Annotated in this window: 57 protein-coding genes, 1 tRNA gene and 3 pseudogenes (2 of these 61 only partly in view); 26 read left to right on the top strand and 35 right to left on the bottom strand. The window is 60.8% G+C overall.

Translation table 11 applies throughout. The features are described from left to right. From QE453_RS20730 to QE453_RS20720, 3 genes and pseudogenes are all read right to left on the bottom strand, one after another. A protein-coding gene (locus tag QE453_RS20730) for an efflux RND transporter permease subunit (RefSeq protein WP_022556841.1) crosses the window boundary here: on the bottom strand, nt 1-811 show its 5' end (the start). The gene continues 2,384 nt to the left of window position 1, outside the view; only the first 811 of its 3,195 coding nucleotides appear in the window; its start codon is at nt 809-811; its stop codon lies off the left edge, out of view. A gap of 133 nt (nt 812-944) precedes the next feature. Further along, nucleotides 945-2,135, bottom strand: a complete 1,191-nt coding sequence (locus tag QE453_RS20725) for an efflux RND transporter periplasmic adaptor subunit (RefSeq protein ID WP_004443470.1) — start codon at nt 2,133-2,135, stop codon at nt 945-947. A gap of 274 nt (nt 2,136-2,409) precedes the next feature. Next, nucleotides 2,410-3,061 (bottom strand): annotated as a pseudogene (locus QE453_RS20720) (alpha/beta hydrolase fold domain-containing protein); the annotation flags it as partial. A gap of 135 nt (nt 3,062-3,196) precedes the next feature. On the opposite strand from QE453_RS20720, the gene QE453_RS20715 reads away from it, so the two are divergent. Continuing rightward, the gene (locus tag QE453_RS20715) at nt 3,197-4,096 is read left to right on the top strand and encodes a LysR family transcriptional regulator (protein ID WP_004443468.1); all 900 of its coding nucleotides are present in this window, start codon (nt 3,197-3,199) and stop codon (nt 4,094-4,096) included. Nucleotides 4,097-4,099: 3 nt separating this feature from the next. On the opposite strand, the gene QE453_RS20710 is transcribed toward QE453_RS20715, so the two are convergent. Continuing rightward, on the bottom strand, nt 4,100-4,999 hold the full coding sequence (locus QE453_RS20710) for a LysR family transcriptional regulator (RefSeq protein ID WP_309777881.1): 900 nt from the start codon (nt 4,997-4,999) through the stop codon (nt 4,100-4,102). A gap of 163 nt (nt 5,000-5,162) precedes the next feature. Between QE453_RS20710 and QE453_RS20705 the strand changes: the two genes are divergently transcribed. Next, entirely contained in the window at nt 5,163-6,344 is a 1,182-nt protein-coding gene (locus QE453_RS20705) for an MFS transporter (RefSeq protein WP_309777879.1), read from the top strand. A 61-nt stretch (nt 6,345-6,405) separates the two neighbouring features. Continuing rightward, on the top strand, nt 6,406-7,239 hold the full coding sequence (locus QE453_RS20700; RefSeq protein ID WP_207587762.1) for an aldo/keto reductase: 834 nt from the start codon (nt 6,406-6,408) through the stop codon (nt 7,237-7,239). A gap of 116 nt (nt 7,240-7,355) precedes the next feature. Here QE453_RS20700 and QE453_RS20695 read toward each other — a convergent pair. Further along, nucleotides 7,356-7,430: transfer RNA gene (locus tag QE453_RS20695), tRNA-Gly, on the bottom strand. 369 nt (nt 7,431-7,799) lie between these two features. Here QE453_RS20695 and QE453_RS20690 point away from each other — a divergent pair. Further along, entirely contained in the window at nt 7,800-8,021 is a 222-nt protein-coding gene (locus tag QE453_RS20690) for a hypothetical protein (RefSeq protein ID WP_004443464.1), read from the top strand. A gap of 66 nt (nt 8,022-8,087) precedes the next feature. On the opposite strand, the gene dps is transcribed toward QE453_RS20690, so the two are convergent. The 10 genes from dps to QE453_RS20640 form a co-directional block, all read right to left on the bottom strand. Further along, nucleotides 8,088-8,576, bottom strand: coding sequence for a DNA starvation/stationary phase protection protein Dps (dps, locus tag QE453_RS20685; protein WP_004443462.1), 489 nt, complete (start codon nt 8,574-8,576; stop codon nt 8,088-8,090). 122 nt (nt 8,577-8,698) lie between these two features. Then, nucleotides 8,699-9,457 carry an ABC transporter ATP-binding protein gene (locus tag QE453_RS20680; RefSeq protein ID WP_006700416.1) on the bottom strand — a complete coding sequence of 253 codons (759 nt, stop codon included), beginning with the start codon at nt 9,455-9,457 and terminating at the stop codon, nt 8,699-8,701. Then, nucleotides 9,454-10,422 carry an iron chelate uptake ABC transporter family permease subunit gene (locus QE453_RS20675; protein WP_309777876.1) on the bottom strand — a complete coding sequence of 323 codons (969 nt, stop codon included), beginning with the start codon at nt 10,420-10,422 and terminating at the stop codon, nt 9,454-9,456. The genes QE453_RS20680 and QE453_RS20675 overlap by 4 nt, the downstream gene beginning before the upstream one ends. Continuing rightward, a complete protein-coding gene (locus QE453_RS20670) occupies nt 10,415-11,380 on the bottom strand; it encodes an ABC transporter permease (RefSeq protein ID WP_220359559.1) in 966 nt (321 codons plus the stop codon). Before QE453_RS20670 ends, QE453_RS20675 begins: the two co-directional genes overlap by 8 nt. Nucleotides 11,381-11,573: 193 nt before the next feature. Next, the gene (locus QE453_RS20665) at nt 11,574-12,512 is read right to left on the bottom strand and encodes a siderophore ABC transporter substrate-binding protein (protein WP_112557320.1); all 939 of its coding nucleotides are present in this window, start codon (nt 12,510-12,512) and stop codon (nt 11,574-11,576) included. A 335-nt stretch (nt 12,513-12,847) separates the two neighbouring features. Then, nucleotides 12,848-13,108 carry a hypothetical protein gene (locus QE453_RS20660; protein ID WP_004443453.1) on the bottom strand — a complete coding sequence of 87 codons (261 nt, stop codon included), beginning with the start codon at nt 13,106-13,108 and terminating at the stop codon, nt 12,848-12,850. Between the two features lie 129 nt (nt 13,109-13,237). Continuing rightward, entirely contained in the window at nt 13,238-14,755 is a 1,518-nt protein-coding gene (locus QE453_RS20655) for a tripartite tricarboxylate transporter permease (protein WP_004443452.1), read from the bottom strand. 93 nt (nt 14,756-14,848) lie between these two features. Then, complete coding sequence (locus tag QE453_RS20650) at nt 14,849-15,343, bottom strand: tripartite tricarboxylate transporter TctB family protein (RefSeq protein ID WP_035210454.1); 495 nt, start codon at nt 15,341-15,343, stop codon at nt 14,849-14,851. Beyond that, nucleotides 15,340-16,248: a tripartite tricarboxylate transporter substrate binding protein gene (locus QE453_RS20645; protein ID WP_153776944.1), complete on the bottom strand. Its 909-nt coding sequence runs from the start codon at nt 16,246-16,248 to the stop codon at nt 15,340-15,342. Before QE453_RS20645 ends, QE453_RS20650 begins: the two co-directional genes overlap by 4 nt. 386 nt (nt 16,249-16,634) lie before the next feature. Beyond that, nucleotides 16,635-17,702, bottom strand: a complete 1,068-nt coding sequence (locus QE453_RS20640; RefSeq protein WP_006700422.1) for an ABC transporter substrate-binding protein — start codon at nt 17,700-17,702, stop codon at nt 16,635-16,637. A gap of 81 nt (nt 17,703-17,783) precedes the next feature. On the opposite strand from QE453_RS20640, the gene QE453_RS20635 reads away from it, so the two are divergent. Then, complete coding sequence (locus tag QE453_RS20635; RefSeq protein ID WP_004443444.1) at nt 17,784-18,464, top strand: response regulator transcription factor; 681 nt, start codon at nt 17,784-17,786, stop codon at nt 18,462-18,464. After that, nucleotides 18,461-19,855: a sensor histidine kinase gene (locus QE453_RS20630; protein WP_244455446.1), complete on the top strand. Its 1,395-nt coding sequence runs from the start codon at nt 18,461-18,463 to the stop codon at nt 19,853-19,855. The genes QE453_RS20635 and QE453_RS20630 overlap by 4 nt, the downstream gene beginning before the upstream one ends. Before the next feature lie 13 nt (nt 19,856-19,868). On the opposite strand, the gene QE453_RS20625 is transcribed toward QE453_RS20630, so the two are convergent. From QE453_RS20625 to QE453_RS20600, 6 genes and pseudogenes are all read right to left on the bottom strand, one after another. Beyond that, entirely contained in the window at nt 19,869-20,174 is a 306-nt protein-coding gene (locus QE453_RS20625) for an addiction module antidote protein (RefSeq protein ID WP_142185096.1), read from the bottom strand. A gap of 4 nt (nt 20,175-20,178) precedes the next feature. Then, the gene (locus QE453_RS20620; RefSeq protein ID WP_035263680.1) at nt 20,179-20,475 is read right to left on the bottom strand and encodes a type II toxin-antitoxin system RelE/ParE family toxin; all 297 of its coding nucleotides are present in this window, start codon (nt 20,473-20,475) and stop codon (nt 20,179-20,181) included. A gap of 45 nt (nt 20,476-20,520) precedes the next feature. After that, nucleotides 20,521-21,405 (bottom strand): formyltetrahydrofolate deformylase, encoded by an 885-nt coding sequence (gene purU, locus QE453_RS20615; RefSeq protein WP_035259300.1) that lies wholly within the window; start codon nt 21,403-21,405, stop codon nt 20,521-20,523. A 206-nt stretch (nt 21,406-21,611) separates the two neighbouring features. After that, a pseudogene (locus tag QE453_RS20610) lies at nt 21,612-22,389 on the bottom strand (YbaY family lipoprotein). A 335-nt stretch (nt 22,390-22,724) separates the two neighbouring features. Further along, nucleotides 22,725-23,249 (bottom strand): heme utilization cystosolic carrier protein HutX, encoded by a 525-nt coding sequence (hutX, locus tag QE453_RS20605; RefSeq protein WP_004443430.1) that lies wholly within the window; start codon nt 23,247-23,249, stop codon nt 22,725-22,727. 9 nt (nt 23,250-23,258) lie between these two features. Further along, the gene (locus QE453_RS20600; protein WP_004429958.1) at nt 23,259-23,606 is read right to left on the bottom strand and encodes an antibiotic biosynthesis monooxygenase; all 348 of its coding nucleotides are present in this window, start codon (nt 23,604-23,606) and stop codon (nt 23,259-23,261) included. Nucleotides 23,607-23,792: 186 nt separating this feature from the next. Here QE453_RS20600 and QE453_RS20595 point away from each other — a divergent pair, with 186 nt between their 5' ends. Genes QE453_RS20595 through QE453_RS20585 form a run of 3 tightly spaced genes read left to right on the top strand, consistent with a single transcriptional unit; the run spans nt 23,793 to nt 26,550 of the window. Continuing rightward, nucleotides 23,793-24,686: a hemin ABC transporter substrate-binding protein gene (locus QE453_RS20595; protein ID WP_108082062.1), complete on the top strand. Its 894-nt coding sequence runs from the start codon at nt 23,793-23,795 to the stop codon at nt 24,684-24,686. Then, complete coding sequence (locus QE453_RS20590) at nt 24,683-25,771, top strand: iron ABC transporter permease (protein WP_112765876.1); 1,089 nt, start codon at nt 24,683-24,685, stop codon at nt 25,769-25,771. Before QE453_RS20595 ends, QE453_RS20590 begins: the two co-directional genes overlap by 4 nt. Further along, nucleotides 25,768-26,550, top strand: coding sequence for a heme ABC transporter ATP-binding protein (locus QE453_RS20585; protein WP_309777873.1), 783 nt, complete (start codon nt 25,768-25,770; stop codon nt 26,548-26,550). The genes QE453_RS20590 and QE453_RS20585 overlap by 4 nt, the downstream gene beginning before the upstream one ends. 15 nt (nt 26,551-26,565) lie before the next feature. Here QE453_RS20585 and QE453_RS20580 read toward each other — a convergent pair whose 3' ends face one another. After that, nucleotides 26,566-26,922, bottom strand: a complete 357-nt coding sequence (locus tag QE453_RS20580) for a YbaN family protein (protein WP_004443420.1) — start codon at nt 26,920-26,922, stop codon at nt 26,566-26,568. 247 nt (nt 26,923-27,169) lie between these two features. On the opposite strand from QE453_RS20580, the gene QE453_RS20575 reads away from it, so the two are divergent. The 5 genes from QE453_RS20575 to QE453_RS20555 all read left to right on the top strand — a co-directional run bounded on the left by QE453_RS20575 (nt 27,170) and on the right by QE453_RS20555 (nt 31,528). Beyond that, on the top strand, nt 27,170-27,565 hold the full coding sequence (locus QE453_RS20575) for a VOC family protein (RefSeq protein ID WP_309777871.1): 396 nt from the start codon (nt 27,170-27,172) through the stop codon (nt 27,563-27,565). An 18-nt stretch (nt 27,566-27,583) separates the two neighbouring features. Then, nucleotides 27,584-28,276, top strand: a complete 693-nt coding sequence (gene ung / locus QE453_RS20570) for a uracil-DNA glycosylase (RefSeq protein ID WP_004443416.1) — start codon at nt 27,584-27,586, stop codon at nt 28,274-28,276. 206 nt (nt 28,277-28,482) lie between these two features. Further along, nucleotides 28,483-29,559, top strand: a complete 1,077-nt coding sequence (locus QE453_RS20565) for a siderophore-interacting protein (protein ID WP_006700432.1) — start codon at nt 28,483-28,485, stop codon at nt 29,557-29,559. 160 nt (nt 29,560-29,719) lie between these two features. Beyond that, nucleotides 29,720-30,664, top strand: coding sequence for a VOC family protein (locus QE453_RS20560; RefSeq protein ID WP_309777870.1), 945 nt, complete (start codon nt 29,720-29,722; stop codon nt 30,662-30,664). A gap of 249 nt (nt 30,665-30,913) precedes the next feature. Next, entirely contained in the window at nt 30,914-31,528 is a 615-nt protein-coding gene (locus tag QE453_RS20555) for an alpha/beta hydrolase (protein ID WP_244455453.1), read from the top strand. Between the two features lie 245 nt (nt 31,529-31,773). Here QE453_RS20555 and QE453_RS20550 read toward each other — a convergent pair whose 3' ends face one another. Next, nucleotides 31,774-32,358 carry a transglycosylase SLT domain-containing protein gene (locus tag QE453_RS20550; RefSeq protein WP_244455454.1) on the bottom strand — a complete coding sequence of 195 codons (585 nt, stop codon included), beginning with the start codon at nt 32,356-32,358 and terminating at the stop codon, nt 31,774-31,776. A gap of 660 nt (nt 32,359-33,018) precedes the next feature. Between QE453_RS20550 and QE453_RS20545 the strand changes: the two genes are divergently transcribed. Next, nucleotides 33,019-33,552: a transglutaminase-like cysteine peptidase gene (locus QE453_RS20545; RefSeq protein WP_037091951.1), complete on the top strand. Its 534-nt coding sequence runs from the start codon at nt 33,019-33,021 to the stop codon at nt 33,550-33,552. 51 nt (nt 33,553-33,603) lie between these two features. Here the strand turns inward: QE453_RS20545 and QE453_RS20540 are convergent, their stop codons facing one another. Then, a complete protein-coding gene (locus QE453_RS20540) occupies nt 33,604-34,491 on the bottom strand; it encodes a DMT family transporter (RefSeq protein ID WP_072494958.1) in 888 nt (295 codons plus the stop codon). Nucleotides 34,492-34,733: 242 nt separating this feature from the next. Between QE453_RS20540 and QE453_RS20535 the strand changes: the two genes are divergently transcribed. Next, entirely contained in the window at nt 34,734-36,032 is a 1,299-nt protein-coding gene (locus tag QE453_RS20535) for an adenylosuccinate synthase (RefSeq protein WP_004443399.1), read from the top strand. A gap of 70 nt (nt 36,033-36,102) precedes the next feature. Next, nucleotides 36,103-38,410 (top strand): annotated as a pseudogene (locus tag QE453_RS20530) (hypothetical protein). Nucleotides 38,411-38,837: 427 nt separating this feature from the next. Here QE453_RS20530 and rpoH read toward each other — a convergent pair. The 3 genes from rpoH to QE453_RS20515 form a co-directional block, all read right to left on the bottom strand. Then, on the bottom strand, nt 38,838-39,740 hold the full coding sequence (rpoH, locus tag QE453_RS20525; protein WP_004443393.1) for an RNA polymerase sigma factor RpoH: 903 nt from the start codon (nt 39,738-39,740) through the stop codon (nt 38,838-38,840). A gap of 166 nt (nt 39,741-39,906) precedes the next feature. Then, nucleotides 39,907-40,731, bottom strand: coding sequence for a class I SAM-dependent methyltransferase (locus QE453_RS20520; protein ID WP_022556821.1), 825 nt, complete (start codon nt 40,729-40,731; stop codon nt 39,907-39,909). Nucleotides 40,732-40,953: 222 nt separating this feature from the next. Then, the gene (locus QE453_RS20515; protein WP_309777867.1) at nt 40,954-41,976 is read right to left on the bottom strand and encodes an RluA family pseudouridine synthase; all 1,023 of its coding nucleotides are present in this window, start codon (nt 41,974-41,976) and stop codon (nt 40,954-40,956) included. 38 nt (nt 41,977-42,014) lie between these two features. Here QE453_RS20515 and QE453_RS20510 point away from each other — a divergent pair, with 38 nt between their 5' ends. Continuing rightward, a complete protein-coding gene (locus tag QE453_RS20510; RefSeq protein WP_004443384.1) occupies nt 42,015-42,407 on the top strand; it encodes a hypothetical protein in 393 nt (130 codons plus the stop codon). After that, on the top strand, nt 42,397-43,251 hold the full coding sequence (locus QE453_RS20505) for an RNA methyltransferase (RefSeq protein WP_309777865.1): 855 nt from the start codon (nt 42,397-42,399) through the stop codon (nt 43,249-43,251). The genes QE453_RS20510 and QE453_RS20505 overlap by 11 nt, the downstream gene beginning before the upstream one ends. Nucleotides 43,252-43,487: 236 nt before the next feature. On the opposite strand, the gene QE453_RS20500 is transcribed toward QE453_RS20505, so the two are convergent. Continuing rightward, nucleotides 43,488-44,738 (bottom strand): hypothetical protein, encoded by a 1,251-nt coding sequence (locus tag QE453_RS20500; RefSeq protein WP_309777863.1) that lies wholly within the window; start codon nt 44,736-44,738, stop codon nt 43,488-43,490. A 287-nt stretch (nt 44,739-45,025) separates the two neighbouring features. Continuing rightward, nucleotides 45,026-45,622, bottom strand: coding sequence for a DUF1134 domain-containing protein (locus QE453_RS20495; RefSeq protein WP_004443378.1), 597 nt, complete (start codon nt 45,620-45,622; stop codon nt 45,026-45,028). A 252-nt stretch (nt 45,623-45,874) separates the two neighbouring features. Between QE453_RS20495 and chpT the strand changes: the two genes are divergently transcribed. The 4 genes from chpT to QE453_RS20475 all read left to right on the top strand — a co-directional run bounded on the left by chpT (nt 45,875) and on the right by QE453_RS20475 (nt 48,466). After that, nucleotides 45,875-46,522, top strand: coding sequence for a histidine phosphotransferase ChpT (chpT, locus tag QE453_RS20490; RefSeq protein WP_004443377.1), 648 nt, complete (start codon nt 45,875-45,877; stop codon nt 46,520-46,522). Between the two features lie 84 nt (nt 46,523-46,606). Continuing rightward, the gene (locus tag QE453_RS20485; RefSeq protein WP_142185072.1) at nt 46,607-47,134 is read left to right on the top strand and encodes a GNAT family N-acetyltransferase; all 528 of its coding nucleotides are present in this window, start codon (nt 46,607-46,609) and stop codon (nt 47,132-47,134) included. Nucleotides 47,135-47,179: 45 nt separating this feature from the next. Further along, nucleotides 47,180-47,287, top strand: a complete 108-nt coding sequence (locus QE453_RS25295) for a DUF6616 family protein (RefSeq protein WP_404977898.1) — start codon at nt 47,180-47,182, stop codon at nt 47,285-47,287. Between the two features lie 132 nt (nt 47,288-47,419). Then, nucleotides 47,420-48,466: an alpha/beta fold hydrolase gene (locus QE453_RS20475; protein WP_309777859.1), complete on the top strand. Its 1,047-nt coding sequence runs from the start codon at nt 47,420-47,422 to the stop codon at nt 48,464-48,466. A gap of 30 nt (nt 48,467-48,496) precedes the next feature. On the opposite strand, the gene QE453_RS20470 is transcribed toward QE453_RS20475, so the two are convergent. Both QE453_RS20470 and ctrA read right to left on the bottom strand, forming a co-directional pair. Then, entirely contained in the window at nt 48,497-49,024 is a 528-nt protein-coding gene (locus QE453_RS20470; protein WP_077987264.1) for a GNAT family N-acetyltransferase, read from the bottom strand. A gap of 121 nt (nt 49,025-49,145) precedes the next feature. Further along, nucleotides 49,146-49,850 carry a response regulator transcription factor CtrA gene (gene ctrA / locus QE453_RS20465; protein WP_004443365.1) on the bottom strand — a complete coding sequence of 235 codons (705 nt, stop codon included), beginning with the start codon at nt 49,848-49,850 and terminating at the stop codon, nt 49,146-49,148. 482 nt (nt 49,851-50,332) lie between these two features. On the opposite strand from ctrA, the gene QE453_RS20460 reads away from it, so the two are divergent. Beyond that, nucleotides 50,333-50,683: a flagellar export protein FliJ gene (locus tag QE453_RS20460; RefSeq protein ID WP_003491821.1), complete on the top strand. Its 351-nt coding sequence runs from the start codon at nt 50,333-50,335 to the stop codon at nt 50,681-50,683. Between the two features lie 283 nt (nt 50,684-50,966). Next, nucleotides 50,967-51,170: a DUF1059 domain-containing protein gene (locus QE453_RS20455; RefSeq protein ID WP_004443364.1), complete on the top strand. Its 204-nt coding sequence runs from the start codon at nt 50,967-50,969 to the stop codon at nt 51,168-51,170. Between the two features lie 237 nt (nt 51,171-51,407). Here QE453_RS20455 and QE453_RS20450 read toward each other — a convergent pair whose 3' ends face one another. The 4 genes from QE453_RS20450 to cysQ all read right to left on the bottom strand — a co-directional run bounded on the left by QE453_RS20450 (nt 51,408) and on the right by cysQ (nt 54,554). Further along, nucleotides 51,408-51,689: a GNAT family N-acetyltransferase gene (locus QE453_RS20450; protein ID WP_004443362.1), complete on the bottom strand. Its 282-nt coding sequence runs from the start codon at nt 51,687-51,689 to the stop codon at nt 51,408-51,410. 228 nt (nt 51,690-51,917) lie between these two features. Further along, nucleotides 51,918-52,193: a DUF1153 domain-containing protein gene (locus QE453_RS20445; RefSeq protein ID WP_003491799.1), complete on the bottom strand. Its 276-nt coding sequence runs from the start codon at nt 52,191-52,193 to the stop codon at nt 51,918-51,920. A 191-nt stretch (nt 52,194-52,384) separates the two neighbouring features. Next, a complete protein-coding gene (locus tag QE453_RS20440) occupies nt 52,385-53,425 on the bottom strand; it encodes a DUF2793 domain-containing protein (protein WP_309777858.1) in 1,041 nt (346 codons plus the stop codon). 340 nt (nt 53,426-53,765) lie between these two features. After that, nucleotides 53,766-54,554 (bottom strand): 3'(2'),5'-bisphosphate nucleotidase CysQ, encoded by a 789-nt coding sequence (cysQ, locus tag QE453_RS20435; protein ID WP_137068935.1) that lies wholly within the window; start codon nt 54,552-54,554, stop codon nt 53,766-53,768. Nucleotides 54,555-54,889: 335 nt separating this feature from the next. On the opposite strand from cysQ, the gene QE453_RS20430 reads away from it, so the two are divergent. Beyond that, nucleotides 54,890-55,421, top strand: partial view of a branched-chain amino acid ABC transporter permease gene (locus QE453_RS20430; RefSeq protein ID WP_004443357.1) — the 5' portion only. The gene runs 371 nt beyond the window's last position; the window shows 532 of its 903 coding nt (coding positions 1-532); the start codon lies at nt 54,890-54,892; its stop codon lies beyond the right edge, outside the window.

Raw genomic sequence — 55,421 nt, 5'->3', positions numbered from 1 at the left:
TGCGTGCGACATCGCGCAGGCGGGTGATTTCGCCGTTTGCGCCGCTCTTGACGATGATGTTGCCGAATTCTTCCGGCGTCGTCAGACGGCCCTGGGCATTGACGTTGAGCTGCAGGTCGACACCGTTCGGGCTTGGTGAAGCACCGATGACGCCGGCCGCGGCCTGCACGTTCTGCTGGCGGATGGCGTCGGAGACGTCGCTGGCGGCGAGATCATGCTCGGCCACCTTCTGCGGATCGAGCCAGACGCGCATGGAATAGTCACCCGCGCCGAAGACCTGCACCTGACCCACGCCTTCGATGCGGGCGAGACGGTCCTTGACGTTCAGCGTCGCATAATTGCGCAGATAGGTGATGTCATAGGCGTCGGTCTTGGAGACAAGGTTGACGACCATGATGAAGTCGGGCGAGCTCTTGACCGTGGTGATGCCGAGCGCGCGCACTTCCGCCGGCAGGCGCGGTTCGGCCTGCGAGACGCGGTTCTGCACAAGCTGCTGGGCCTTATCAGGATCAGTGCCGAGCTTGAAGGTGACGGTGAGCGTCAGCACGCCGTCCGACGTCGCCTGGCTGCCCATGTACAGCATGTCTTCGACACCGTTGATCTGTTCTTCGAGCGGTGTCGCGACGGTTTCAGCGATAACGGTCGGGTTCGCACCGGGATAGGTGGCGCGCACGACGACGGATGGCGGAACGACTTCGGGATATTCCGAAATCGGCAAGGCGCGCATGCCAAGAAGGCCTGCCACCACAATCAGGATCGACAAGACGCCGGCGAATACCGGCCGGTCGACGAAAAATCTGGAAATATTCATATCCAGTCCCTCTCCGGGTATATTTTGGAATGCGAAGGCCGCTCCGGCGGCAATTCTGCCGCCGGTGAAGGCCGGTTCTGTCTGAATGCACGTCTCGCGAAAGCGCGGGACGCTTACTGATCAAAGAGATGGATTACTGCGAGGCAGCAACCTTATCTTCCGCCTGAGGTGCGATGGTTGCGCCGGGACGGATGCGCTGCAGGCCATTGACGACGATCGTATCACCGGCAGCAAGGCCGCTTTCGATGATGCGCTGGCCATCGGCCGGCGCGCCCGGCTTGATCTGGCGGTAGCTCACCTTGTTTTCAGCATCGACCACGAAGACGAAGCGCTTGTCCTGATCCGTACCGATGGCGCGATCGCTGATGACGATGCGGTTTTCCGGCTTCGGTTCGCCCATGCGCACCCGCACGAACTGGCCGGGGATCAACCTGCCATCGGGATTGTCGAAGACGGCGCGCACACCGATGGTGCCGCTTGCCGAATCCACCTGATTGTCGATCAGGTGCAGCGTACCCTTGATCGGCGTGCCTTCATCCGAAAGCGTGCCGATTTCCACTGGGATCTGTTCGAGAGCCGGCAGGGCGCCATCGGTCTTCGGCAGCTCGGCAAGAGCCTTGGCCACCACGCCTTCGCTGGCGTTGAAGCTCGCATAGATCGGGTTGACCGACACGAGGGTCGTCAGTGCCGGCGAGGTGGAACCGGCGGCGACGAGGTTACCGGCGGTGATTTCGATGCGGCCGACGCGGCCTGAAACAGGTGCGCGGATTTCGGTGTAACCGAGATCGAGTTGCGCCGTGGTGAGTGCTGCGCGGGCGGCGCGAAGCTGGGCTTCGGCATCCGCAAACGAGCTCTGGCGCTGGTCGAGATCGCTCTGCGAGATGGTGCGGTTGTCGGAAAGCCGGCGGCCACGGTCGAGTTCCGTTTTCGCAAGGCTGACCTTGGCTTCGGCGGAGGCAACCTGTCCTTCAGCGCCGGCGACAGCGGCCTGATAGGGGGCCGGGTCGATGGTGAAGAGGGGATCGCCTTCCTTCACCAGCGCACCTTCGCGGAAGTGAACGGCCTTGATCTGGCCGGCGACGCGGGAGCGGATCTGCACCCGGTCAACGGCTTCCAGACGGCCGGAAAATTCCTCCCAGCGCATCACGTCGCGGCTTTCAACCTTGGCAACGGTGACAGGGATCGCTGGTGTTTCAGCAGGCGTGGAAGCGGCCGTTGCATCGCGACTGGTGGGGAGGTCGAAAAACAGTGCTGCTGCTGCAACGGACATGGCAAGCCCGATACCGGCGCCCGTCAGGGCCCGGCGCTTTGTGTTCAGCGTCATGGGTATCTCCTTCGCCCCCGATCGGGAGCAGGTCGTTCATCTATTTTACTTCGTCGCATGATCCGGACGTAAAACCGCTACGCACTTTTACTGGACATGCTCAAAATGCGAAATTTCAGTGGTTTAACTGGTCAACGAAAGTCTTGAACTCCGAACAGACGGATGAGACCCATCCGCCGCCCTCTCCTTGATAAAGCCCCGTCCAGCCGACGCCGGCGGGGAAAACATGCTGCCTAACGCTAACGCCTGAGGCGATGAGGCGGTCTCCGTAATTGACCGTTTCGTCGCGCAGAGGGTCGTCCTCGGCGGTAAAGATCAGCGCCGGCGCCACCCGGTTCAGCCGCGTGCACTGGCAGGGTGCGGCATAGGGGTGAAAAAACCCCGCACGCCTTGGCAAGGTAATGGCTCCAGCCATCCGCCCAGCGCTGGCGCATGCCGATCCTGTCCGCGTCGCGGAAGGATTCCGTCGTCATCATCGGATCGATCATGGGCGACAGAAGTATCTGACCGGCAAGTTTGCCCGGCATGCGGTCACGGGCCTTCAAGGCAAGCCCCGCCGCCACATTGCCGCCTGCCTCTTCGCCGGCCACGAACAGCAGCGATTTCGCGCCGCCATAATGCTTGCGATCCCGGCTCAGGCGATCGAGCGCTTCGTAAGCGCAGTCGATAACCATCGGAAACTCGTTGCCGGACGGCCTGCTGTAATCGGCCTCCACGACCACCGCGCCGCTTTCTGCAAGCGCGCGCGCGACCGGAAGTTCCGGGCAATTGCCGCCCGGCTCCAGGCCGGGTTCCAGAAACGAACCGCCGCGCAGATAAAGTACGACGGGCGGTTGGCTGCACAGGCTCGAACCTTCATATCGGCGCACGGAAAGCTGGGACGCGAAGCCCCCACAGCTTTTGATATTCTCCCAGTGCGCGTTCATCTGATCCGGTCCCGTTGCACCACCTTGAGCAGTGCATCACATTTGCAAAATCTGAAATTCATATTATTGTTCGGGGAAAAACGATCAAGTATGCCAAAATGAAAACACTATTCCAAAAAGACGGATAATCTCATCATGGATCAGCTCTCCGCCATGCGGGTTTTTACGCGTGTCGTGGAAACCGGCAATTTCAGCCGCGCCGCGACAGCGCTGAACATGCCGAAAACCACGGTCACCAATATGGTCCAGGCGCTCGAGGCGCATTTGCAGACCACGCTTCTCAACCGCACGACGCGGCGAGTGATGCTGACAACGGACGGCGCTCTCTATTATGAGCGTGCATCGCAGATTTTATCGGAAATAGAAGAACTTGACGGCAGCATGTCCAGCGCGCAGGTGCAGCCATCCGGCCGGTTGCGCGTGGAGATGGCCGGTGTCTTTGCGGACCTTGTGGTTATCCCACATCTTTGCGAATTTTACCAGCGCTATCCGCAAATCCGTCTCGATCTCGGTGTCGGCGACCGTCTGGTCGATTATATCGCTGAAAATGTCGACTGTGCACTGCGCGTCGGCGTTTTGCGCGATCAGTCGCTGATTGCCCGAAAAGTAGGCGAACTCCGGTTCGAAACATTTGCGTCACCGTCCTATATCGAAAATTTTGGCATGCCCCGAGAACCGGAGGACCTGGAGAAGGATCATCTGTCGGTGGGTTACCTCAATGCCACCACCGGTCAGATCATGCCGGCTTCCTTCGACAATGGCATACGCAGCGTCGAGTTGACGCCCAACTACGTCGTTTCCGTCAATGACAGCCGCACCTACTTGAATGCGGCGCTCGCCGGCATGGGCATCGTGCAGCTGCCGATCTTCATGGTGCGCGACGCCCTTTCGCGCGGAGAGCTGGTGCCGGTGCTTTCCGAATGGCGACGGGAGGCGATGCCGATCTATGTCGTCTATCCCCAGACCCGGCACGTGACCAACAAGGTCCGCGTTTTTGTCGACTGGCTTGCGAAGCTGGTGCATGGGCTGGTGTGATAATCAGCGCCCGACCCTTGCGGCAAGGAAATCTATGAAGGCGCGCACGCGGGCTGCGAGATGCTCATGGCCGGCATAAACCGCGTGGATCGCCTCCATGTCCTCGGCGCTATAGTCTTCCAGTACGGGAACGAGCAGGCCAGCCCTAATATCGGGTTCGACGTGGAATTCACCGACCCGACCGAGCCCAAGCCCCGATAGGCAAAGCCTGCGCATGGCCATGCCGCTGTTGACGGAGGCATTGCCCGTGACTGGCAGGCGATAGACATCGGCAGAACCGGGGTCGCGGAACGGCCATTCATTGAGACTGCGACTGAAATTGAAGCTCAGGCAATTGTGCCGCGCCAGATCCTGCGGCGTTTCCGGCATGCCGTATTGTTCGATATAGGTGGGGGAGGCGACGATAACGCGGCGTACTTCCTTCAGCTTTCTTGCCTTCAGCGATGAATCGCCCATGGCGCCGGAGCGTATGGCAATGTCCGTGCGTTCCTCGATCAGGCTGATGACACCGTCAGTCAGCGAAATATCCAGCTCGATTTCCGGATAAAGCGACAGGAATTCCGGTGCAAGCGGCAGGAGATAACGTTCGCCGAAGCCCAGCGTCGCGTTGACCCGTAGCAGCCCGCGCGGCACCACCTTGCCGCCGCTCGCCACGATCTGCTCGGTCTCGGCTATGTCGGCGAGAATGCGTCGGGCCCGCGCCAGATAGACCTCGCCCTCCGGCGTAAGCGTTACGAGCCGGGTAGAGCGGGCCACCAACCTGGTGCCGAGACGGTCTTCGATACGTGTGACAAGTTTGCTGACGGCCGAGGGCGAAAGCTTCAGCCTGCGCCCGGCGGCTGAAAAGCTGCCGAGTTCCGCCGCCGCCACGAAGACTTCCATCTCTCCGGCCCTGTTATCCATCGCGCATCACCTATGAAATCAATTCAAAGGTATTTATCCGGCTTTGCCGATTATCATGCAAGTCCCCTTCGCCCATATTGCGTTCATACAATTTGATCCAACCGGGCAGCCCCAAGCTGTCCAGAAGGCCCGCGATCCAGCTGCGGGCGAAGAGGTATTCGTCATGCCATTGGCCATATTTGCCCTGACGATCGCGGCCTATGCGATCGGAACAACGGAATTCGTCATTGTCGGTCTGCTGCCGACCGTCGCAAACGATCTCCATATCACCCTGCCGCTCGCCGGTCTCATCGTCAGTGTCTATGCACTGGGTGTGACCTTTGGTGCGCCGATCCTGACCGCATTGACCGGCAAGATAGAGAGGAAGCCGCTGCTGCTCGGCCTGATGGCCCTGTTCATCGTCGGTAACAGTCTTGCAGCCCTCTCACCCAATTATGAGATGCTGCTGGTCGCGCGCGTCATTGCCGCCTTCGCCCATGGCGTCTTTTTCTCGGTCGGCTCCACCATCGCGGCCGATCTCGTGCCGGAAAACCGTCGCGCCTCGGCCATTGCCATGATGTTCATGGGCCTTACGGTCGCCATCGTCACCGGTGTTCCGCTCGGCACCTATATCGGCCAGGTCTTCGGCTGGCGCGCAACCTTCTGGGCCGTTGCTGCCCTTGGTGTCATTGCCTTCCTCGGCATTGCAGCGCTTCTCCCGAACACACTCAAGAAGGCGCCGCCGGCAAGCTTGCTCGATCAGGTCGGTGTTCTCGGCTCCGGCCGCCTGCTCATCGTTTTCGCCATGACCGCGCTTGGTTACGGCGGCACCTTCGTCGCCTTCACCTTCCTTGCGCCAATCCTGCAGGATGTGACCGGATTTTCGGAAAAGAGCGTCAGCCTTATCCTCGTGCTTTACGGTATCGCCATCGCGGCCGGCAACATCGGTGGCGGCCGGATCGCCAACCATAATCCGGCCAGGGCGCTGATTGGCCTCTTCCTGGCGCAGGCCATCGTGCTGCTCGTCTTTTCCTTCACCGCGGTTTCGCCGGTGCTGACGCTCACCACGCTTGCCGCGCTTGGTTTCCTCTCCTTCGCCAATGTTCCCGGCCTGCAGCTTTATGTGGTGCAGCTTGCCAAGGAGCATCGTCCCGGCGCCGTCGATGTCGCTTCGGCGCTCAACATCGCCGCCTTCAACCTCGGCATCGCCATCGGCGCGTGGCTCGGCGGTCTGGTGGTGGAATCACCGTTGGGTCTTGGAGCCACACCCTGGGTTGGCGCCATCCTCGTCGCGGTTGCCCTGCTTCTGACCATCTGGAGCAGCGCGCTCGACCGCCGCGCCGCGCTGACGCTGAAAACTGCCTGAGCTTTTCATGAAATACCCGGCCGCTCCCAAGCCGGCCGGGCCACCTCAAAGGAGAAAATATATGTTTGATGTCACTGCAAACGGCGCGTCAATCCCGGCGCTTGGTTTCGGCACGTTTCGCATTCCCGGCCCCGATGTGCTGCGTATCGTTCCCCATGCGCTGAAGGCCGGGTTCCGCCATATCGATACCGCCCAGATCTATGGCAATGAAGCCGAGGTCGGTGAAGCCATTGCTGCTTCGGGCGTTACGCGCGGCGAAGTGTTTCTCACCACCAAGGTCTGGGTCGAGAACTACAGGCACGATGCCTTCCTCGCCTCTGTCGATGAGAGCCTGAAAAAGCTGAAGACCGATCATGTGGACCTGCTGCTGCTGCACTGGCCGAACGAGGCGGTTTCGCTTGCCGAGCAGATCGGCGCGCTGAACGCGGTGAGGCAGGCCGGCAAGGTGCGCCATATCGGCGTCTCCAACTTCAGCACGGCGCTGATGGCCGAAGCGGTGAAGCTGTCCAATGCCCCGATCGTGACCAACCAGATCGAATACCACCCCTACATCGATCAGGATGTGGTTATCGCCGCCGCCAAAGCTGCGGGCATGTTGGTGACGGGTTATTACGGCATGGCCGATGGTAAAGTGTTTGACGATCCAGTGCTGAAGGAGATTGCCGCGGGCCGTGGCAAGTCGGTAGCACAGGTGGTTCTGCGCTGGCTCGTGCAGCAGCAGGGCGTCGTCGCCCTGTCGAAAACGGTGAGTGAAGCCCGGGTCGAGGAAAATCTCGCCATCTTCGACTTCGAGCTTTCGGCAGATGAAATGGCGGCAATCCGTGCGCTTGCAAGACCGGACGGCCGCATCGTTTCGCCGGAAGGGCTTGCGCCCGTCTGGGACGAGGCCGCCTGACGATGAGGGCCGGGGAGAGAACTCTCTTCCCGGTTTCTTTTCGCGAGAAATTTTCGCGTATGGCGATGCGCCTCGCATCGGGCATGCCAGAGATTTATCGGCCGGTTCTGGAAATTTGGAGCGGGCGAAGGGATTTGAACCCTCGACCCCAACCTTGGCAAGGTTGTGCTCTACCCCTGAGCTACACCCGCTCAAATCCACCGGTCCGGGGTAGTATGCTGAACCGTGGGCCGCCGAAGCGGCGACGGGTGCTATATCGCTCAATCGTTTTTGGAATGCAACAGTTTCTTTTGCGGTTTCGGTGGAAATCCGCCTGCCTGCGAAATTTATCTGCCCTTCCGGGAAGCGGCGGGCTCGGACGCCATGGATATTTGAGCGAAGATATTGTTTCATCTGGTTTTTATTGCCGTCTCACAATGGAGCGCCCAGATGCGGTGCCAGGAAATAATCTATTTACATTTGGTTAAAATCTGATTCGACAAGTGATTCGTTCGGGTGTACAAATTTCCTGTCCACGAAAAAAAGAAACGATACTTGGCATATCATCAGGAGGATGAGCCTTGTCGTATGCAGCTTTTGAACGGGTTGGCGCACAATTGTCGCCGGAGCAGATCACCGATCTGCAGAATATTTTCGATGGCGTATGTTTCGAGTGCCTTCAAGATCGCAGCAGCCACGTTGCCAACGAGTGCGCGGCGGTTCTTATCCGCAGCGCCCAGCGTGGCATTCTCGACCATGAGATGTTGCGGGACATCGGGCTTGCCGTTTTGCGGCGGCACTGATGGCTGAGAAGAAAAAAAGCGCCCGGATATCCGGGCGCTTTGTTTTTGAAGTGGGCGGATTTCCGCTCAGCTCTTTTCCTGCACATGCGCTTCGAGGAACCAGAGTGCCTTGTCGAGATCGCGCGAGGCGGCGGTGAAGATGTCGGCCGTCGTTGGGTCGCCCGCTTCATCGGAATCGTCTATGGCCTTGCGGATCATGTTGGCCACATCGCCATAACGTTCGATCAGGGCGTCCAGATGGTCATGGATCTTGTAGATATCGGTCGGATAGGCCTTGAGCTTGGTTGTCGAGGAGACCGATTGCAGGCTGCCGAGCGCCGTGCCGCCAAGCTGGACCACACGTTCGGCAATCGTGTCGCCATGATTGTCGAGCTGGGTGCGGAACGTATCGAGAAGTTCATGCACGGCGATGAATTGCGGGCCTTTCAGGTTCCAGTGCGCCTGTTTGGTGATGAGCGCAAGGTCGATCACCGAAGCCAGCGATTCGTTTAGAATGCCGATAACGGTCGACTTGGCGTTTGAAGGCAGGTCGTTCTTCGTCTTGTGCGTCTTCATCGATGTCTCCTGGAGTTGCGGACGGAATGCCGCTTTGGAAAAGTCCGTCGATTAACGTGCGGGCCTGTGGCCCTGTTCCATGTTAGGCGACGGGACAGCAAAAATCCTGCACAATCATCATGTCATTCGTAAAACAGGCAGATGCGCCGGCCGTCTATCTCACTGACGCTGATCGGCATGTCATAGATTTCCTTGAGAATATCGGGACGGATGATCTCTTCCGCAGGACCCTGATGACAGATGCGGCCCTCGCGCATGGCGATGATGGTGTCGGAATACCAGGAGGCGAAGTTGATGTCGTGCAGAACCAGAACCACGGTCTTCTTCAGCTCGTCGGCCGCCTTGCGCATGATTTTCATCATGCTGGAGGCGTGTTTCATGTCCAGGTTGTTGAGCGGCTCGTCAAGCAGCACATAATCCGTATCCTGGCAAAGCACCATGGCCACGAAGGCGCGCTGGCGCTGACCGCCGGACAGTTCGTCCAGAAACCGGTCGGCCAGATTTTCAAGGTGCAGATATTCAAGCGCCCGGTCGATATGGGCCTTGTCCTCGATGGTGGGGCGGCCCTTGGAGTAGGGGTAGCGGCCGAAGCCGACAAGGTCGCGCACGGTCAGGCGCGAGGAGATGTGATTGTCCTGCCGCAGGATGGAGAGCCGCTTCGCCAGCGTATCGGAGGGGGTTTTCGTGACATCCAGCCCGTCGACCGTGACGGTTCCCGTATCCATGGACATCAGCCTTGCGACGATGGACAGGAGCGTGGATTTACCCGCGCCGTTCGGCCCGATGATGGAGGTGACGCCCCCTGCCGGGATGGAAACCGAGACGCCGTCGATGACGACGCTGTCACCATAGGATTTGCTGATCTGACTGGCGATGATCATCGCGCACCTCGTTTCAGAATGAGACCGATAAAGACGATGCCGCCCAGAAATTCGATGATGATGGAGAGCGCCGTATCGAAGGCGAAAACCCGCTCCAGCACAACCTGACCGCCGACGAGACAGATCACGGCGATGAGGATCGCCGCAGGCAGCACATAGGCATGCTTGCCGTTGCCGGTGAGATAATGGGCGAGGGCCGCGACCAGCAGGCCGAAGAACATGACCGGGCCGACGAGCGCAGTGGAGACGGCGACAAGTACGGAGACCAGCACGAGGATGATGGTCACGGTGTACTTGTATTCGACCCCGAGGCTGATGGCCGTCGCGCGGCCGAGCGAGAGCACGTCGAGCGTGTGCATCAGGCGCAGCCCGATAATGGTCACCACGCCGATGATGATGGCGGAAACAGTGAGCAGCGTCGGATCGATGGAATTGAAACTGGCGAAAAGCACATCCTGCAGCACCGTGTATTCGTTCGGATCGAGGACCCGCTGCATGAAGCCCGAGAGGCTGCGGAAAAACACGCCGAAGACGATACCGACCAGGACGAGAAGATGCAGGCTGCGTTCCGCTCCGACAAAAAGCCAGCGATAGAGCAGGGCGGAAAAGGCGACGAGCAGCCCGGTTTCCACCAGAAATTTCACTTGAGGATCGATCATCACGACTGTTGCCGAGCCGAAGACGAAAATCAGCCCGGTCTGCATCAGCACGTAGAGTGAATCGAAACCCATGACCGAGGGGGTGAGGATACGGTTGTTGGTGACCGTCTGGAACAGCACGGTGGAAACGGCGATGGCGTAGGCCACCAGCAAAAGCGACAGGAGCTTGATGCCGCGAAACGGCAGCACGAAACTCCAGCTTCCCCTGGCGCCGAGCGTCATGAAGGCGGTGATGGAAACGAGCGCCAGTGCGGCAAGCACAAGCAGAACGATTTTTGCGCGCCTGTCAGGGTTTCTCTCACGCATGGTTGCGTTTCCGCAGCAGGAGATAGAGGAACAGCGCGCTGCCGATGACGCCGACCACGGTTCCAATGGGTATTTCGTAAGGCGCGCGCACCGTCCGGCCGATGATGTCGCAGGAGAGCACAAATACCGCGCCGAGCGTCGCCACCCATGGCACCGAGCGGCGCATATTGTCGCCGATCATCAGGCTCACGACATTCGGCACGATGAGGCCCAGGAAGGGGATCATGCCCACCGTCACCACTACGACAGCGCTGACCAGCGAAACGATGGTGAGGCCGAGCGCCATTACCCGGCGATAATTGAGGCCGAGATTGGTGGTGAAGTCCCGGCCCATGCCCGCCACGGTGAAGCGGTCGGCGGCGAGATAGGCGGCGATGGCGAAGAGAAAACCGATCCACAGCAACTCATAACGGCCGCGCAGTACGCCGGAAAAATCCCCCGTCATCCATGCCCCGAGCGATTGCAGCAGATCGAAGCGATAGGCGAAGAATGTGGTGACGGCGGAAATGACGCCGCCAAGCATGATGCCGATCAGCGGCACCAGCAGCACGTCGCGCAGCGGCACCTGCCGCAGGATGCGCAGGAACAGCGCGGTGCCGGCGAGGGCAAAAGCTGCTGCCACCAGCATCTTGCCGAAGATCGGTGTATCCGGTGCCAAAAGGGTGACGGCGAGCAGGCCGAGGCCGGCGGATTCCGTCGTGCCTGCCGTGGAAGGTTCCACGAAGCGGTTTCGCACCAGCATCTGCATGATGAGGCCGGCAATCGCCATCGAGCTTCCCGCAAGCATCAGCGCGAGCGTGCGCGGAATACGGCTGACGAGCAGCACCCGCAGCGCGTCTGCACTCGTGTCGGGTGCGAAAAGCGTTGCGAGCGAAACGTTGCTTACGCCGACGAACAGGCTGGTGATGGCGAGCACCAGGGCTAGCAACAGGACAAGGATGAGAGACAGGGATTTCACGTTGGCGGTTTTTCGTAAATGGTAAAAGCTCCCCGTAACCTGGCAGGCTGCCGAAACAGGTGTCCGACCTCTCCTTGGTCATCTTCGGGCTTGACCCGAGGATCCACAACCTGACGCGCGATGGATCCTCGGGTCAAGGCCGAGGATGACGTCGAGTATGGAGCAGCCTTCAGAAGCGCATGCCTGGAGGCTTTTACGATTTCTTGTCGGAGACAGCTTCGTAGACCTGATCGAGCAGGGTGGTGAGCGCCGTATAACCGCTGCTGACGATATAGGCCGCCTGCGGGTCGAGGTAAACGATCTGCTTTTTCTTCCAGGCGTTGGTCTGGTGGACCAGTTCGTTATCCAGCACCTGCGCGGCCGCCTTGCCGGGATCGGTGGCGCGGCCGATGCCGGCATCGCGGTCGATCACGAACAGCCATTCGGGGTTGACCTCGGCCAGATATTCGAAGGAGACGACGTCGCCGCGGTCGAAGCGGTCGTCGATGTCGGCTGCGACCGGCTTGAAGCCGATTTCGGTGTGCAGCCAGCCGGTGCGCGAGCCTGGGCCATAAACGCCGACCTTGCCGGCATTGGTGACGAGGATCATCGCCGTTCCGGAATTGGGGGCGATCTCTTTCAGCTTCGCCACCTTTTCATCGATGGCGGCATCGAGCTTCTTGGCTTCTTCCTGCTTGCCGAAGATATCGCCAAGCTTGGCGATGTTGGCTTTCACGCTGCCGATGAATTCCTTGGAATCCACCGACATGTCGATGGCCGGTGTGATCTTGGCAACATCCGGATATTTTGCCCGCGAACGGCCGCCAACGATGACGAGATCGGCCTCTGCCGCATTGATCGCCTCGTAATCGGGCTCAAACAGCGTGCCGACCTTCAGATATTTCCCGTCGGCATATTTCTGCAGATAGGTCGGCAGGTTGGAGCCGACGACGCCCGTCGGTTCGACGCCAAGTGCATCGAGATTGTCGAGCGAGGGAACATCAAGAACCAGAACCTTTTTCGGCGCGGCTTTCAGCACGGTCTCGCCCTGGGCGTGCTTGATCGTCATTTCCTCGGCGCTTGCGGTCATCGCGCCAAGACTGAAGGCCGCTGCCGCCAGCAGCCGAACGGGGAAGGTGAAGTTGATGGCCACGAATATGTCCCTTGCGAATGGTTCCGGACCGGCGGAAAGCTTTCCGTCCGGTTAACTTGATGTCCGTTATCAGCTTTATTGGCAAGGCGGGCGGAAATCAAAATTATGTTTTAGAATGGTTCTGAATTGCCGTGAGCGGGAAATGCGGGGGCAGATGAAACATCTGCTCGAACCTCTTCCCCGTCATGCTCGGGCTTGACCCGAGTATCCCACTGCGTTGGTGGTGATCGGATCAAGTCCGAGGTGACGTTGAGGGGAAGGAAAGGCCGGCGTCACTTTGGTCGGTGCCTTTTACCCGTCTGTTTTACCCATCACGACCAACGTGACAGCCGCTGTCAATCCGGTGGCCAGTCGCCGACGATTTCGCGCCTCTCCAGTTTCAACGATCGGTCCGGCTGCACCCGGTAAGTCTCGATCGCCAGCCTTCCGTCGCCCATCACGAATTCGTTGCTGAGCGTACTGCCGACGGGGGACTTTGTCAGTTTGGTACGGGGCTGCCCGCCATAGGTGATACTGCCGGGAATGGGTTCCACATCGGGGGCGGCGGTAGTGCAACCGGTTAAAGCAAGGATGGTCAGGATTGCAAGGCTGCGCATGACAGGGTTCCTCAGAGGGTTTCATAAAATCTATGCCGCCCCCAACCTCGCCGCAATCCATAACGTTCCACAAAAAAAGCCCCGTATCCGGAGATACGGGGCCAGTTGCCTTGGGAGGTTCTTTGGTTCTCAATCCTCGTTGGCGGCAAGCTGCGTCAGCACCTCGCCACGGCCGCGGATACGCATGATGAGCGGAATGATGAAGGCGGCTGCCGCGACGATGAACAGGCCAACGGCAATCGGCGAGGTGAACAGCACGGTCGGGTCGCCCTGGCCGATGGCCAGTGCGCGGCGAAGCTGCTGTTCGGCGAGCGGGCCAAGGATGAGGCCGACAACCGCAGGCGCAATCGGATACCCGAAGATGCGCATGATGTAGCCGAGGATGCCGAAGGCGAGCAGCATGCCGAGTTCGAACACCGACGGGTTGGCGCCGATGGTGCCGAGCGTTGCGAATAGCAGGATGCCGGCGTAAAGCCAGGGCTTCGGAATTGTCAGCAGCTTTACCCACAGGCCAACGAGCGGCAGGTTGAGTACCAAGAGCATCAGGTTGGCGATGAAGAGGCTGGCGATCAGGCCCCAGACCAGCTGCGGATTGGTGGCAAACAGCAGGGGCCCGGGCTGCAGGCCGAACTGCTGGAAACCGGCGAGCATGATGGCCGCTGTTGCCGTCGTCGGCAGGCCGAGCGTCAGGAGCGGCACCAGCGTACCGGCAGCCGAGGCGTTGTTCGCCGCTTCCGGACCCGCAACGCCTTCAATCGCGCCGTTGCCGAATTCTTCCGGATATTTGGTCAGCTTCTTTTCGGTGGCATAGGACAGGAACGTGCCGATTTCAGCGCCGCCGGCAGGCATCGCGCCAATCGGGAAGCCGATCAGGGTGCCGCGCAGCCAAGCCTTCCACGAACGCGCCCAGTCCTGCGCGCTCATCCAGACCGAACCCTTGACGGCTTCGACCTTGTCGTCGCCGCTCTGGCCCTGCGCCACGATGAACAGCGTTTCGCCGATGGCGAACATGGCGACCGCAAGCGTTGTAACTTCCACGCCGTCGAGCAGGTCGGGGATGCCGAAGCTCATGCGGGTCTGGCCGGTCAGCTGGTCGATGCCGACGATGGCCAGCGCAAAGCCGATGAACAGCGAGGTGAGACCGCGCAGCGCCGAATCCCCGAAGGCGGAGGAAACGGTGACGAAAGCCAGCACCATCAGTGCGAAATATTCGCGCGGACCGAAGACCAGCGCCAGCTTGACGATGTAGGGCGCGACGAAGGCGAGCGCGATGGTGGCGATGAGGCCGGCCACGAAGGAGCCGATGGCGGCGGTGGCGAGGGCCGGGCCGCCTCTGCCCTTGCGGGCCATCTTGTTGCCTTCGAGCGCGGTCACGATCGAGGCGCTTTCGCCCGGCGTGTTGAGCAGGATGGAGGTGGTCGAACCGCCATACATGCCGCCATAATAGATGCCGGCGAACATGATGAGCGAACCGGCAGCGTCGAGCCGGTAGGTGACGGGCAGGAGCAGCGCGACGGTCAAGGCGGGGCCGATGCCGGGCAGAACGCCGACGGCGGTGCCGAGCGTCACGCCGATCAGCGCGTAGAGCAGGTTCATGGGTTGGGCGGCAACCTCAAGACCGTGCAGCAGGAATTCAAAGGTACTCATGGACAGATGTCCCCCTGTCGGGCGGAATGGCCGGCGGTTGCGTCATCGCGCGCCTGCGGTTTCCTGTGATCTCGAATATGGTTGGAATGGCTGTCAGAAGAACAGCCGTTCCAGAGGTCCGGCGGGCAGCGAAAGCTGCAGCAGCTGGGCAAAAACGATCCAGATGGCAAAACTCAGCACAATGCCGACCGGTATCGAGAACCAGAGCTTGCGTTTGCCGAAAGCGCGTGCCGTGAAGGCGAACAGCAGACCGGTGGCAATGGAAAAGCCGGCAACTGTCAGCAGCAGCATCTGGGCGGCAAGGCCGGCAATCACCCACACGACCGGAGCGATTTCCTGCCTGTCGCGCTCGGGAAAATCACCGCGCCAGGCCTCGACGGCCGTCCAGATCGCCAGTCCGACAAGACAGAAGGCGATGGCGTAGGGTACTGTTGCCGGGCCGACAGGGGAATAACCGGTGACGCTGGCAAGGCGGGCGCTATCCCAGAAGATGACGCTGGCAACGGCGACGAGGGCGACGGCGATGACCAGCGCCGCCCAGTCGGGGCGACGCTTTTGATCATGCGAAGGGTTGGAACCCTGGCTCATTTTACCAGTCCGATGTCTTTGAGGATGGTTTCGGTGGCGGCGGTGTCCTTGGCAAGCTGTTCCTTGAAGGCGTCACCGGCGAGATAGGTATCCATCCAGCCCTTTGTCTTCAGGGTTTCCTGCCACTTGGCGGATTTCACCAGCTTTTCGACGTCGGCGTTGATGGCCTTTTCCTGATCGGCGGAAATGCCGGGGGCTGCCGCAACCATGCGCCAGTTCTGAACCACGACATCGAGGCCGCTTTCCTTCAGCGTCGGTGCGTCGACGCCCTCAAGACGGTTTTCGCTGGTGACGGCGAGAAGGCGCAGCGTGCCGGCCTTCACCTGGCCTTCGAATTCGCCATAGCCGGAAACGCCAGCGGTGACCTGCGAACCGAGGATCGAGGCAAGTGCTTCGCCGCCGCCGGAATAGGCGATGTAGTTGATCTTGGTCGGATCGACGCCGGCCGCCTTGGCAATCAGGCCAACGGCGATATGGTCGGTGCCGCCGGCAGAGCCGCCGCCCCAGGAAACGCTGCCCGGGTCTTTCTTCAGCTGGTCGATGAGATCGCCGATGGTCTTCAGCGGCGAGGATGCCGGAACGACGATCGCTTCATATTCGCCGGTCAGGCGGGCGATCGGGGTCACTTCCTTCAGCGTCACGGGCGCATTGTTGGTGAGGATCGCGCCGACCATGACATAACCGCCGACGATGAGGGCGTGCGGGTTACCCTTCTGCTGGCTGGCGAATTGCGCAAGACCGATGGTGCCGCCGGCGCCCGGTACGTTCTGCACCTGAACGCTCTTGGAAATGCCTTCTTCCTGCAGCACGCTCTGCAGCGAGCGCGCGGTCTGGTCCCAGCCGCCACCGGGATTGGCCGGTGCGATGACGGTGTAATCTGCCGCAGCCGCCGGAAGCGCGATCATGCCCGCCAGAAATGTGCCGATAAGAAAATGTTTCAAGTCGAAAACCCTCCTCAGGATGCCCTTTTGGGCGTCGTTTTTCGTTTATGCGGAAGGGGCTTCAGGGCGCATCTGTGCCGACGCTGAGTACTCAACGCTGGGCCTTGGCAATCCTCAAGATTTCCTCCCGCATCTTCTTCCGCCTCCACGGAATGAAGAAGGATTGCAGAGCATCACAAAAAGCTGTCATCTAACTGACGCAACGCAAGTCCTTGCGCATTTACTCTCTATTAATTTGTGCCGGACGTCCACTGTGGCGTGTGGACGGCTTTGTTTTGCGCCTTTGAAGCCTGCTTCACCCTCATTTCTGTGACAGGCACAGGACTGAGGGATGGTGGGGGCGCTCAAACCTACTGCGACCGCAGCGCCTCGTTCCAACGCTCGATGAGGCGGGTGCGCTTGACCTGATCCAGATAGACCATCAGGCCGGGGCTGACCGGGACCGGCCGCAATTGCGCACCGTGGATGGCCTGCATGGTGTTCGCCGTGTTTTCGCCCGCCACTTCCGGGCTGACGGCGGGGATTTGCAATTGCCGGGCCATGATCGTCTGACCTTCCTTGGACATGAAGAATTCGAGGTAGCGGCGGCCGAGTTCAGGATTGGCTGCGGCTTCCGGAACCAGCCCGATGCGCGACATCACGACGGTATAATCCTTCGGCAGAACGATGCCGACATCCGGGTGGCGTGAGGCCCAGTCTGCCGCGTAGGAGCCGAGAATATTGTAACCCATCACGAAGCGGCCGTCGGAGACGCGCTCCAGAATGGCCGAGGAGGTGGAATAAACCTTCACACCCGCGGCACCCATGGCCTTGATGACGCTCCATATATCGCCGAACTGTTCCTGATCGCGTGACATGAACAGGAAGCCGACGCCGGAGCGTTCGATGTCATAGGTCGCGATACGGCCATGCACCTCTTTGGCGTGGCGTTCGAGATAATCGACAAATTCGGCGCGGGTGGCGGGCGGCTTTTCGGTGGTGAAGCTTGGCTTGTGATAGACAAAAACCGCCGGCTCGAAGGTCAGCGCATAGGCGGTGTTGCGCCAGTTCGCCCAGGCGGGCCAGCGGGCGCTCATGGCGAGATCCGACCGCTGGGCATAACCGTCATTGCTCAGCTTCACCTGCAGGTCCATGGCCGAGGAAAAGGCGAAATCGGCGGTCTTCTTGCCGGCGTCGGTTTCCTTCACGATGCGGTCGTAGATTTCGCCGGTCAGCATATCCTCATAATGGACGGCAATATCGGGATTTGCCTTCTGAAAGCCTTCAATCATCGGCGTCGCCAGCGGTTCGTCGAGCGAGGAATAGACCACCAGTGTCTGCGCATCCGCCTTGCCGGAGGGAGCCGGAAAAACGACGGCCTGGGCAAGCGCAGGCGAGGCCATGCAGAGACAGAGACAGAGAAGAAGGCAGATACGCATGGAAAAGATCATGCCGCAGGCGCGGGCCATTCACAAGCGGTAAGGGTCTGGTTAAACTCGGCAATGTTGCAGGAGGAAGATTTGCGTATTTTGCTGGTCGAGGACAATCAGGTGCTGTCGGAAGGGCTTTCGGCGCTTCTGCGCGGCAGCGGTTATGCGGTGGACGTGGTTTCCGACGGTGCCTCCGCCGATGCGGCAATTACAGCGGAAAGTTTCGATCTGGTCATTCTCGATCTCAACCTGCCGGAAATGGATGGCATCGAGGTGCTGCGCTCCATGCGATCGCGTCAGGACAAGGCGGCGGTCCTGATCCTGACGGCGCGCGGCACGCCGGAAGAAAAGGTCAAGGGGCTCGATCTCGGTGCCGACGATTACATGATCAAGCCCTTCGATATCACCGAATTCGAGGCGAGGGTGCGGGTGCTTCTGCGCCGCAATGCGGGGCTGCGCTCTTCGGCGCTGAGTTTCGGCAAGGTGCTGTTCGATCTTAATTCCCGCACCTTTTCGGCGGACGGTCGCCCGCTCGATATTCCGGCGCGCGAAGTGGCGCTGCTGGAGGTGCTGTTCATGCGGGCGGGCAAGGTTGTCGCCAAAGAGGCGATCGTGCAGTCACTGACAGGTTTCGACGACGATATTTCCGCCAATGCCATCGAGCAATATGTCAGCCGCCTGCGAAAGCGGCTCGCGCCGCACGGGCTGACGGTGAAGACGGCGCGCGGCATCGGTTATTATCTCGAAAAGCTGCCGGAGATGGCTGAATGATACAGGCCGCCTATTCGCTCAGGCGGCGACTTCTAGGCTGGCTCCTCATCTCCACCGCCATCATCGGCTGCGTTGCGCTGACCGATACCTGGCGCGAGGCGGTCAACACCGCCAATGTGGTTTCAGACCGGGTGCTTTCCGGTTCCGCGCTCGCCATTGCCGAGCGGGTGGTGGTGGCCGAGGACGGTTCGCTGGAAGTGGACATTCCCTATGTGGCGCTGGAAATGCTGACATCGGCTGCCCAGGACCGGGTGTTTTACCGTGTCGACGGGCCGAACGGGCAATTCCTCACCGGCTATCAGAACCTGCCGACGGTCGCGAACCCGAAGGGTGATACGCCCGCCTATCGTGATGCCGTGTTTCGCGATGAACCGATCCGCATCGCTGCCATCAGGCGTTTCGCTTCCACTGGCATTAATTCCGTGCCCTTTTCCGTCACGGTTGCCGAAACCACCATTGCCCGCAGCCAGCTGGCGCAGGCCATCATCCTGCGCTCGGCGCTGCGCCTGCTTTTGATGATCGTCGGGGCGGCGATCATCGTCTGGATCGCGGTGACGATTTCGCTGCGCCCGCTTTACCGGCTCAGTGAAGCCATTGCCGAGCGCAGCCCGAACGATCTGCACCCCATCCGCCAATCCGTGCCTGTCGAGGTGGAAAATCTGGTGGAGACGGTCAATTCCTTCATGGTGCGGCTGCAATCGGCGCTCGATGCGCTCAGGCATTTCACCGGCAATGCCAGCCACCAGCTGCGCACGCCGCTTGCCATCATCAGCACCCAGCTGGCTCTTTCCGCCCGCGCCGCCAGCCTTGAGGAAGCGCAGGCGGCGGCGCTGAAGGGCGGCGCGTCCGTGGCCCATGCCGAACATATCCTCGCCCAGCTGCTGCGCATGGCCAATATCGATGCTGCCGGCTCCAGCGAGAAACATGATTTTTCCGCGATAGACCTCGTGGCTGTGACGCAGAACGTGACGGCCGATTTCGTGCCGCGCGCCGCTGAGGCGGGTATCGATCTCGGTTTCGAAGGCGAGGGCGAGGCGACCATTCTCGCCGAACCGCTCTTGATCGGCGAGTTGATCGGCAATCTCGTTTCCAATGCCATCAATTATGCCGGTCGCGGGGCGGAAGTCACCGTCCGCGTCGGCAGGCAGGCCGGCGATGTCTGGCTGGAAGTGGAAGATAACGGCCCCGGCATCCCCCCGGAAAAACGCGCCATGGTGCGCCAACGCTTTGCCCGCGGCGAAGCCAACGCCGCCCCCGGCGCCGGCCTCGGCCTTGCCATCATCGAAGAGATCGCCGGGCTGTTCGGCGGGCGGCTGACGCTGGAGGATGGCGCGGAGGGGCGTGGGCTGAGGGCGCGGGTGGTGTTTGGTGGCGTGGAAAAGACACCATAACCCGCCGGGTTTATCAGGCGGCCGTGTCTGCAGGCGATTTCGCCACCAGCGAGAGCCTGTAGCCCAGCGCATCGGCGACCTTTGCAATCGTCGCCAGTTCCGGATTTCCCTCGCCGCTCAGCGCCTTGTACAAGGTCTGGCGAGGAAGGCCGGTTTGTCTCGAAAGGTCAGTCATACCCTTGGCCCGCGCCACGACGCCCAGCGCATGGGCAAGCTCCTGCGCGTCGCCCCTCTCTGTGGCGTCGGCGATGTAAGCGTCAAGCGCTTCATCACTATCAAGGTAGCGGGCAGCATCGTAATCGCGTGTCACAAGTGGCATGGTCTCACTCCTTGAGCGCTCTGGCCAGTTTCTTGGCTCTGGCGATGTCGCGGGACTGCGATGCCTTGTCGCCGCCACACAGCAATATGATGACGACATCGCCGTGCCGGACAAAATAGACCCGATATCCGGGTCCAAGGTCGATCCTGAGTTCGCTGACGCCTTCGCCAACCGGTTTCACGTCTCCGGGATTGCCATCCGCCAGCCGGTAAATGCGGCGTGCGATGCGGGCGCGCGCTTGCACATCGCGCAGACCCGCCAACCAGTCGGCAAACTCGCTTGTTTCCCGGATCGTGAGCATGGCGAAATGTAAACTGTGGTTGTCATTTCGTCAATGACGAAGCGTTCACCCCATCCGCTCGGAAGCATAACTTCCCGGGCTTGGCGGGAAGACGACAGTGCGGTTGCCGTTGATGAAGGTGCGGTGGTGGATATGGGCGTGGATGGCGCGGGCCAGCACCTGGCTTTCGACATCGCGGCCAAGCGAGACATAATCGTCGGCGCTCTGTGCGTGGGTGATGCGCACCGTGTCCTGCTCGATGATCGGGCCTTCGTCGAGATCGGCGGTGACGTAATGGGCCGTTGCGCCGATCAGCTTCACACCGCGCTCATAGGCCTGCTTGTAAGGGTTGGCGCCCTTGAAGGAGGGCAGGAAGGAATGGTGGATGTTGATGATTTTGCCAGACATCTTCCGGCACATGTCGTCGGACAGAACCTGCATGTAGCGCGCCAGTACCACGAGTTCCGTGCCGCTGGTCTCGATCAGGTCCATCAGCTGGGCTTCTGCTTTGGGCTTATTCTCCTTCGTCACCCTGATGTGGTGGAAGGGAATGTCGTGGTTGACGACGACCTTCTGGTAATCGAAATGGTTGGAGACGACACCGACGATGTCGATCGGCAATGCGCCGATCTTCCAGCGATAGAGCAGGTCGTTGAGGCAATGGCCGAAACGGGAGACCATCAAAAGCGTCTTCATGCGCTGGCCGTCCGGATAGATATCCGCCTCCATGCCGAATTTTTCCGCCACCGGCTTGAAGCCGTCGGTGATGGCCTCAAGGGTGGCGCCTTCTTCTGAGATGAAGGAGACGCGCATGAAGAACTTGCCGGTCTCGAGGTCGTCGAACTGCGAACTGTCGACGATGTTGCAGCCTTTTTCCGCCAGATAACCGGAAATCGCGGCCACAATGCCACGGGTCGATTTGCAGGCTACGGTCAGAACATAGGATGTCATTCGTTTTCCCTCAAAGACGTCGCGCCGGCATCAGCCGGCGCAGTTCGGCGCGTTCCATAGCGCAGCTTGGCAGCGGAGCAAAGCGCCAAGGCGATGTAGCCAAAGTCATAGGGCGGGAAACGGGCACGCGCCGTGCCGGAAGCGACATGGAATGTTCCATGGCCAGCACGGCGGCGTCGGCTGTTTCAGCAGTGCCGTTGCCGGCCTCAGGCGCGGCGCAGGCGCATCGCCGTGCGGCCGCGACCGTCGAGCAGTTCGAGCGTGCCCCGGCGCGGCTCAAGCCTGAAGGAGCGGGCGCCTTCCAGCGCTTCGATGAACTGCCGTTCCTGGCGCATGATGTCGGGCGCGCAGGCCATCTGGGTGGAAATCATCCGGCCGAAATCGACGCGGTTGCGGCTGATCTTCACCTCGCCGCCAATGCCGTTGCAACCGGCATTGCCGGAAACGCGGCCCTCGCGGGTAATTTCCAGCGTCGCCTGACGGCGGCCGCGAACCCGCTCGCCACGGATGTCCTGCACCAGCCAGCGCCCGTCGATACCGGCTTCCGGCTCCGGCCGGCCCGGGCCGGCGCCGACGCGCTCCAGCACGAGATCGGTATCGTCGCGGCCACCCGGTCAGGACGGAATAGCGCCGGGTGGTGGTAAAGAGCAGCCGGTCGCGGTCGCGGATTTCGGCGCTCAGCGCATAGGAGCGGCGGCCACGGATGTCGCGGTCGTCATAACGCAGCACGAAGGGCACCGGCACCTGGCCGCGCGGGCGAATGGTGGTTTCGGCAATCGTCTGTGACGGCGCGTCCGCCAGCGACACATCGATCAGGCGCACGGTAACGGTTGCGCCCGGCGGCAGGGCGATGCGTTCGCGATAGGAGACGCTGCCGCGCAGGCTCGCCGGTGCCGCCGCCGCGCCGCCTGCCGCAAAGAGCGGGGCAAGCGCGAGAAGACCGGCGAAACTGCGGCGCGAAAGAAGGGGCTGGTGGTCGGTCATGGTGCTTGCTCCGTGCTGGTTCCGGTGGAATTGAACCGGATGATAAAAAACGGCACTGAACGTGCGATGAACCGGATTTTCAAATCCGGTCAGGTGGACATTTGGTGTGGATGGCAAGGGAGCGACGGGAGGATCTATGCCATTCGCATCCCCTCCGCCCTCATTCCTGTGCTTGTCACAGGACACCAGTCGACACGCGTCTGCGTGGCGGGAAGATTCTTTTCAGCCGAAGGGCCTGGGCTGGTTGGATTCCTGTGACGAGCACAGGAATGAGGGTGGTGGGAGGCCGCATCGTCCAAGGGAGCAACTCCTTGCCGGCGGCCTCCGCTCAGCTCTCAGCCGCGGAAACCGTTCCGCAGCGCTTCGAACTTCGCCAGTTGTTCGGCCAGCAACTCCTTGTTCTCATCGCGGCGGACGAACACCTTGAACATGGCGCCGCCGGCGGCATTCATGAACCAGACGGAACAGGAGCGGCGTCCGTGAAAGCCGCGGTCGACGAAGGTGATGCCGGCGCAATTGTCCTTCTTGATGTGACCGCCGATGGGACTGTCGCCGTGGATATTGAACCAGCCGTGACTCTCCGTGCCTTCAGGCAGATGGCCCGGCACTTCCAGCACGATATCGCCTGTCTGCACGATCATCAGGACTTCGCCCCAGCCGCGCATCTCGCTCCAGATGGTGTCGAAGCGGTCGGCGGCAGCGGAAACGGCGGCACCTTCGGGCAGGATCGCCAGAATTTCAGCCGGTGTCACCTCGGCCTTGGCGGCGATGGCCTCCACGATGCCATCAGGTTTTTCAGCGAGCGCGGCGGCGGCGCGTGCCCGCCTGTCGTCGTCCGTCTTTTGGACTGCAATGCTCATCGGGTAGCCTCAGGCGGCAATCGAACGGCGCTCGCCATTCTTGTCTTCGTGGATGATGACGTCGAAGCCTTCGAAATGCGGCCCGGAGAGATATTCCACCTTGCCGCGGTTTTCGCCGGCCTTGGCATGGGCGGCGCGAAACTGTTCGGATTTGGTCCAGGCAAGAAAATCATCCTTGGTGGCCCAGACGGTGTGCGAGGCATAAAGCGTGTGGTCGTCCGCCTTGGGGCCTTTCAGCATGTGAAATTCGATATAGCCCGGCAATTCGCTCAGATGCGATTTGCGCTCGCGCCAGATGGATTCGAATGTGTCTTCGTAACCCGGCACGACGCGAAAGCGGTTCATTGCGATAAACATGAAAGTCTCCCTTTAAGTTTCCTGTTTCAGTCAGGATATCGTCCGCGGACGGGGTTGGGAAGGGGTTCACGCCAAAGCGAACAAAAATACTCCACTTATCGATTGCGCGGCGTATAAACATGTGTAAATAACTCAAGATTAGTGGCCCGGGTGAACCTGTGCAGGGTCGTTTTTCAGGATAACGCCATGTTGAATTCCCGTATTCGTTCCTTTGTTTTCGCCGCCCTCGTGCCCGCCGCAATCGCCTTTGCCGCGCCGGCCGCCATGGCTTCGGACAAGGGTAATCCGGAGGCTAAACGCATCGTTGCCCTGGGCGGTACGGTTACGGAAATCCTTTATGCGCTGGGTGCAGGAGACCGTATCGTGGCGCGCGACAGCACCAGCAGCTATCCGGCCGATGCGCTTGCAAAGCCTGACGTCGGTTATATGCGGGCACTGTCTTCAGAAGGTATCCTGTCGCAGAAACCCGATCTCATTCTCTCCGAAGACGGCTCAGGCCCCGCGGACGTCATCGCCATCCTGAAAGCCAGCGCGGTGCCTTTCGTCACTGTCGATACGCCGCCGAGCGGCGATGCAATCCCTAAAAAGATCGAGGATGTCGGTGCGGCCGTGGGGCTCTCGGACAAGGCGAAGGCGCTGGCTGCCGAGACCAGGGCGGGGCTTGATGCGCTCACCAAGGACGTCTCCGCCGTGCCGGAACAGGGCCGGAAACGCGTTCTGTTCGTGCTTTCCACTGCCGGTGGCCGCGTCATGGCGGCGGGCAAGGATACTGAGGCGGCGGCGATCATCGAAATGGCTGGGGGTATCAACGCGGCGGAGGACATTACCGGTTACAAACCGCTGACGGACGAGGCGGTCATTGCCGCGGCGCCCGACGTGGTGCTCACAATGGCGCGCGGCGACCACGCCGCCAAGGCGGATGAGACTTTCGCGCTTCCCGCGTTCCAGTCTACACCCGCCGCCGCCAGCAAGGCACTCATCAGCATGGATGGGCTTTATCTTATCGGTTTCGGCCCCCGTACGCCCGCTGCAGGCCGGGAGCTGGCAAATAAGCTCTATCCTGATGTGGTGAAGCCGTGAGCCTAGCCGTCTTGAGTTCGACCGAGGGCAGCGTTGCGGGCGACAGATCCCGTCAGGGCGTTGTTGCCCTTGTCGTGCTCGTCGGCATCCTGCTGTTTGCCTGTGGCGTATCGCTGATCAGCGGACCCACGGGCGTCGGCATCTCCGAACTCCTTGCCTATCTCACCGGCGGCGCGGATCAGCTCGATGCGCGCGACAGGATCATTCTCGAGGCGGTGCGCCTGCCGCGCACGGCGCTCGGCATGTTGATCGGTGCGGGACTCGCTGTTTCAGGGGCGATGATGCAGGGCCTGTTCCGCAATCCATTGGCCGATCCCGGTATTGTCGGCGTCACCTCGGGCGCTGCGCTCTTTGCTGTCGCCGCCATTTCGCTCGGGGAAGGCGCGCTTGCCACGGTCGCGCTGTTTTTCGGCCCTCACTTCCTGCCGATCATGGCCTTCTTCGGCGGGCTCCTGAACACCTGGGTGCTTTATCTGATCGCCACGAAGGACGGCGCGACCTCAACCACCACACTCATTTTGGCTGGCATTGCGGTGGCGGCCATCAGCGGTGCGATGACCGGGTTGATGATATTCGTCGCCGATGACCGGGCGCTGCGCGACATCACCTTCTGGTCGCTCGGTTCTCTCGGCGGGGCAACGCCCGCCAAGGTACTGGCCACCCTGCCTTTCATCATCGTCGTTCTCGCCATCATTCCCTTCGTCGCGCGCGGGCTGGATGCGCTGATCCTCGGGGATGCGGCCGCCTTCCATATGGGAATACCGGTGCAGCGGCTGAAACGGGTCGTCATTCTGGCCGTTGCCGCCGCCTGCGGGGCGAGCGTGGCGGCGGCGGGTTCCATCGGCTTTGTCGGTATCGTCGTGCCGCATCTGCTTCGCCTCGCCATCGGCCCGTCGCATCGTTTCCTGTTGCCGGCCTCCGCCCTTGGCGGGGCGGCGCTTTTGCTGCTGGCCGACAGTTTCGCCCGCACGGTGGCCGCACCGGCGGAACTGCCGATCGGCGTCGTCACGGCGCTCATCGGTGCGCCGGTCTTTCTGTTCCTGCTGCTGGGACGCGGCGGTTTTTCCACGCGGAACATGTCATGATCCGGGCCGAAAACCTTACCCTCATCCGCTCCGGCCGTCGGCTGCTTGATGAAGTCAGCGTCGATCTGAAACCCGGCAAGGTCAATGTCATCATCGGTCCCAACGGTGCCGGCAAATCCACGCTGATGAAGGTTCTTTCGGGCGAGATGCGCGCTGAGGCCGGTTTGGTGACCTATAATGATGTCGACCTGCCGGTGTTCACGGCGGTCCAGCTTGCGCGGCTCCGCGCCGTGCTGCCCCAGAGCACCCAGCTCGCCTTCCCTTTCACTGCGCTCGAAATCGTCCGCATGGGGGCGGTCTCGCAGGGGTCGCGTGCGCCGGAAGAGCAGGCCCGCCGGGCTCTTGCCAAGGCCGGGCTGCGCGGTTTCGAACAGCGGTCCTACAATATGCTCTCAGGCGGCGAGCAGCAGCGGGTGCAGTTTGCGCGGGCGCTGGCGCAGGTACCGAACCCGGTTGAAAATGGCGAGGCAAGGGCGCTCTTCCTCGACGAGCCCACCGCAAGTCTCGATATCGGCCACCAGATCGCCGTGCTGGAAACGGCGCGGGATTTTGCAAGCGGCGGCGGGCTGGTTCTCGCCATCCTGCACGATCTCAATCTGGCCGCGGAATTTGCCGATCAACTTATCGTCATGCATTGCGGCCGGGTGACGGCCAGTGGCCCATCGCTGGAAACGATCAGCGATGAGACCATTGCAAGGGTCTATGGCATTGGTGGTGTCGTCGGCCGGCTGCCGGCGCGGCATATTCCCTACGTACTTCCGCAGTCTCGCCACCGATAGGGGCTGTCCTCCGCCTCAATTTTCCGGGCGGGTGGCGATGAAGAGCGCGGAGCCCAGCATGACGGCGGCGACGACGGCTGCGCGCAACGGCGGCGGCTCGCTCAGGAACCAGAAAGCGGCGTAGCTGACGGACATGGCCGAAAGCGCCGCGATCTTGGCTTTGCGGGCTATTGCGCCGCGTTCGCGCCATCGCCGCAGGGAAGGGCCGTATCTGGGATGGGCGAGAAGCCACGCCTCGAGTTTTGGCGAGGAGCGGGAAAAACACCAGAGCGCCAGAAGCAGAAAAGGCGTGGTGGGCAAAACGGGAAGAAACGCGCCGACAATGCCGGTCGCGACCATAAGCCAGCCAAGACAGAGGTATAAAAGGCGCATGCCTAGCCGGTATCATGACTTTACCACTCAGGATAGAGCGGTGGGCCGAAAAGGATGGGTTCCGTTGCCGCAGGCTCCACCGCACCGGAAACCGGCAGCTTTTGCCATCACATTTGCCGTGATCTGCGTTCTCCCCGGCCCTGTGTCGCGCCTTTAGGGTTGAAAGCGCCGCACACTGTCTTTATCCCCTTGGCCGCGATGCCCGGAGCATAACCGGGCCGTCAACAGGAAGAAGAAGGAAAACACCATGGCCAAGCTGATCCACTCGATGGTCCGGGTGCTGGACGAAAAGCGTTCGGTGGAATTTTACAAACAGGCTTTCGGGCTTGAAGCGGCGGAACGCGCCGAGTTCGAGAATTTCACGCTGATCTATCTCAGCAGTGCCGAGGGCGATTTCGAGCTGGAGCTGACCGTCAACCGTGGCCGCGAAGTGCCCTATGCGCTGGGCGACGGTTATGGCCATCTCGCCGTCAGCGTCGCCGATGTTGACGCCGAGCATCAGCGCTTCAACGAGATCGGGCTTTCCCCCGGCAAGATCATCGAGGCCGATTACAAGGGCCAGCCTTTCGCAAAATATTTTTTCATTTGCGATCCCGATGGTTACAAGATCGAAGTGCTGCAGCGCGGCAACCGGTTCAAATAAGCTCTGATGGAGGCAGGCATGGCAGAGGCAGGCGTTAAACTCGAAGACAGCTGGAAGCGCGTGCTTTCCGCAGAATTCGCCAGCCCCTACATGCAAAAGCTGAAAGAGTTCCTGCTTGCCGAAAAGACAGCCGGCAAGCGTATCTTCCCGAAGGGCGCGGACTATTTCCGCGCTCTCGATCTGACACCGCTCGATGAGGTGAAGGTCGTCATATTGGGACAGGACCCCTATCACGGCGCCGGCCAGGCGCATGGACTGTGCTTTTCCGTGCAGCCCGGCGTGCGCATCCCGCCCTCGCTCGTCAATATCTACAAGGAATTGCAGGCCGATCTCGGCATTCGCCCGGTCGGCCACGGTTTTCTGGAAAGCTGGGCGAAACAGGGCGTGCTACTGCTCAACAGCGTGCTGACGGTGGAAGAGGCCCGCGCCGCCTCGCATCAGGGGCAGGGCTGGGAAAAATTCACCGACGCCGTCATCCGCGCCGTCAACGACGAGTGCGACCATGTCGTCTTCCTGCTCTGGGGTTCCTATGCCCAGAAGAAGGCGGCCTTTGTGAACCAGCGCAAACATCTGGTGTTGCGCTCGCCGCACCCGTCACCGCTTTCCGCCCATAACGGCTTTTTCGGTAATGGCCATTTTTCCAAGGCGAATGCCTTTCTCATCTCCCATGGCCGCGACCCGATCGACTGGCAATTGCCGGAATCGGTGTAAGCCCTCCCTGCATATACTTCCGTCATTCCGGCCGTGAGCCGGAATCCAGCCGACGCGTGTCTGCGCGGCGAGAAGAGTCCTTCGGCCCAAAGACTTGGGCTGGCTGGATGCCGGATCATGTCCGGCATGACGGGATTCAAAACCAAAATGTCTTTACGCGCGGCAGCCTCCGGTCTAAAGAATACTAGACTATGAAATGAAGGATTATGCCCGTGTCTCTCCTGTCTGCCGAAACCTCCGTCTCACTGCCCGATCCGCTGTCGATCGTCGATGCTTTCGAGGATCATTTTTCCGAGCATATGGAGATGGAGCGCGAAGGCGCGACGGTTCGGTTCAAGACCGAATACGGCCATGGCCGCTTCAGCGCAGAAGGCGGTCGTTTCGCCGCAAGCGTCAGCTGCATTTCCGAACATATATTGATGTCGGTCAAGGCCATGGTGGCCGAGCATATTGTCGAGTTTTCCGGGGAGACGGGGCTGGATTTCCGCTGGAGCGGCCATGGCGCGCAGCAGCGCGAACTGCCCAATCTTTTCGTCGGCAAGATTGCCCGCGCCTATAATCTGACGCCGCATATGCGCCGGCTGGTGGTTTCCGTCGAAAGCGGCATTGAAAGGCTGATGACGGGCGGCATGCATGTGCGGCTGCTTCTGGTCCCGGATCAGGCCCGAGCGCCGGTCTGGCCTTATCTTGCGCCCACCGGGGCCATCGTCTGGCCGGCGGGCGAGGATCTTCTCACGCGCCGCGTCTACACCATCCGTTCCGGCGATATCGCGCGCGGTGAAGTCCATATCGACTTCGTCATGCATGAGGGTGACCACATGCCGGGCGCGACATTCGGCGCAACGGCCAAGCCCGGTGATGTTCTCGGCATCATCGGCCCGAGCGGTGTCTGCCCGGAGGCCGAACGTTATGTCTTTGCCGGCGATGAGACGGCGCTGCCGGTGATGCTGCGCATGGCGGCCGAAATGCCGGCCGGGAAGAAGCTCAGCGTCTATGCCGAGATCGATGACGAAGCCGAGCGGCAGGAAATCGTTTGCGCGGCAAATGTCGAGTGGACATGGCTCTATCGTCGCGGCAAGGCCGCCGGCACCGCCGGCCTTATTGAAAAAGCGCTGCGCGACCATGCCTGGAGCGGGGACCATGAAGGATTGCACGTCTTTGTCGCCTGCGAAAAATCCGAGGCGAGGGCGGCAAAATCCTTCCTTACCGACGAGATTTCCGTGCCGAAAGCTGCTCTGCGCGCGGTCGGTTACTGGAGCCTGGGTGTCGCTGACGATCATTGACTGGCCCATCGGTCGTTGAACAGTCGGTTTTATCGTTCACCATTCGGGAACAATCCGTTCCCGTTGTCCACTCTATGCCCGAGAGCACTGTTACCCCATCTTTACGCCATGAAAAGGACGGGCCCAACCATGCGGCCCGCCAGGCAAGAAGGGGTTTATCATGCTCAACCAGATCAAGGGCCTGCACCACGTCACATCCATGGCGGCGAGCGCGCGCCAGAACAACAGTTTTTTCACCGATACGCTCGGCCTGCGCCGGGTAAAGAAGACGGTCAATTTCGACGCGCCTGATGTCTATCATCTCTATTATGGCGATGAAGTCGGCACGCCCGGCTCTGTCATGACCTATTTCCCGTTTCCACATATCGCCCGCGGCCGTCCCGGCACCGGCGAAGTGGGCACAACGCTGTTTTCCGTACCGGGCGGGTCGCTCGGCTACTGGCAGGAGCGTCTTTCGAAGGCCGGCGTGGATGGCCTGAAGGCCGACGAAGCCTTTGGAAACAAGCGCCTGCATTTCGCAGGCCCCGATGGTGACGGTTTTGCGCTGGTCGAGGTCAGGGATGACAACCGTGCGCAGTGGATCGGCAATGGTGTTGGTCAGGATCAGGCGATCCATGGTTTTCAGGGTGCGTCGCTGCGACTTCGCGATGAAGGTGCGACGGCCGAGCTCCTGAAATTCATGGGTTATCAGGAAGTCGACCGTCAGGACGGCGTATTGCGCCTTGGTATGCCCGGCGGCAACGGTGCCGATGTCATCGACATCGAAACCATGCCGAATATATCAGGCGCGCGGCTGGGTGCTGGCTCCGTGCACCACATCGCCTTTGCGGTCGAAAACCGCGAAAAGCAGCTGGAGGTGCGCAAGGCGCTGATGGACACCGGTTATCAGGTGACACCCGTCATCGACCGCGATTATTTCTGGGCGATCTATTTCCGCACGCCGGGCGGCGTGCTGTTTGAAGTTGCCACCAACGAGCCGGGTTTCGACCGCGACGAGGACACCGCCCATCTCGGCGAGGCGCTGAAGCTGCCGACCCAGCATGCGCATCTGCGCTCCGTGCTGGAAGAGCATCTGGAGCCGCTGGGGGATGAGAAGGCCGCGTAATCGCGCGATGGCTTTTGGCAGGATGTTGCCGCGTCTTTCTTCTCCCCTGCGGGAGAAGGTGGCCCGAAGGGACGGATGAGGGGGCAACGCCAGCGATAGACCGCACCCTCGCCCCCTCATCCCGCTGCCGCGGACTTCTCCCCTCGGGGAGAAGAAGCAAGCGGCACTTGCTCCACATGGGAATGCTCCGTTCGGCTGAAAAAGCCGCGTGGATGCCACTGAACCTCTCCTTCCAGAAAGGATTTTTCGATGACCAAGGACAGCTATTTCCACAAGTCCCGCGCCGGTGCTGTCGGTGCACCGCTTTTCGTCCTGCTGCACGGCACTGGCGGTGATGAAAACCAGTTCTTCGATTTCGGCTCGCGTCTCCTGCCGCAGGCAACCATCCTCTCGCCTGTCGGTGATGTCTCCGAACACGGCGCGGCGCGGTTTTTCCGCCGCACCGGCGAGGGCGTGTACGACATGGCCGATCTTGCCCGGGCCACCGGGAAGCTTGCCGATTTCGTCAAGGCCAACCGGGAACATTATCAGGCCGGTCCGGTCATCGGCCTCGGCTTTTCCAATGGCGCAAATATTCTCGCCAATGTGCTGATCGAACAGCCCGGGCTTTTCGATGCCGCAGTGCTGATGCATCCGCTCATCCCGTTCGAGCCGAAGATTTCCCCTGCCAAAGCCACGCGCCGGGTGTTGATCACGGCGGGTGAGCGCGATCCGATCTGCCCGGTGCCGCTGACCAAGGCGCTGGAACAGAGCCTTCAGGCGCAGGGTGGAACCGTGGAGACGGTATGGCATCCGGGCGGGCATGAAATTCGCTCCAGCGAGATTGATGCCGTGCGGGAATTTCTCTCGGTTTACGGGGAGTGATGCTGTCTTCCGTCATGCCGGGCTTGACCCGGCATCCAGCCACGGCGCGTCTGTGCCGTGAAAAGAGTCTTTCGCGATCAAGGACTTGATCGCACTGGACCCCGGATCTAGTCCGGGGTGACGGGGCGCGGATGATGTGCATTCGCCCAAACTCAAGGTCATCCTCGGGTCAAGCCCGAGGATGACGGAGGAGGGATTTACTGCTCCGTCAAGTAATCCCTAGACCAGCGTCGTCCCGCCCAGCCTCAACGATACCCGCACTGCTGCAACTGCGCCTCGTAACGCAACGCCATGTTGGCGGAGCGGCGGGCAGCCTTCTGGACGGCTGAATTGTTGCGCCAGCTGCCCTTCGCATAACCGGCATGGCCGGAATAATAGGCAAGGTAGAGGTTATAGGGATCGTTCAGTGCAATGCCGTTTTCGCGGCGGCTCTTGGCGTGATACCAGCCGACGAAGTGGATGGCATCGGTGAAATCGGTGCGGCTTGCCGACCAGCGGCCGGTTTCTCGCTGGTAAACACTCCATGTGCCGTCGAGTGCCTGGGCGTAGCCATAGGCCGTCGATTGCCGTTTCCAGGGAATGAAGCCCAGCAGCTTGGTGCGCGCAGGCCGCGCATAAGGGCGGAAGGCGGATTCGGTATAGATCGTCGCCATCATGACAGGCACGGGCACGCCGAACTCTCGTTCTGCCGCTTTCGCATCACGCCGCCAATTGTTGAAGATGCCGTTGCGCTGCTCGAAAATCGCACAGGCATTGGTCACCTGCGACGGTGCGGTGGCGCAGCCGGCGAGAACGAGCATCAGGAAAACAACGGCAAATACGCCACGCATAACGGAACCCTTTCGTTCCGTTATTCTTAAATTACTAACCATTAACGTCGGGTTTTAAGACAAGGTTAATTCAAATGCCGCCGATCGGGCGGGCGTTAACCCGCTGAAAATTCCTGTGGCCGGGATGGGGCGAAACCACCTCCCGGCGCCTTTTTTCAGAATGCGTCATCCCCGCGCGTCCCCGGTGCTGCCAGCCAGACTATACTTTGCCCAGACCGGTCATCAGGCGTGCGCGCGGCGCAGGATGGGCGGGGCAGGCGGCCTAAACCGGGGAGTTTCCCGATGTCACGGTCAGGGCGGCCGGCATATGCCCATCCTCCAAACAGGAACCGGTTTGGCGGGCGGGTCATGTGTTTGAAGCAGGGGCTGCATCGTTTGCAAAACCCTCTACCACCCTTTGATACCCCCGCAGCGATGCGGCCTCTTTTTCTCTTCCCGACGTTGCCGCGGAATCCGCGGCGACGATACCGGCGCATGTTCATAAATCGTGCCCGCTGTACAAAAATGAAAACCGGTAAAATTGTAGCAATCGGCTTAAAGCGGCTGAAAACAGTGTTGTGCCATTGTGGGATCACAGACAGAGAACGTCCCTTGAAAGAGATGCTTCACCACTAAATCGAGACCGGCACAAGCCGGCGGATCGCAAAACGGGGTATGAAAATGCTGAAGAAGATTATTGCTGCCGCCATCTGCGGAATTGCCGTTGCTTCCATGTCCAACCATGCCGACGCGGCTGGCGCTGCCGGTTTTGCCCGCGGTTTTGCCGCCGTCGAGAGGTCCGCCGTTACGCAGATTGGTGTTTCCGCACCTGATGGTTTCGATGGCTGCGTCCTTTCCGCAGGTCAATGCGTTTCGACCATCGCGGCGCCGCTGACGGCCGAGCGCCGTGAGGAACTGTTGCGCGTCAACCGCGATGTGAACACCACCATGGGCGCGCTCGACGATTATTTTTCCGGTCTCGCAACCGATCTTCCGGCAACGCCTTCTGCAAACCTTGGAGATTGCGGTGACTGCGCCGCGATCAAGCGCGCCGCCCTGGCCGGCGCTGGCTGGTCTTCCAGTGCGTTGCGCCTTGCCTTTTCGCTGAACAATGATGGATCGCTCGAAAAAGTGCTCATCGTCACCACCGATAAGGGCGATATCGTCCTTGGCAATGCCGCCCTTTCTCCGGTCGAGCGCGAAACCGCGCTTTAAATCCATCCTTTCATGCCTGCCAGACTGCGCCGGTTTTCTGACCCTGTGGGTTCAGGAAGCCGGCGATTTTTTTCGTTCCGCCACGGCAATGCCGGCCAGCGCCATGATGAGTGCTGCGATCTGGTAGGTGTGCAGGGTTTCACTGAGCACGACGACCGACAGCAACGTGCCGAAAACCGGCACCAGATTGATGAACAGGCCGGCGCGATTGGCGCCGATCTGTTCCACGCCCTTGATGTAAAGGATCTGTGCGATGAGCGACGCAAAAATGGCGGCATAGACCACCAGCACCCAGCCCTTCTGATCCGGCCAGACGACGCTGTCGCGCGACATTTCCCAGAAGACCAGCGGTACAGACGTGAGCAGTGCGAAAAAGGCGGGGATGGCCATCAGCGTCCGCCAGTCGACCGTGGGTTTCCAGCGCAGGATGACGGTGTAGATGGCATAAACCAGCACGGCGAGCAGCATGACGGCGTCGCCGACATTCATTTCCAGTTGCAGCAGCGAGACCGGATCGCCATGCGAGGCGAGCAGCGCCACGCCTGCAATGGTCAGGCAGAAACCGGCGATCTGGCCGAGCAGCACCCGGGTACGGAACAGGATGAAGTTCAGAACAAAAATGACCATGGGAATGCCGGCCTGTATGACGGCGGCATTGATGGCCGAGGTGTGCTGCAGGGCCGTGTAGAGAAATACGTTGAAGGCCGTGTAACCGACGCTGCCGAGCACGAAGAAATAGGGCAGGCGTTTTTTCACCACCGGCCAGTCCTTGATCAACTGCGGCACTGAAATGGCAAAGATGATGGCGACGGCGAAGACCCAGCGCAGGAAGGTGAAGGCCATGGGGCTGATGTGGCCGACGGCGAGCTTGCCGGCAACAGTGTTGCCGCCCCAGCAGAGCGTGGCGATGATGAGGGCGATATAGGCTTTCGAAGGCACGCTGATGTTTCGCTTCTTCATAAGGGCGGGAAAACGGTGAGGGGTGAGCGGCGGCCTTGCACCCGCGCTTGGCGGCCCACGGGGCGAGATAATGCGGGAAATCCGCGGCTTGTCACGGAAAAAGCAAAATTCTCCATAAGAAACAGGGTCGCTTTCCGTAAAACAACACAGTATACATTCGCGGGTTTGGGTTTCCCATCGGGTTATCGGGCGTGCAAGCGCCATGAGCAGGAAAGCAAGAAATGACGAATGTTGTGGTGGTCGGCTCGCAATGGGGCGACGAAGGCAAAGGCAAGATTGTTGACTGGCTGTCCGAGCGGGCAGATGTCGTCGTGCGGTACCAGGGCGGTCACAATGCCGGCCACACGCTTGTCATTGATGGTGTCAGCTACAAGCTTTCGCTTCTGCCGTCCGGCGTCGTGCGTCCCGGAAAGCTCGCCGTCATCGGCAATGGTGTCGTCGTCGACCCGCATGCGCTGATCGCCGAAATCGGCCGTCTGGAAGCGCAGGGCGTCAAGGTTACCCCGGAAAACCTGCGTATCGCCGACAATGCCACGCTCATTCTGTCGCTGCACCGTGAACTGGACGGCATGCGCGAAGACGCCGCCTCCAACAGCGGCACCAAGATCGGCACCACACGCCGTGGCATCGGCCCGGCTTACGAAGACAAGGTTGGCCGCCGCGCTATCCGCGTTATGGATCTCGCCGACATGGAGGCGCTTTCCGCCAAGGTCGATCGTATCCTCACGCACCACAACGCGCTTCGTCGCGGTTTCGGTGCGGCCGAAGTCTCGCATGAAACGATCATGGAAGAGCTGGGCTCGATTGCCGAGCGCATCCTGCCGTTCAGCGAAACCGTGTGGCTGCTGCTCGACAAGAAGCGCCGCGCCGGTGCCCGCATCCTGTTTGAAGGCGCGCAGGGTTCGCTGCTCGATATCGACCACGGCACCTATCCCTATGTGACCTCTTCCAACACGGTTGCCGGCCAGGCCGCTGCCGGTTCGGGCATGGGTCCTGGTTCGCTGGGTTATATCCTCGGCATCACCAAGGCTTACACGACGCGCGTTGGTGAAGGCCCGTTCCCGACCGAGCTCAACGACGAAATCGGTCAGTTCCTGGGTGAAAAGGGTCATGAATTCGGCACCGTCACCGGCCGCAAGCGCCGTTGCGGCTGGTTCGATGCCGCGCTGGTGCGCCAGTCGGTCGCCACCAACGGCATTACCGGCATTGCGCTGACCAAGCTCGACGTTCTCGACGGTCTGGATGAGCTGAAAATCTGCGTCGGCTACAAGCTTGACGGGCAGGAAATCGATCATCTTCCGGCCAGCCAGGGCGCGCAGGCGCGTGTGGAGCCGATCTACATCACGCTGGAAGGCTGGAAAGAATCTACCGTCGGTGCCCGAAAATGGGCGGATTTGCCTGCTCAGGCAATCAAATACGTCCGGCAGGTGGAGGAACTGATCGGGGCGCCGGTTGCGCTTCTGTCGACAAGTCCCGAGCGTGACGACACCATACTTGTGACTGATCCGTTTGAGGATTAATGTCCTCGGCGATCTAGATTCATAAACCATATCGGGCCGGTACGTCGCCGGTCACGACGAGAAAGTGCTTATGGCGGATTTTGTAGCAGTCATTCGCAAGGCCGTGGATGGCTTGGCGAACAATACTCCCGAAAACCGGGCGAAGGTTTACGACAAGGCGCGCAGTGCGGTTGTGCGCCAGCTCGAGAATATGAAGCCACGGCCGCCGGAAGAATTGTTGCGCCGGCAGATCGCCAAGCTGGACGCCGCCATTGCCGAGGTGGACAGCGAATATGCCGAGGCGCTTCCGGCGCTGGAGGAGGATGACGCGTTCTCCCCCGTCGCGGAAGACGCGGCTGCGCCTTACCACCAGCACGAAATCGAAGAAGACGACCGCGCGGCGCATGCCGCCGAGCCTGTTACGCACGAAGAGCAGGAGCAGGTTTATGAAGAGCCCGCCCCCGTCGAGGCCGACGAGCGCGAGCCGGTCTACGAAGAGCAGGCCACCGAAGAAGAACCCGGCCGTGAAACGCCCGTAGCCGAGCGGGATGAGCAGGTTTACGCTGAGCCACACGAAGAGCCGCGCGTGGAACAGCATGGCGAAGCCGAGCCGGAAGAGCTTTATGAGGCGCCCACGCCCGTGGCGCCGGTATCGCCCGTCGCTTCCGACGAGGTGCATCAAACCTATTTCACCCGTGCGGAGGAAGAGCCGGCCTATCGTTCGGCCGACGAGCATGATCGTGAATTCGAAACCGCACCGCTCGCAGAGGATGCGTCCGTTCCGGCCCACTGGGCGCAGCCGGTGGATGAAGATGACTGGCGCAAGCTGGATGAGGCGCGGGACGAGGACCTGCGCGCGGCGGACGATTATGCCGACAGGCGCGCCGAGGCGGATGAGCATCCGCTCGTTGCCGATTATCCCGCGCATCATTATCAGGAACCGGAAGTGACGCTGGATCCCGAAAGGCGGGACGATGCGGATCAGCGGTTCGGCCAGACTCCAGCTCTTCGGCGCCCGCGACGAGTTTTCCGAGCAGCGGCAGAGCGAGGAGGCCGCTCCGAAAAAGGCCGTCGTGGAAGATTTCTCGTCCTATTTTCAGGATGCGGATATCGCCATTCCCGCCAAAGACGCCCCCGTCCTGCCGCGTGCCGATAACGATCCCTTCGGCGATCAGGCGCAGGCGAAGGACAACAGGGAGCGTACGCCCTGGGATGATCTGGACGAGCTGATCGGTTACGACGGCGCATCGTCCGCAACCCGCCAGTCTTCGGATGAAACGCCCGGCCTCGGCGCGGCTGCGGCAACGCCTGCCTACATGGTCAAGAAGAAGCCGCGCCGCAACTATGCCTCCGTGGTGCTGGCACTTGTGGGCGTGGCGCTGCTTGCCGGCGGTGGTTATGCCTTCTGGCTGAACCGCGATGCGCTGAACGACATGGTCGGCGGGCTGGTCAATTCTGCCCAGAACGGTGGTACCCAGACATCTTCGCCGGAGACGGCGCAGACGCAGCCCGCCACGCCGCCCGCAACCCAGCAGCCGCCTGCGACTGGCCAGCAGCAACCGACGGCCACACCAAACAACCACCCGAACCAGTCGCATGGCGATGATGGTTCGGTTACCGGCACAAAGTTCACCCAGCGGCTTCTGGCCGATGGCACCGAGCGTGACGAGGGCCAGGCGCCGGGCGCGAACGGCCAGCCCGTCACGGCGGAAGGTCAGTCGGTCTACGAGCAGAATGTTGCGCCTCCGCCGGCAGGCGAAAGCCCGGCTGGCAATACAGGTGCACCTGCCGGCACACCGACTGGCGCACCTGCCGGCCAGCAACCTGCCGCCGCGGCTTCCGGCGACCGCATGTTCCTTTATGAGGAAGTGCTGGGCCAGACGGTTCCGACCGCCATTCAGGGCAGCGTGTCCTGGTCGCTGCAGCAGGAAAATGATGCCGAAGGCAAGCCTTCGCCTACCGTGCAGGGGCAGATTACCGTTCCCGGCCGTGGCCTCAGCGCGCTGATCACCTTCAAGCGCAACACCGATCCGTCGCTGCCGGCGAGCCATCTGATCGAAATCGTCTTCTCGGTTTCGCCCGGCTTTGAGGGCGGCGCGATCGACAGCGTCCAGCGTATTGCGATGAAGAGCACCGAGCAGGATCGCGGCAACGCGCTGATCGCGGTTCCGGCCAAGATCACCGACGATTTCCACATGATCGCGCTCAACGACTTCCCGGATGCGATGAAGACCAATCTGGAGCTTCTGAAGAGCCGCAACTGGATCGATATTCCGGTGTCCTACCGCAACGGCCGTCGTGCACTGCTGACCCTGCAAAAGGGCAATGACGGCATCGCCGCTTTCGACAAGGCGCTCAGCGAATGGGCGGCATCAGCGCCGGCGACCGGCGGTCAATAAGGATTGAAAGGGCGGCTCAGGCCGCCCTTTTCGTTACATGGCTACGGCGGTGTCTTTGCTGTGTCAGGTGATGGGTTTCGGGGATGTTGGTGGGTGCGGCTCACCCCCCTCTGCCTGCCGGGCATCTCCCCCACAGGGAGGGAGATCGATATGCCGCGAGGTCTCGACCAACTCAACGGCCGAGGATGAAGCGGCGGTAGCGCGTCTTGCCGATCTCCCCGCCTGTGGGGGAGATGTCCAGCAGGGCAGAGGGGGGTAGCGGCATCCTCTGAAGCATCGATATTTTTCCTACCGGTTTTCCTCCAGCACTATCGTCGGTCTCAGAGGCAGACCATTTCCTATCGCCCGCCTTTTACCAACAAAAAATCCCCGGCCGAAGGCCGAGGATGATTCATGGTCAGCGCATTGGCGTCATGAGCGGGCTGTCTTACGCATCCACCACGCGCAGGGCGCGCGCCGCTTCCAGCGCTTCCTTCTGCACCGCTTCCTGCACCTTCTCAAAGGCACGGACTTCGATCTGGCGAACGCGCTCGCGGCTGATGTCGAACTCTGAGGAGAGTTCTTCCAGCGTCACCGGCTCCTCGGCAAGTCTGCGGGCCTCGAAGATGCGGCGTTCGCGGTCGTTCAGCACGCCCATGGCTTTCGCCAGCATGCGGCGGCGGGTTTCCAGTTCGTCCTGCTCGATCAGCACGTCTTCCTGGCTGTCATGGTCGTCCACCAACCAGTCCTGCCATTGGCCGGACTCGCCTTCGGACGCCTTGATCGGCGCATTCAGCGATGCGTCGCCATGCAGGCGGCGGTTCATCGAGATGACTTCTTCTTCCGACACCTGCAGCTTCGTCGCGATTTCCTTGACATGCTCCGGCTTCAGGTCGCCATCGTCGATGGCCTGGATGCGGCCCTTCAGACGGCGCAGGTTGAAGAACAGACGCTTCTGGTTGGCAGTTGTGCCCATCTTCACCAGCGACCACGAGCGCAGGATATATTCCTGGATCGAGGCCTTTATCCACCACATGGCATAGGTGGCCAGACGGAAACCGCGTTCCGGATCGAATTTCTTCACCGCCTGCATCAGGCCGACATTGCCTTCGGAAACGACTTCGCCGATCGGCAGGCCGTAACCACGATAGCCCATGGCGATCTTGGCCACGAGACGCAGGTGGCTGGTGACGAGCTTGTGCGCGGCGTCGCGGTCGCCATGCTCGGCATAACGCTTGCCAAGCATGTACTCTTCCTGCGGCTCCAGCATCGGGAATTTGCGGATTTCGTCGAGATATCTATTGAGACCGGCTTCGCCGGCTGTAATCGTAGGCAAACTATTGCGGGCCATAAAGCACCCCCTTATCTATGGTCTGGAACGGCACCCTCTTTGATCGGCGAATAACCCGCCGGAGGCGCGCCGTAAGCTGCGGGTCGTTACCGACCCCGCACGAACCCATGTGACAGATATGTACGCTCACGCCGCGTTTCAAGCGAACGCTGCGTTCACACATGCGTTATGTCGAGGCGACCCCTTCTTTGACCTGTTTAACTTTCGAGCGGTAAATTCGTTCCGAAAAACCGCCAAGGCCGGAGCGTACCATCAACTCGTACATCACCCGTCGGCGCATCGGATTGTGCAGACGCACCACCTTCGCGCCGAGGAACTGCGTCTCGACATGGGCAAGCGCCTGCAGGTCCGGATCGATGGCAATGGCCTGCGCATAGATTGAGTGAAATTCGCGATGGCACACATAGGTCTTGTATTTCGTCATGCCGAAGCAGACGAGGCTGTGGCCGTGGGTGCGCAGGAAATCGGCGACACCCACCGTCACTTCCGGCCAGGCGGGGTTGAAGGTGTCATCGAAAACGATGATGCCGTGCGGCGCGATCACCTCCATGGCCAGTTTCGCATCGGCCAGCACGTGATGCAGGTGATGGCCACCATCAATACTGAAAAAGCGTGCCGGACCGATGCGGGACGTGATGTCGTCTGGTGTCAGCCGCGTGCTGTCACCCTTGATGATAAGGTCCCGATCCATTGTGAAACCCAGCCGGCGGCCGTTTTCCATCAGGCGTTCATACTGGTCGAGGCTGCCGTCTTGCGGCGGGTCCAGATCGAAAAGATCGACGCCCAGCACCTTTTCCTGGCTCTGCGCGAATTTGCGCAGCAGGAAATAGGAGCGACCGTAATAGACGCCGATTTCCGCGATGCCGCCACTAAGGGCGCTTTTCGTCTGCGCCTGCAGAAGTGCCTTGAAGACGAGCGCATCCGGCGGGTCGATGTAACCTTCGACGCTGCGCAGCTCCTGGAATATAAACCGGCGGTCTTTAATCGTCATGCGCACGCGATCCCGTCATCGTGCCGGCTCCGTTCAAGGCAGTTCGAACGTGCGGCGGTTCAAGGCTTTGCGAGGCAAAGGAGGTGCGAGGATTAAAGCGAAATTGGGGCGGTCTATGAAGAGGACCGTTGGCAGAATATCGCGTTCCGCTAATCTTTTTTTGTTATCCGAAGCTTCCGGCGAAATGTGCGGCGCAGTTTTTTGGAACTGCGCCAGGCGTTTTCAGGCACGCAATGCGGCGACCAAGGCTTCCATGTCTTCTGGAAGCTCGGTTTCGAACTCCATCACCTCACCAGTGCGAGGGTGTTCGAAAGCGAGCAGATAGGCATGCAGTGCCTGGCGCGGAAAGCGCCCGACGATGCCCTTTGCCGGTTCTTCCAGAAGGTTCGCCTTGGTACGGAAAGCCGCGCCATATTCGGGATCGCCGATCAGCGGGTGGCCGATATGGGCCATGTGCACGCGGATCTGGTGGGTGCGGCCCGTTTCGAGACGGCATTCCGCCATCGAGGCGAGACAGGTGGCGTCCGGCCGCTCGTGATAACGCTCGACTACCTCGTAATGGGTGATTGCCTCGCGGGCATCATCCGAATCCTCGTGCTTGACGGCGCGTTTGGTGCGGTCGACGCTGCGGCCGAGCGCTGCGTCGATGGTGCCACGCAGCGTGCGCGGGCGGCCCCAGACGATGGCCTTGTAGGCGCGTTCCAGCGGCCCGGTGCGGCCATGGTCGGCAAATTGTGCGGCCAGATGCCGGTGGGCGTTGTCGTTCTTCGCAACGACCATGACACCTGACGTTTCCTTGTCCAGCCGGTGTACGATGCCCGGGCGCTTGACGCCGCCAATGCCGGAGAGGCTGTCGCCGCAATGATGAATGAGGGCGTTGACCAGCGTTCCTGTCCAGTTGCCGGCGCCGGGATGCACGACGAGGCCGGCGGGCTTGACGAGCACGATCAGGTCTTCATCCTCATATTCCACGTTGAGGGGAATGTCCTCGCCCTTGGGTTCCGGGTCTTCCGGCTCGGGCATGACGATCTCGATACGGTCGCCGGGATGCACCTTCTTTTTCGGCTCGGTCACCGGCTTGCCGTTGAGGGAAACCGCGCCCTGTTCGATCAGCGCCTTCAGGCGGCTGCGGGAGAAGTCGCTGCCCACTTCGCCCGCCAGCCAGGAATCGAGGCGGCCTTCGGCGTCTTCCCCGGCAATCAGGACTTTCCTTGCGTCTCCGCCTTGTTTAAAGGGGTCGTTCATTCTTATTTTTCCGATCCATCAGCATTTCAGGGAACCCGATGACGCAGATCGAGCAAGACGAACAGGAAGACAAGCCGCTTGATCCGGCCATGGAAAAAGTTCGCCGCAAGATGATCCGTTTGCAGATCGTGTCGGGCTCCGTGATGTTTATCAGCCTTATGGCTGTCTTCGGTGCGGTTGTCTACAAGGCGATGGGGCCGTCGAAGGCCGTTCAGACACAGACGGAAGCGCCGAACCTCGCCGTTCCCACTGGTAGTGGCCCGATGGCCGTCACCGCCAGCCTGCCGCAGGGCTTCACGATCGACAATGTCAGCTATTCCGGCGGTGACATGCTGTTTTACGGCCGGCTGGCCAACGGCACCCGCAAGGCGCTGGTCTTCAACGTCGCCAGCGGCCGGTTCCTGGCCGACGTGACTGTTGATGGTCAGTGAGGTCAATAACCTGCTGGATGGCCGGGCGCTGATCTCGATCGACGACCCGGCCGATCCGCGCATTGCCGCCTTTCGCGATATTCGCGAGCGTGATCTCACCGGCCGGCAGGGGCGTTTCATCGCCGAAGGTACGGTGGTGCTGCGCATGCTGGCCGCCGCCCACAAGGCGGGTGGGGCCTTTGCTGCGGAGAGCATCCTGATCCTGCGCAACCGGCTTTCCGGCGTTGCGGATATTCTTTCCGATTTCCCCGAAGATGTGCCCGTTTATGTGGCCGAAGCGCCGGTACTGGATGGTATCGTCGGTTTCCATCTGCATCGCGGCATTCTGGCGCTCGGGCGGCGGGTGCGCGATGACGGCCTGGAAGAGATGACGGCAGCACTTCCCGCGTCCTCCCTGGTGCTCGTTGGCTGCGGCATTTCCAACCACGATAATCTCGGCGCGATGTTTCGCAACGCCGCAGCCTTTTATGCCGATGCGGTGCTGCTGGACGAGACGTGCTGCGACCCGCTCTATCGCAAGGCGCTGCGGGTTTCCGTGGGGTCGGTGCTGTCGGTTCCCTATCATCGCGGCGGCGGGGCAGTGGAGATGCTGGAGCGGCTCGCGGCAGCCGGTTTTGCGATCTGGAGCCTTTCACCCGGTGGCGAGACCGAAATCCGCGATATTCCCCGCGCTGAACGCATGGCGCTCGTCATCGGCACGGAAGGCGAGGGGTTGCCGCAATCGGTGCTGTCGCGGTTTCATACGGCGCGGATTGCGCAGTCGCCGCAGCTGGATAGCTTGAATGCGGGGACGGCTTCGGGGCTGGCGCTTTATCAGATGGCGGGGGTGATCGGGCGGGTGTGAGGAGTGCTTAACGCCATCTTTGCGGATGAAGTTTACGCTTGCCTTGGTGGGTGGGGTTTACCCCCCTCTGTCCTGCCGGACATCTCCCCCACAAGGAGGGAGATCGGCAAGATGCGCTATCGCCACTTCATTCTCTAACGTTGATATCGGCAAAACCTTGCCGCATATCGATCTCCCCACCTGTGGGGGAGATGCCCGGCAGGGCAGAGGGGGGTGAAGCGGCATACACAGAGTACCTAACGCTTCCGCTTCTCCATCACCACCTTCGCCCGCTTCGCAAGGCTCTCCCGCCCCGATGAACCAGACGCCTTGGCCAGCAGCCCCGGAATAGGCGATGCCTCACCCTCCTGCGCGGCTGTCAGCGCGATCATCTCGGCGGCGATCCTCGCGATTTCGCGGCGGATGGGCTCGTCATTGCCGGTACCACGCACATTCAACAGGCGCTCGGTGAGCGCTGTGCCCTGATTGCGGATATCCTCGATTTCCTGTTCCGAACCTTCCGGTGCCAATGCGCCCGGCTGTGCGCTCGGCTCCTCCGGCGGGGAGGCGGGGGTGGCATCCTCTGGGGCTGCCGTCTGTTGTGCGTCCTTCTCGATGGCGGGCGCGGTTTCGAGCGTGGCGGCAGGGGTCGGCGCTGCGGCTTGCTGCCGCTCGACCGGCTTTTCGGCGGGAACAGCGGGGTTCGGCAGGCGGATGATCATGTCGTTGCTGCGGCCGCCGGTTGCGGCCAACTGTTCCTTGAGGCGCGCGACCTCCTGGTTGCGCAGGGTCAGCATCGTGTCGAGGTCGGCGTTTTTGGCAATGGTGCTGGCCAGTTGCTCCTCAAGCCTCGTTACCTTGCGGCTTTCGCGCGCCACGGCTTCCATCGCTTCCCGGTTGCGGCTGGCGATATCCTGAAGCTCGCGGGTGACGGTCTCGCCTTCCTTTCGGAAGCGTGTGGCGCTTTGTTTGGCCTGTTCGGCTTCGAGATCGCGGGTGGCGGCGAGGATTTTCGAATCATCGAGTTCGCGCGTCAGGTTGGTGAGGCGGGCGGTGAGATCGGACATCTGGCTGGCGCGCTCATTGGCAGCCTGCTCCTGTTGCAAGAGGTTGGCCTGGATGATGCCGGCGCGCTCTTCGCTGGCGTCAAGTGCGGCGCGCAATTCGCCGATCTCCAGCGTCAACTCTTCGATCTTCAGGGAAAAGCTGCGGTTCTGCTCGCCGAGGCGATAAGCATCGCTGGAAGCGGCCTCGTTGGCGAGGCGGAGCGAGGTGTTCTTTTCCCGCTCCGTTTCCAGTTCCTGGCGGACCTTGGCGTTTTCGGCGGCGTAGAGCGCACGCGCCATGTCCTTCTGGGCGCGGACTTCCTGCGGGCTGATGGGCATTGTCGCGCGTATGCGGTTTTCCGTATAAGCGACGATGCGGCGGTGGATCGCGGGTGCGATCAACAGGGCCAGCAGGGTTGCGGTGAGAAAACCCAATCCGAAGAGAATGGCATATTCGATCACGCTTTACAGTCTCCGAAACTCAGATACGCGCGCATTCGGAAAGAGGGGCGCGAAAACACGTTACGCTATTATTGCAACCGCGGGGAGGGGTCTCCCTTTGGCAATTCGTGGGCGAGACCTCGCCGCTTGTTTCTTCTCCCCGAGGGGGAGAAGTCCGCGGCAGCGGTATGAGGGGCGAGGGTTATGAGATACGGCAAGGTTGCCCCCTCATTCGACCCTTCGGGCCACCTTCTCCCCGGCGGGGAGAAGAAATCCGCCGCACCGTCTCGTCCTATCAACCCGTCTTATCAGAAGGGGTTCCAAGTCGGCTGCTGGGTGAGCTTCAGGTAACCGACATTGATGCCGAGGCGTGCGCCGATGCCGGTGCGGATGGGGGCGAGCGTGACTTCGCTGCTTTTCAGATAGGTCATGCCGACGCCGGCGACGATGAAAGCGGAGCCGCTGACGCCGCCGTAACGGCGATAGAGCGAATCAACCGAGGGCAGATTGTAGACCAGCATCATGGCGCGGGTGCCCTGGCCGCCGTAATCGAGGCCGAGCGACGGTCCCTGCCAGAAGACGGGGTGCTGGCCGGCATTCTTGGTGTAAAGCGTGCCCTCGCCATAGGTGAGGCCGGCAACGAAGGCGCCGGAGCCCTCCTGGCCGAGAATGTAACCGTTCGGAAGACCGTATTGCTGGAAGGCGCGCTCCACCACCTTGGCAAGGCCGCCGGTGGTTTCGCCGAAGAATCCGTGGCCTGCATCCACGACTTCCTGGAAAGAATATTGATCGCTGTTCTGGGCCGCGGCCGGTGCGACCCATATCAGCAGGCTCGCGAGGAGCGCGACGATCTTTCCCAGTCCGAGGCGTGCAATGGTGCGGGTTTTCTTAAGGCGCATCGTCATGTCCGTCCGTCTGTTTCGTTAGCGCATCGGTTCGAAAATCCGAATCGGTTTTTCGAAAGGGCCGACGCGCAGAGTCAAAGTTCTACAGCATGTTTCGCGCATCCTGGCGGATACACGGGGCTCCAGTGTGGCCTGTTAAGGCATTTGGCATTTTGAAACCATCCTATTAACAATCGGTTTACCAAATATGGTGTCATTATGGCTTAACAATTTCCACACCGTCCGCGCCTCCCTTGCGCAGGAGAGAATTTTATGACCAGCAAACTCAATATCACGCTGTCCGGTCCCGATCTGGCGGCTCTTCTGTGCAGCCGTGTGTGCCATGATGTGATTTCTCCTGTCGGCGCCATCAATAACGGCCTCGAACTGCTGGACGAGGGCGGCACGGATGACGATGCGCTCGATCTCATCCGCACGTCAGCCCTTAACGCATCCGTGCGGCTGAAGTTCGCCCGCCTTGCTTTCGGTGCTTCCGGTTCCGCCGGCGCGTCGATCGATACCGGCGAGGCCGAAAAGGCCGCCAAGGATTTTGCAGAGGCCGAAAAGAAGGCGGAAGTCAGCTGGAACGGCCCGCGCGCCATCGTTGCCAAGAACCGCGTCAAGCTGCTGCTCAACCTCTTCCTCGTGGCCTATGGCGCGATACCGCGCGGTGGCAATGTGGATGTGCTGCTTGAAAACCCCGATGGCGACGCCAAGTTCGAAATCACCGTCAAGGGCCGGATGATGCGCGTGCCGGGCAAGTTCGTGGAAATCTACGAGGGCAGGCTGGAAGAGGCGGTCGACGCCCATTCCGTTCAGCCCTATTACACGCTGCTTCTGGCCGAGGAGGCCAATATGACGGTGGAATACAAGGTGCATGACGATCGTATCGTCTTCACGGCAAAGACGATCGCGGCGTGATCGTTTCAATGCGACAGTGATGCCATCAGGGGTCGGGCCGGTTTTGCCAGCGCCCGGCCCTTTTTCGTTTCCAGGGGAGGTCTCATGATTCGTGTCGAAACCGCGCGTCTTTGTCTTCGGCCGCATGCCATCGAGGACGAAGCGCGTTATTGCGCTTTCTGGAGCGCGGCGGTTCAACCCATTCCGGGGGTGAACTCAATAGCGCCGCTCGATCCCGAACTCGCTTTCGCGCGGCTTTTGCGTTTCATCGGCCACTGGTCCGTCTTCGGTTTCGGGCCTTTCGTGGTCGAGGAAGTGTCCACGGGACGAATCGTTGGCGAGGTGGGTCTCGCCCATATGCGCCGCGGACATGGCGCGGATTTCGACACCGCACCGGAGGCCATGTGGAAGATCGACAGGGATCTGACGGGCAAGGGCGTGGCGAGCGAAGCCGTGCAGGCCGCGCTTGGCTGGTTCGACACGCAGGGCATATCGAACCGGATCGTGTGCATGATCGATCCGCTCAACGTACCCTCCCTCGCAATCGCCACCCGCTTTGGCTTCCGCCCATTCCGGGAGACGACCTTCCGGGAAAGCCCCGTGCGGCTTTTCGAGCGGATCAGGACACCCTAACTCCACGATGTCCAAAGCACGGACAAAGGGCTTTGACTCATAGTAGTGGAGGCAACCGCCAAGAGCGGCTGGCACGACTACTTCGATACGGTGAATTCGGGCGGGGAGGGTGTCGGCATGACAGGCCATCTCCAGCAGCTTGCGGCGATCTGATCCGTCACGTGAACCTGGCCGTTGCCGCGACGGCCTCGATCACGATCGAGCACGACGACGAGCGTGTTCAAGGTCTCTCCAGCGATCGGATAAGCCAATCTTTTCTCCGTCCAGACCAACGGAGAGACAAACATGCGCATACTGGCACTAGCTGCAATGCTCCTTTTCGCGCTGACGGCAAGCGTGACCGCCAAAGAGGCCATAGGTTTCAAACAGATTGAGTTGCCGGCTGATCAAGGCGGAAAAACTCTCGCAGTTTCAATGTGGTATCCAACCACGTCTTCCGGGAAAGCGGAGACTGTCGGCGAGAACGCCATATTTTTCGGGCTTGATATTCTCCGGGACGCCTCCCGTGCCCCGGGTTCTCACCCGCTTGTGCTGCTGTCTCATGGTTACGGCGGCAGCTGGCGCAACCTCAACTGGCTTGCGGGTGAACTGGTGCATGATGGTTATGTCGTCGCCGCACCCGATCATGCTGGCGAAGATTTCGAGGCGCAGAAGGGAAACGAGGTGGTGGCACTTTGGGAAAGGCCACGCGCCATCAGTACGGTCCTGACAGCGCTCCTCAAAGATGAGGCGCTTGCCGGGCGCATCGACAGTCGGCGCATCGCAGTCATCGGCCATTCGCTCGGCGGCTGGACCGCGATGGAACTCGCAGGCGCAAGATATAGTGCCGATCTGGCTCTTGAAGGTTGCGATGTGACGCCGCTGCCGCCGCAATGCAAAGCCAACCGGCTCTTAAGCAAGGTGGGAATTATTGGTGGTGGAAAGGCCGATCCGCGCCTCTCAATGAGCAGGTATGATAACCGTATTCGCGCTGTCGTTTCGCTTGATCTGGGCCCGGCTGCGGGCTTTCTGCCTGAGACGTTGCGACAGGTGGACGTTCCGGTTCTGGTGATGGCCGCTGGCGTGGAAACGCCGGAGATTGCGGCGATCAAAGCCGATTCAGACCGTGTCGCCGCTCTTCTGCCAAAGGCGACGACCACCTATCATGTGATACCGGACGCCACCCATTTGAGTTTCATGCAGATATGCAAGGAAGATGGCGAAAAACGCCTGCTGGAAGAATCGCCCGATGAAGCATTCATATGCCGAAGCGGTGGCGGAAGAGACAGGGCGGCACTGCATCAGGAGATCCGTGGTGCAGTCACGACCTTTCTGCGTGACGCTTTAAAATAAAGACGGGCCGCATAAATGCGGCTCTATCGATCACGTCCTTGCATGCCGATCCCTTCGCACATCATGGCGATAGACCAGATCTGATGGCAGCGGGCGCGGCGCGACAGGGTCCAGCACTCCGCCGATTCGCTCCGCAACAGCGGCGGATTGGCGGTTGCCTGCGCCGACATAGCTGACGAGGGTTGGAAGCTTCAGCGTATCGAAGGCCCAGTCCCGCAGCGCCGTTGCGGCTTCCGCCGCATAACCCCTGCCTTCATGACCGTCGTAAAGCAGCCAGCCCAGTTCCTTCTCGGGATAGAGGGGGCCGTGATTGATGCCGACCTGGCCGATGCATTCGCCGCTCTCGGCGAGATCGATCATCAGCGCGCCGTGACCGAAGAACGACCACAATGCCCTGTCCTGACAGAACATGGCCCATGCGGCGGCAAGATCATGCGGTCCGGCGACGCCGGTGGAGCGCGGGGACGCCATGAAATCACGATAGGCCGGGAAATCGTCCAGTCGCGGTGGGCGAAGGTTAAGGCGATTTGTCACGAGGGTGGGGATCGTGTCCGTCATTTTTTGTCCTCTGGCGCCTCCGCCTAAGCGGGACGCCGTTGCCGACCTGCCGCGACCCGCAGTCAACAAAAAACCCGCCGTTTCCAGCGGGTCTTTTAAAACAGCCCTGTTCCAGCAGGAATCAGGCGGTTTCGAGATATTCCGTCGAGCCATCCGGCTCGCGCAGAACATAACCGCGGCCCCAGACGGTTTCGATGTAGTTCGCGCCGCCGGCGGCGTTTGCCAACTTCTTGCGCAGCTTGCAGATGAAGACGTCGATGATCTTCAGTTCCGGCTCGTCCATGCCGCCATAAAGGTGGTTCAGGAACATTTCCTTGGTCAGCGTCGTGCCCTTGCGCAGCGAAAGCAGCTCAAGCATCTGATATTCCTTGCCGGTCAGGTGAACGCGCTGGCCGCCCACTTCAACCGTCTTGGCATCGAGATTGACGATCAGCTCGCCGGTGGAGATGACCGACTGCGCATGGCCCTTGGAACGGCGGACGATTGCGTGAATGCGGGCAACAAGCTCGTCCTTGTGGAACGGCTTCGTCATGTAATCGTCTGCGCCAAAGCCGAGGCCGCGAACCTTGTCCTCGATGCCGGCCATGCCGGACAGGATGAGGATAGGCGTCTTGACCTTGGAAAGCCGAAGCGTTCTCAGCACCTCGTAACCCGACATGTCGGGGAGGTTAAGGTCGAGAAGAATAATGTCGTAGTCGTAAAGCTTGCCAAGGTCCACGCCTTCCTCACCGAGGTCGGTCGTGTAAACGTTAAAGCTTTCCGACTTCAGCATCAGTTCAATGCTCTGCGCTGTCGCGCTGTCGTCTTCAATCAGTAGAACCCGCATAATTATCCCCTTTGCCGCCCGCGAACCGGTAAAACATTGCCTCGCGCGATGCGGATCCAGACGTTGCCTGATTTGCAGGCTGCCACCAAATGGTTAACAAATTCTAATTGCCTTTGGCAAGGTGTATCGAATTTATTAAGCAAACTAGGCATTTCGCTGTTTTTGCACGTGAATCCACCATCGCCAAAATTGAAGCTTAACGTGAGGATTTCCCGCTAAGTGATTCAATCGACTCTTACATCGTCTGGCCCATTTTTTTGGACCTGGCATTTACCGACCCTTAAATGATCGTGTTTATCATTAACGATGCCCGTAAACGAAAGGTTAACGGCGGCGGTTTTTTATTAACGCCGGGTAACTTTCGGGAATCATTCCGGCACAACGGGTTAACCCGGCCGGTTGAAAGGGCGGGTTAAACGGGCCGGTCGAGGGGGCATAGTGCCCTTTTTGATCCGGGTCTCGCTATCCATGGAGTATTGCGTATGAAGTCGCGTGACAGCCTGGTTCGCCTGAAGGAATTTCAGGTCAATGAAAAACGCAGGCAGCTTAACCAGCTGCAGCAGATGATGTCCGAATTCGAGCGGATGGCAAAGGAACTGGTGCATCAGATCTCTCTGGAAGAGAGCAAGTCGGGCATTACCGATCCGACGCATTTCGCCTATCCGACCTTCGCCAAGGCCGCGCGCCAGCGGGCGGATAATCTTCAGGTTTCCATCCGGGAACTGAAGGCCCAGCAGGAGGCCGCCGAGGCATCGCTGGAAGAGGTGCAGGCCGAATATGAAAAGGCCGCCGCACTGGAAAACCGCGACGGAGCCATCCGCGCCCGCGCCTGACAGATGGCGCAGAACTGACGAACCTCGTCCTCATTGACGGCTGCCGGTGGATCAGGAGGCGGCTTTCAATGACGGGACGACATGCTTTTTTTCGAAAGGCCGCTCCATCAGGGCGGCCTTTTGCCTTGCTGCTTCGCCAGCGCGCCACGACGGGGCGGCCGCCCCGATTTCGATTGTCCGGACATGCGGAAAGGCGTATTTTACAGGGGTTCCGACCGTGAGCCGGAGGCTTTTACGCGCACGCACCCGTGCGGGTGCGGGCGGCCATTGCAGGGAGGAAAAAATGGCCCGCCAATATATCGATTGCCGTGAATTTCCCAGTGACAGCAGATGCACCGTTGCCATTTCGGCCGATTCCCAGGAGGAGCTGATGGAGGCGGCCGTGCAGCATGCCGTGGCCGTGCACGGCGCAAAGGATACGCTCGAATTCCGGGAAGAAGTCCGCCGGAGCATGCATGCCGGGACCCCACCGTTGAAGGTGGCGTGACACGCATTTATGAAATGACGCTATACTTGCAACGGCTGTGAGGGATTAAGCGTAAGCCGCTTGTTTCTTCTCCCCGCCGGGGAGAAGTCCGCGGCAGCGGGACGAGGGGGCAAGTTCTCCGCGTATTACTGGCGTTGCCCTCTCATTCGACCCTTCGGGCCACCTTCTCCCCGGTGGGGAGAAGAAATATGCCGCGACGCTTGCGACTTCTGCCCTCAGACAGATGATAAAGCGCCCTTAGCCCTGGATAACATCGGCCCAGTCTGGATGGCGCAGGGTCTGGGCCTTGAAGAAGGGGCAGAGCGGAATGATCTTCCAGCCGCCCTTGCGGGCTTCATCGATGGCGTGGGCGGCAAGTGCCTGGCCGACGCCTTTGCCGCGAAGCGCATCGGGCACGCCGGTATGATCGATGATGATGAGGGAAGGAGAGGTGCGGGAATAGGTCATTTCCGCCGTATGGCCGTCGACGGTTGCGAGATATTCGCCGCGCGATCCGGTTTCGGTTGTCTTGATATCCATTATCTCTGCCTTCCCATTGCTGTTCGTATCTCCACTGTAGCGGCTTGCGCCCGAATTGAAACAGCGGGATAGCGAACGCAGCGGACACAAACCGGCGACAATCTCTCACCGTCAGCAGGCATGGTTCTGAATGAAAAATCCGAAATCAAACCGAAAGCCCCGTCGATAAACTGACGGGGCGTTGTGAAAATCCGGCGTTGGGCGCCTTTGGCGCGCCGGCGCACTTTCTCAGTGGCGGTATTGCTGAATGCGCGTGGTGCGCAGGCCGGCAAGGCCATGATCGGCAATCGAGGACTGCCAGGACAGGAATTCTTCAACGGTGAGCGTATAACGCTCGCAGGCCTCTTCGAGGCTCAACAGTCCACCGCGCACGGCGGCAACAACCTCTGCCTTTCTGCGAATGACCCAGCGCCGGGTATTGGCAGGCGGAAGATCCGCAATCGTCAGAGGGCTGCCATCGGGGCCGATGACATATTTAACTCGTGGGCGTATCATTTCGGTCATTGGACACTCTATACAAACTCAAGACCATATGACGGGAACTTTAGCCCCGTACCTTTAAAAATTGCCTAAGCAGCTCGTGACAATTTATTAAGAATTTGAACGGTTTCGCCTGATTTGTTCGAGTCGCCTTATTTTGTCGGGGAAAAATTTTTCCAAAAATCGCAATTTTTCTCTCTCATCGGTTGTCCAGATCAGATCCACGCAAGCGAAAGGCACGTTTTGCCGTTGCCCTGGGTCAATTCCACCGTTCCCTCATGGTGCAGCCGCAGGCGGTCGCCGGCATCGAGGCGAAGGAAGGCGGTTGCCGACTGCGACGCGCCTGAGTCCGACACATTGCCCGCGATGTCGAAATCGGCCGCCGTGCCGTTGATCAACAGCGTCACCCGGTGGCCGGAAGACGAGACCACGGCAAGCGTCAATATTACCAGATAGAGGCCTTTCGCTGGCACCACCAGGTCGCGCCCACCACCACTCACCGCATCACCGAGCGCAAAGCCGCCCTCAGCGAGGGAGAGCACGGAAAAACCGGCGGCAGAGCCATTGGCCGGCTTCGTTGTGCCCGCCGGCAGGCCAGCGACGGCGAGCGGGCGGCTGGGCATCGAGACGCGACCATCGCCGCTGCAGACTATGGCGGTGTGCCATGAGGTCCCGTCCGTGCTGGCCTTGATCGAAAACCCGTCATTTCCGGCCAGGCCCATTTCCGCGCGGCCGCTCCAGCCGGACTGGAACAGCAATGAGGCTGTATCGGCCCGGCCCGCCTTGTTGATCGTCATGCGGTGGCTGCCGTCATCCTGCGCGTGGGTGAAAAGGCTGGCGGGGGAGGCGAGCGCAAGCCGGTTGACGGCGTCGGCCTCCGTGCCGATTCCCATGCTTTCCAGCCGACCGGTGGCCGGCAGTGGCAGGTCACGCCAGCCGCCGTCGCGCAGGACGCGATATCTGCTTTCGGCCGCAAACCATGCCGTCCAGCCGGGCTGCGGTGTGATCGAGAGCCACGCGCCATCCTGCCGGAAGGCGAACCTGCCGCCCTTGCCGGCCCAATCGCCGGTAGCGTCGGCGGAGAGGAGGAAACAATCTCCCTCGGCGGCGTTTTCGGGCGGTGCGGCAACCACAGCCTTGACGACCAGCTGCACGATCGCGTCGAGCCGTTGCAGCGCCTCGTTGTGGGTGACGTGTTTCTGCGCCTGCGAGGGGAGGATATAGGGAAGCTGAAGTCTCGCCGTCTGTTCGGTCATGATGTGCCTTCCGCGCTGCGGTGTTTCGTTGCGGGGGCATTGTGAGGTGGTGGCGTGGGGCGGGGATGAGCGGGGGTGGATTATTTTTTGGGGGGCGCCTTGGTGTGTGTGGCTTTACCCCTCTCTGCCCTGCCGGGCATCTCCCCCTCAAGGGGGGAGATCAGCAGGAAGCGCTACCGCCACTTCATTCGCAAACGTTGAGATGGGGGAGACCTATCCGCGAGTCGATCTCCCCCCTTGAGGGGGAGATGCCCGGCAGGGCAGAGGGGGGTAAAGCCGCACACACCGAAGCTCACCAATGCCGCCCGTCGCAAGAGCCGCAGCAAACGCCGAGCGCCCGTTACCCCGCGTGTTCCACCGCCATCGCCCCTTCGGCAATGAAATCCGGATTGGCCAGCGCATCCTCGCCATCGCCCTTCACCGCATAGGTTAGCGGAAGGCCCGAGCAGTCCAGCGTCCGGCCGCCGGCGGCGCGCAGCACGGCGTCGCCCGCCGCCGTGTCCCACATCATGGTGCGGCTGAAGCGCGGGTAGATATCGGCGGCACCCTCAGCCAGCATGCAGAATTTCAGCGACGAGCCGACAGAAATACAGTCCTTCAGTCCATGTTCGGCCACGAAGGCTTCCGTTCGTGCGGTGCAGTGCGAGCGGCTGATCAGCGCCACGGGGGAAGCGCCGCGCTGGCGGGCCCGGATGGGGTGGCGCGACAGGATGACGCCTTCGGCCGATATGACGAGTTTTTCGGCGGCGTTGCCCTCGCCGGTCCACGCCTGTCCGCGACAGGGGGCGTAAACCACACCGGCCACCGGAGCGCCGTTGCGGATGAGCGCGATGTTGACGGTGAAATCATCCTTGCCGGAAATGAACTCCTTGGTTCCATCCAGCGGATCGACGAGAAAGAATTCCGCTCCGGTTTCCGGCAGGATGCCACTCGACACGGCCTCTTCGGCAACCACCGGTATATCGGAAAAATGGGCCGCCAGGGCCGCAAGAATGATCGCTTCGGCACGCTGATCGGCTTCCGTCACCGGCGAACAGTCATCCTTGTACGACACATGCGGGCCGGCACGGTGGACCGCCATGATGGCCTGCCCGGCGTCCAGCGCCGCTTTCGTCAATATGTCGATCATCTCTTTGCCAATTAAATCCCGTCTGCGGGATATCGCCGTTCCGATCTTCGCTACTCCTTTGCCCGTTGCCCGTCAAATAATGGCGTTGGACAATGCTAAAATAAGCATTCGACCGTCATTTTTTCAGCACTTCCTGCCAAAATCATGGCTCTTTTGATCGGGAAAGCGGCAGCTGGTGTGGAAATTCCAAATTTTGTGCAGGATCGCCCGTTTTTGACTTCACATTTTTAACGAACACGATATGCATTTTGAGGGTGGGGGTCTGCCTGCAAGGGCGCCCCTATAATTAACATAACGAGGCGTGGCCCATTTGAGGTCGTGCCCGGGGGAAAGACATGGAGTATTTTATCCAGCAGCTCATAAACGGGCTGACTCTTGGATCGATCTACGGCCTCATCGCTATCGGCTATACGATGGTTTACGGCATCATCGGCATGATCAACTTCGCCCATGGCGATATTTTCATGCTCGGCGGCTTCGCCGCGCTGATCGTTTTCCTGATCGTGACATCCTTTGTCGCCGGCATTCCGGTGGCGCTTCTTCTGCTTCTGATGATGGTCGTCGCCATGCTGATGACCGGCCTGTGGAACTGGGTGATCGAACGCGTCGCCTACCGCCCGCTCAGAGGCTCCTTCCGTCTTGCGCCGCTGATCACTGCCATCGGCATGTCGATCGCGCTGTCCAACTTCATCCAGGTCACGCAGGGTCCACGCAACAAGCCGATCCCGTCGCTGGTGACCGAAAGCTATCATTTCGGCGCCATCACCGTGTCGCTGAAGCAGCTGATCATCATGGTCGTCACCTCGGTGCTGCTCTTCGCCTTCTGGTATATCGTCAACAAGACCCCGCTCGGCCGGGCGCAGCGCG

Source organism: Agrobacterium sp. SORGH_AS_0440 (genome assembly GCF_031453135.1).
GTDB classification, from domain to species: Bacteria; Pseudomonadota; Alphaproteobacteria; order Rhizobiales; family Rhizobiaceae; genus Agrobacterium; species Agrobacterium pusense.
This window is presented reverse-complemented; position numbering and strand designations above follow the sequence as displayed.

Excerpts from the sequence above, each read along its gene's own strand:
- QE453_RS20725 (WP_004443470.1), bottom strand. The coding sequence starts at position 2,135 with ATGACGCTGAACACAAAGCGCCGGGCCCTGACGGGCGCCGGTATCGGG.
- QE453_RS20715 (WP_004443468.1), top strand. The coding sequence starts at position 3,197 with ATGGATCAGCTCTCCGCCATGCGGGTTTTTACGCGTGTCGTGGAAACC.
- QE453_RS20710 (WP_309777881.1), bottom strand. The coding sequence starts at position 4,999 with ATGGATAACAGGGCCGGAGAGATGGAAGTCTTCGTGGCGGCGGCGGAA.
- QE453_RS20705 (WP_309777879.1), top strand. The coding sequence starts at position 5,163 with ATGCCATTGGCCATATTTGCCCTGACGATCGCGGCCTATGCGATCGGA.
- QE453_RS20700 (WP_207587762.1), top strand. The coding sequence starts at position 6,406 with ATGTTTGATGTCACTGCAAACGGCGCGTCAATCCCGGCGCTTGGTTTC.
- dps (WP_004443462.1), bottom strand. The coding sequence starts at position 8,576 with ATGAAGACGCACAAGACGAAGAACGACCTGCCTTCAAACGCCAAGTCG.
- QE453_RS20680 (WP_006700416.1), bottom strand. The coding sequence starts at position 9,457 with ATGATCATCGCCAGTCAGATCAGCAAATCCTATGGTGACAGCGTCGTC.
- QE453_RS20675 (WP_309777876.1), bottom strand. The coding sequence starts at position 10,422 with ATGCGTGAGAGAAACCCTGACAGGCGCGCAAAAATCGTTCTGCTTGTG.
- QE453_RS20660 (WP_004443453.1), bottom strand. The coding sequence starts at position 13,108 with ATGCGCAGCCTTGCAATCCTGACCATCCTTGCTTTAACCGGTTGCACT.
- QE453_RS20655 (WP_004443452.1), bottom strand. The coding sequence starts at position 14,755 with ATGAGTACCTTTGAATTCCTGCTGCACGGTCTTGAGGTTGCCGCCCAA.
- QE453_RS20650 (WP_035210454.1), bottom strand. The coding sequence starts at position 15,343 with ATGAGCCAGGGTTCCAACCCTTCGCATGATCAAAAGCGTCGCCCCGAC.
- QE453_RS20645 (WP_153776944.1), bottom strand. The coding sequence starts at position 16,248 with ATGATCGCGCTTCCGGCGGCTGCGGCAGATTACACCGTCATCGCACCG.
- QE453_RS20640 (WP_006700422.1), bottom strand. The coding sequence starts at position 17,702 with ATGCGTATCTGCCTTCTTCTCTGTCTCTGTCTCTGCATGGCCTCGCCT.
- QE453_RS20630 (WP_244455446.1), top strand. The coding sequence starts at position 18,461 with ATGATACAGGCCGCCTATTCGCTCAGGCGGCGACTTCTAGGCTGGCTC.
- QE453_RS20625 (WP_142185096.1), bottom strand. The coding sequence starts at position 20,174 with ATGCCACTTGTGACACGCGATTACGATGCTGCCCGCTACCTTGATAGT.
- QE453_RS20620 (WP_035263680.1), bottom strand. The coding sequence starts at position 20,475 with ATGCTCACGATCCGGGAAACAAGCGAGTTTGCCGACTGGTTGGCGGGT.
- purU (WP_035259300.1), bottom strand. The coding sequence starts at position 21,405 with ATGACATCCTATGTTCTGACCGTAGCCTGCAAATCGACCCGTGGCATT.
- hutX (WP_004443430.1), bottom strand. The coding sequence starts at position 23,249 with ATGAGCATTGCAGTCCAAAAGACGGACGACGACAGGCGGGCACGCGCC.
- QE453_RS20600 (WP_004429958.1), bottom strand. The coding sequence starts at position 23,606 with ATGTTTATCGCAATGAACCGCTTTCGCGTCGTGCCGGGTTACGAAGAC.
- QE453_RS20595 (WP_108082062.1), top strand. The coding sequence starts at position 23,793 with ATGTTGAATTCCCGTATTCGTTCCTTTGTTTTCGCCGCCCTCGTGCCC.
- QE453_RS20585 (WP_309777873.1), top strand. The coding sequence starts at position 25,768 with ATGATCCGGGCCGAAAACCTTACCCTCATCCGCTCCGGCCGTCGGCTG.
- QE453_RS20580 (WP_004443420.1), bottom strand. The coding sequence starts at position 26,922 with ATGCGCCTTTTATACCTCTGTCTTGGCTGGCTTATGGTCGCGACCGGC.
- QE453_RS20575 (WP_309777871.1), top strand. The coding sequence starts at position 27,170 with ATGGCCAAGCTGATCCACTCGATGGTCCGGGTGCTGGACGAAAAGCGT.
- ung (WP_004443416.1), top strand. The coding sequence starts at position 27,584 with ATGGCAGAGGCAGGCGTTAAACTCGAAGACAGCTGGAAGCGCGTGCTT.
- QE453_RS20565 (WP_006700432.1), top strand. The coding sequence starts at position 28,483 with ATGCCCGTGTCTCTCCTGTCTGCCGAAACCTCCGTCTCACTGCCCGAT.
- QE453_RS20560 (WP_309777870.1), top strand. The coding sequence starts at position 29,720 with ATGCTCAACCAGATCAAGGGCCTGCACCACGTCACATCCATGGCGGCG.
- QE453_RS20555 (WP_244455453.1), top strand. The coding sequence starts at position 30,914 with ATGACCAAGGACAGCTATTTCCACAAGTCCCGCGCCGGTGCTGTCGGT.
- QE453_RS20550 (WP_244455454.1), bottom strand. The coding sequence starts at position 32,358 with ATGCGTGGCGTATTTGCCGTTGTTTTCCTGATGCTCGTTCTCGCCGGC.
- QE453_RS20545 (WP_037091951.1), top strand. The coding sequence starts at position 33,019 with ATGCTGAAGAAGATTATTGCTGCCGCCATCTGCGGAATTGCCGTTGCT.
- QE453_RS20535 (WP_004443399.1), top strand. The coding sequence starts at position 34,734 with ATGACGAATGTTGTGGTGGTCGGCTCGCAATGGGGCGACGAAGGCAAA.
- rpoH (WP_004443393.1), bottom strand. The coding sequence starts at position 39,740 with ATGGCCCGCAATAGTTTGCCTACGATTACAGCCGGCGAAGCCGGTCTC.
- QE453_RS20520 (WP_022556821.1), bottom strand. The coding sequence starts at position 40,731 with ATGACGATTAAAGACCGCCGGTTTATATTCCAGGAGCTGCGCAGCGTC.
- QE453_RS20515 (WP_309777867.1), bottom strand. The coding sequence starts at position 41,976 with ATGAACGACCCCTTTAAACAAGGCGGAGACGCAAGGAAAGTCCTGATT.
- QE453_RS20510 (WP_004443384.1), top strand. The coding sequence starts at position 42,015 with ATGACGCAGATCGAGCAAGACGAACAGGAAGACAAGCCGCTTGATCCG.
- QE453_RS20505 (WP_309777865.1), top strand. The coding sequence starts at position 42,397 with ATGGTCAGTGAGGTCAATAACCTGCTGGATGGCCGGGCGCTGATCTCG.
- QE453_RS20495 (WP_004443378.1), bottom strand. The coding sequence starts at position 45,622 with ATGACGATGCGCCTTAAGAAAACCCGCACCATTGCACGCCTCGGACTG.
- chpT (WP_004443377.1), top strand. The coding sequence starts at position 45,875 with ATGACCAGCAAACTCAATATCACGCTGTCCGGTCCCGATCTGGCGGCT.
- QE453_RS20485 (WP_142185072.1), top strand. The coding sequence starts at position 46,607 with ATGATTCGTGTCGAAACCGCGCGTCTTTGTCTTCGGCCGCATGCCATC.
- QE453_RS20475 (WP_309777859.1), top strand. The coding sequence starts at position 47,420 with ATGCGCATACTGGCACTAGCTGCAATGCTCCTTTTCGCGCTGACGGCA.
- QE453_RS20470 (WP_077987264.1), bottom strand. The coding sequence starts at position 49,024 with ATGACGGACACGATCCCCACCCTCGTGACAAATCGCCTTAACCTTCGC.
- ctrA (WP_004443365.1), bottom strand. The coding sequence starts at position 49,850 with ATGCGGGTTCTACTGATTGAAGACGACAGCGCGACAGCGCAGAGCATT.
- QE453_RS20460 (WP_003491821.1), top strand. The coding sequence starts at position 50,333 with ATGAAGTCGCGTGACAGCCTGGTTCGCCTGAAGGAATTTCAGGTCAAT.
- QE453_RS20455 (WP_004443364.1), top strand. The coding sequence starts at position 50,967 with ATGGCCCGCCAATATATCGATTGCCGTGAATTTCCCAGTGACAGCAGA.
- QE453_RS20450 (WP_004443362.1), bottom strand. The coding sequence starts at position 51,689 with ATGGATATCAAGACAACCGAAACCGGATCGCGCGGCGAATATCTCGCA.
- QE453_RS20445 (WP_003491799.1), bottom strand. The coding sequence starts at position 52,193 with ATGACCGAAATGATACGCCCACGAGTTAAATATGTCATCGGCCCCGAT.
- QE453_RS20440 (WP_309777858.1), bottom strand. The coding sequence starts at position 53,425 with ATGACCGAACAGACGGCGAGACTTCAGCTTCCCTATATCCTCCCCTCG.
- cysQ (WP_137068935.1), bottom strand. The coding sequence starts at position 54,554 with ATGATCGACATATTGACGAAAGCGGCGCTGGACGCCGGGCAGGCCATC.